The sequence below is a fragment of the Gemmatimonadaceae bacterium genome, from assembly GCA_020852815.1.
In the GTDB taxonomy this organism is placed as follows: Bacteria; Gemmatimonadota; Gemmatimonadetes; order Gemmatimonadales; family Gemmatimonadaceae; genus SCN-70-22.
The window spans coordinates 1-57,671 of sequence record JADZAN010000009.1 but is presented as its reverse complement, the minus strand read 5'-3'; the positions used below and the strand labels follow the sequence as shown (position 1 = coordinate 57,671).

The 57,671-nt window shown below is 68.7% G+C and carries 41 protein-coding genes and 1 tRNA gene; 16 read left to right on the top strand and 26 right to left on the bottom strand.

Translation table 11 applies throughout. From position 1 onward, the window contains the following. Positions 1-72: 72 nt before the first annotated feature. Positions 73-1,056 carry a threonine/serine dehydratase gene (locus tag IT359_04425; GenBank protein MCC6928221.1) on the bottom strand — a complete coding sequence of 328 codons (984 nt, stop codon included), beginning with the start codon at positions 1,054-1,056 and terminating at the stop codon, positions 73-75. 172 nt (positions 1,057-1,228) lie between these two features. Between IT359_04425 and IT359_04420 the strand changes: the two genes are divergently transcribed. Together IT359_04420 and IT359_04415 are read left to right on the top strand one after the other, a co-directional pair. Continuing rightward, a tRNA-Cys gene (locus IT359_04420) sits at positions 1,229-1,300 on the top strand. A gap of 74 nt (positions 1,301-1,374) precedes the next feature. Beyond that, positions 1,375-2,469 (top strand): patatin-like phospholipase family protein, encoded by a 1,095-nt coding sequence (locus tag IT359_04415; GenBank protein ID MCC6928220.1) that lies wholly within the window; start codon positions 1,375-1,377, stop codon positions 2,467-2,469. 59 nt (positions 2,470-2,528) lie between these two features. Here the strand turns inward: IT359_04415 and IT359_04410 are convergent, their stop codons facing one another. Then, positions 2,529-3,842, bottom strand: a complete 1,314-nt coding sequence (locus IT359_04410) for a M20/M25/M40 family metallo-hydrolase (protein ID MCC6928219.1) — start codon at positions 3,840-3,842, stop codon at positions 2,529-2,531. A 181-nt stretch (positions 3,843-4,023) separates the two neighbouring features. Further along, the gene (locus IT359_04405; protein MCC6928218.1) at positions 4,024-5,982 is read right to left on the bottom strand and encodes a hypothetical protein; all 1,959 of its coding nucleotides are present in this window, start codon (positions 5,980-5,982) and stop codon (positions 4,024-4,026) included. A 273-nt stretch (positions 5,983-6,255) separates the two neighbouring features. Between IT359_04405 and IT359_04400 the strand changes: the two genes are divergently transcribed. Next, positions 6,256-9,195: a CHAT domain-containing protein gene (locus IT359_04400; protein ID MCC6928217.1), complete on the top strand. Its 2,940-nt coding sequence runs from the start codon at positions 6,256-6,258 to the stop codon at positions 9,193-9,195. On the opposite strand, the gene IT359_04395 is transcribed toward IT359_04400, so the two are convergent. Then, entirely contained in the window at positions 9,173-9,961 is a 789-nt protein-coding gene (locus tag IT359_04395; protein MCC6928216.1) for a hypothetical protein, read from the bottom strand. The genes IT359_04400 and IT359_04395 overlap by 23 nt on opposite strands. After that, positions 9,958-10,518 carry a sigma-70 family RNA polymerase sigma factor gene (locus tag IT359_04390; protein ID MCC6928215.1) on the bottom strand — a complete coding sequence of 187 codons (561 nt, stop codon included), beginning with the start codon at positions 10,516-10,518 and terminating at the stop codon, positions 9,958-9,960. Before IT359_04390 ends, IT359_04395 begins: the two co-directional genes overlap by 4 nt. Positions 10,519-10,852: 334 nt before the next feature. Between IT359_04390 and IT359_04385 the strand changes: the two genes are divergently transcribed. Beyond that, a complete protein-coding gene (locus IT359_04385) occupies positions 10,853-11,221 on the top strand; it encodes a hypothetical protein (GenBank protein ID MCC6928214.1) in 369 nt (122 codons plus the stop codon). Positions 11,222-11,232: 11 nt separating this feature from the next. Here the strand turns inward: IT359_04385 and IT359_04380 are convergent, their stop codons facing one another. Together IT359_04380 and IT359_04375 are read right to left on the bottom strand one after the other, a co-directional pair. Then, positions 11,233-11,727: a DUF1572 family protein gene (locus tag IT359_04380; GenBank protein MCC6928213.1), complete on the bottom strand. Its 495-nt coding sequence runs from the start codon at positions 11,725-11,727 to the stop codon at positions 11,233-11,235. Beyond that, entirely contained in the window at positions 11,724-12,761 is a 1,038-nt protein-coding gene (locus IT359_04375; GenBank protein MCC6928212.1) for a DUF1080 domain-containing protein, read from the bottom strand. Before IT359_04375 ends, IT359_04380 begins: the two co-directional genes overlap by 4 nt. Positions 12,762-13,154: 393 nt before the next feature. Between IT359_04375 and IT359_04370 the strand changes: the two genes are divergently transcribed. Both IT359_04370 and IT359_04365 read left to right on the top strand, forming a co-directional pair. Next, a complete protein-coding gene (locus IT359_04370) occupies positions 13,155-14,459 on the top strand; it encodes an aminotransferase class V-fold PLP-dependent enzyme (protein ID MCC6928211.1) in 1,305 nt (434 codons plus the stop codon). A gap of 175 nt (positions 14,460-14,634) precedes the next feature. Continuing rightward, positions 14,635-15,552 (top strand): branched-chain amino acid transaminase, encoded by a 918-nt coding sequence (locus IT359_04365; GenBank protein ID MCC6928210.1) that lies wholly within the window; start codon positions 14,635-14,637, stop codon positions 15,550-15,552. A gap of 149 nt (positions 15,553-15,701) precedes the next feature. Here IT359_04365 and IT359_04360 read toward each other — a convergent pair whose 3' ends face one another. From IT359_04360 to IT359_04340, 5 genes are all read right to left on the bottom strand, one after another. Then, on the bottom strand, positions 15,702-16,052 hold the full coding sequence (locus IT359_04360) for a hypothetical protein (GenBank protein MCC6928209.1): 351 nt from the start codon (positions 16,050-16,052) through the stop codon (positions 15,702-15,704). A gap of 73 nt (positions 16,053-16,125) precedes the next feature. Then, positions 16,126-16,653: a vitamin K epoxide reductase family protein gene (locus IT359_04355; protein MCC6928208.1), complete on the bottom strand. Its 528-nt coding sequence runs from the start codon at positions 16,651-16,653 to the stop codon at positions 16,126-16,128. A gap of 194 nt (positions 16,654-16,847) precedes the next feature. Further along, on the bottom strand, positions 16,848-19,094 hold the full coding sequence (locus IT359_04350) for a S9 family peptidase (protein MCC6928207.1): 2,247 nt from the start codon (positions 19,092-19,094) through the stop codon (positions 16,848-16,850). 562 nt (positions 19,095-19,656) lie between these two features. Next, positions 19,657-20,226 carry a hypothetical protein gene (locus tag IT359_04345; GenBank protein MCC6928206.1) on the bottom strand — a complete coding sequence of 190 codons (570 nt, stop codon included), beginning with the start codon at positions 20,224-20,226 and terminating at the stop codon, positions 19,657-19,659. Between the two features lie 281 nt (positions 20,227-20,507). Further along, positions 20,508-21,440, bottom strand: a complete 933-nt coding sequence (locus IT359_04340) for an alpha/beta hydrolase (GenBank protein MCC6928205.1) — start codon at positions 21,438-21,440, stop codon at positions 20,508-20,510. 118 nt (positions 21,441-21,558) lie between these two features. Here IT359_04340 and IT359_04335 point away from each other — a divergent pair, with 118 nt between their 5' ends. Further along, a complete protein-coding gene (locus IT359_04335) occupies positions 21,559-22,104 on the top strand; it encodes a helix-turn-helix domain-containing protein (GenBank protein MCC6928204.1) in 546 nt (181 codons plus the stop codon). Between the two features lie 195 nt (positions 22,105-22,299). Here IT359_04335 and IT359_04330 read toward each other — a convergent pair whose 3' ends face one another. Together IT359_04330 and IT359_04325 are read right to left on the bottom strand one after the other, a co-directional pair. Further along, positions 22,300-23,685, bottom strand: coding sequence for a hypothetical protein (locus IT359_04330; protein ID MCC6928203.1), 1,386 nt, complete (start codon positions 23,683-23,685; stop codon positions 22,300-22,302). A gap of 22 nt (positions 23,686-23,707) precedes the next feature. Beyond that, positions 23,708-26,818, bottom strand: coding sequence for a SusC/RagA family TonB-linked outer membrane protein (locus IT359_04325; GenBank protein ID MCC6928202.1), 3,111 nt, complete (start codon positions 26,816-26,818; stop codon positions 23,708-23,710). A 652-nt stretch (positions 26,819-27,470) separates the two neighbouring features. On the opposite strand from IT359_04325, the gene IT359_04320 reads away from it, so the two are divergent. Together IT359_04320 and IT359_04315 are read left to right on the top strand one after the other, a co-directional pair. Continuing rightward, a complete protein-coding gene (locus tag IT359_04320; GenBank protein MCC6928201.1) occupies positions 27,471-29,084 on the top strand; it encodes an amidohydrolase family protein in 1,614 nt (537 codons plus the stop codon). An 8-nt stretch (positions 29,085-29,092) separates the two neighbouring features. Continuing rightward, a complete protein-coding gene (locus IT359_04315) occupies positions 29,093-32,092 on the top strand; it encodes a hypothetical protein (GenBank protein ID MCC6928200.1) in 3,000 nt (999 codons plus the stop codon). Between the two features lie 46 nt (positions 32,093-32,138). Here the strand turns inward: IT359_04315 and IT359_04310 are convergent, their stop codons facing one another. Further along, positions 32,139-33,251 (bottom strand): galactose mutarotase, encoded by a 1,113-nt coding sequence (locus tag IT359_04310; protein ID MCC6928199.1) that lies wholly within the window; start codon positions 33,249-33,251, stop codon positions 32,139-32,141. 208 nt (positions 33,252-33,459) lie between these two features. Here IT359_04310 and IT359_04305 point away from each other — a divergent pair, with 208 nt between their 5' ends. Continuing rightward, positions 33,460-34,077, top strand: a complete 618-nt coding sequence (locus IT359_04305) for a class I SAM-dependent methyltransferase (GenBank protein ID MCC6928198.1) — start codon at positions 33,460-33,462, stop codon at positions 34,075-34,077. Between the two features lie 44 nt (positions 34,078-34,121). On the opposite strand, the gene IT359_04300 is transcribed toward IT359_04305, so the two are convergent. The 7 genes from IT359_04300 to IT359_04270 all read right to left on the bottom strand — a co-directional run bounded on the left by IT359_04300 (position 34,122) and on the right by IT359_04270 (position 42,845). Beyond that, positions 34,122-34,964, bottom strand: coding sequence for a tetratricopeptide repeat protein (locus IT359_04300; GenBank protein MCC6928197.1), 843 nt, complete (start codon positions 34,962-34,964; stop codon positions 34,122-34,124). 5 nt (positions 34,965-34,969) lie between these two features. Next, positions 34,970-36,040, bottom strand: a complete 1,071-nt coding sequence (locus IT359_04295) for a glycosyltransferase (GenBank protein ID MCC6928196.1) — start codon at positions 36,038-36,040, stop codon at positions 34,970-34,972. Continuing rightward, on the bottom strand, positions 36,040-36,822 hold the full coding sequence (locus IT359_04290; GenBank protein MCC6928195.1) for an HAD hydrolase family protein: 783 nt from the start codon (positions 36,820-36,822) through the stop codon (positions 36,040-36,042). Before IT359_04290 ends, IT359_04295 begins: the two co-directional genes overlap by 1 nt. Beyond that, the gene (locus tag IT359_04285; GenBank protein MCC6928194.1) at positions 36,822-38,339 is read right to left on the bottom strand and encodes a family 1 glycosylhydrolase; all 1,518 of its coding nucleotides are present in this window, start codon (positions 38,337-38,339) and stop codon (positions 36,822-36,824) included. Before IT359_04285 ends, IT359_04290 begins: the two co-directional genes overlap by 1 nt. 66 nt (positions 38,340-38,405) lie before the next feature. Beyond that, positions 38,406-39,620: a cation:proton antiporter gene (locus IT359_04280; protein MCC6928193.1), complete on the bottom strand. Its 1,215-nt coding sequence runs from the start codon at positions 39,618-39,620 to the stop codon at positions 38,406-38,408. Between the two features lie 143 nt (positions 39,621-39,763). Then, positions 39,764-41,134: a TldD/PmbA family protein gene (locus tag IT359_04275; GenBank protein ID MCC6928192.1), complete on the bottom strand. Its 1,371-nt coding sequence runs from the start codon at positions 41,132-41,134 to the stop codon at positions 39,764-39,766. A gap of 85 nt (positions 41,135-41,219) precedes the next feature. Beyond that, positions 41,220-42,845 carry a TldD/PmbA family protein gene (locus IT359_04270; GenBank protein ID MCC6928191.1) on the bottom strand — a complete coding sequence of 542 codons (1,626 nt, stop codon included), beginning with the start codon at positions 42,843-42,845 and terminating at the stop codon, positions 41,220-41,222. A 194-nt stretch (positions 42,846-43,039) separates the two neighbouring features. Here IT359_04270 and IT359_04265 point away from each other — a divergent pair, with 194 nt between their 5' ends. Then, positions 43,040-46,495 (top strand): hypothetical protein, encoded by a 3,456-nt coding sequence (locus IT359_04265; protein MCC6928190.1) that lies wholly within the window; start codon positions 43,040-43,042, stop codon positions 46,493-46,495. Between the two features lie 110 nt (positions 46,496-46,605). Here the strand turns inward: IT359_04265 and IT359_04260 are convergent, their stop codons facing one another. The 4 genes from IT359_04260 to IT359_04245 form a co-directional block, all read right to left on the bottom strand. Next, a complete protein-coding gene (locus tag IT359_04260) occupies positions 46,606-47,685 on the bottom strand; it encodes a restriction endonuclease subunit S (GenBank protein ID MCC6928189.1) in 1,080 nt (359 codons plus the stop codon). A 62-nt stretch (positions 47,686-47,747) separates the two neighbouring features. Next, positions 47,748-48,995 carry a DUF1016 family protein gene (locus IT359_04255; protein MCC6928188.1) on the bottom strand — a complete coding sequence of 416 codons (1,248 nt, stop codon included), beginning with the start codon at positions 48,993-48,995 and terminating at the stop codon, positions 47,748-47,750. Continuing rightward, on the bottom strand, positions 48,995-50,602 hold the full coding sequence (locus IT359_04250; protein ID MCC6928187.1) for an SAM-dependent DNA methyltransferase: 1,608 nt from the start codon (positions 50,600-50,602) through the stop codon (positions 48,995-48,997). The genes IT359_04255 and IT359_04250 overlap by 1 nt, the downstream gene beginning before the upstream one ends. A gap of 15 nt (positions 50,603-50,617) precedes the next feature. Beyond that, on the bottom strand, positions 50,618-52,969 hold the full coding sequence (locus IT359_04245) for a DEAD/DEAH box helicase family protein (protein MCC6928186.1): 2,352 nt from the start codon (positions 52,967-52,969) through the stop codon (positions 50,618-50,620). Between the two features lie 261 nt (positions 52,970-53,230). On the opposite strand from IT359_04245, the gene IT359_04240 reads away from it, so the two are divergent. The 5 genes from IT359_04240 to IT359_04220 all read left to right on the top strand — a co-directional run bounded on the left by IT359_04240 (position 53,231) and on the right by IT359_04220 (position 57,287). After that, complete coding sequence (locus IT359_04240) at positions 53,231-53,722, top strand: (2Fe-2S)-binding protein (protein ID MCC6928185.1); 492 nt, start codon at positions 53,231-53,233, stop codon at positions 53,720-53,722. Continuing rightward, positions 53,719-56,112 carry a xanthine dehydrogenase family protein molybdopterin-binding subunit gene (locus tag IT359_04235; protein MCC6928184.1) on the top strand — a complete coding sequence of 798 codons (2,394 nt, stop codon included), beginning with the start codon at positions 53,719-53,721 and terminating at the stop codon, positions 56,110-56,112. Before IT359_04240 ends, IT359_04235 begins: the two co-directional genes overlap by 4 nt. Further along, positions 56,112-56,612 (top strand): tRNA (N6-threonylcarbamoyladenosine(37)-N6)-methyltransferase TrmO, encoded by a 501-nt coding sequence (gene tsaA / locus IT359_04230; protein ID MCC6928183.1) that lies wholly within the window; start codon positions 56,112-56,114, stop codon positions 56,610-56,612. Before IT359_04235 ends, tsaA begins: the two co-directional genes overlap by 1 nt. Before the next feature lie 7 nt (positions 56,613-56,619). Further along, positions 56,620-56,814, top strand: coding sequence for a hypothetical protein (locus IT359_04225; protein MCC6928182.1), 195 nt, complete (start codon positions 56,620-56,622; stop codon positions 56,812-56,814). Between the two features lie 128 nt (positions 56,815-56,942). Further along, the gene (locus IT359_04220; GenBank protein ID MCC6928181.1) at positions 56,943-57,287 is read left to right on the top strand and encodes a hypothetical protein; all 345 of its coding nucleotides are present in this window, start codon (positions 56,943-56,945) and stop codon (positions 57,285-57,287) included. The last annotated feature ends 384 nt before the right edge of the window (positions 57,288-57,671 follow it).

Here is a 57,671-nt window from a genome sequence, read left to right as displayed (position 1 = left end):
GAGCGTGCGCGGAGCGTGCGCGGAGCGTGCGCGGGGCGTTCGCGGAAACATGCCCTAACGCGCACCTGCCGGTCAGAGCAGCGCCTTGAGCCGAGCGAGGTCGACGTTGCCGCCGCAGATGATGGGGACGACCGTTGCATCTGACGGCAAGGCGAGGCGTCCCGTGAGGAGCGGGACCACCGCCGCCGCCCCCGCCGCCTCGGGGAAGAGCTTGGTGCGCTCCATCAGCACCTTCATGGCGTCGACGATCTCCTCGTCAGGCACCACGAACCACTCGTCCACCCAGGCCTGGCAGTGCGCAAAGTTGCGGACGCCGGCAAAGGGAGCGGCCAACCCGTCGGCAATGGTGTCGAGCTTCGCCATGCGCTGCGGCGCCCCGGCGGCAAGCGACCGTGTCATTACGTCGGCACCCGACGGTTCGACTCCCACCACACGCACCGATGGCCTGGACTGCTTGATGGCGGCCGCCACGCCGGAGATCAACCCGCCGCCGCCGCAGGCGATGATGACGCAACTGACGTCGGGGACCTGCGCGAGAATCTCCAACCCGACTGTCCCCTGCCCCGCGATCACGCGTGCGTCGTCGAAGGGATGCACCAGCGTAAGGCCGCGCTCGCGTTGCAGCTCGAGCGCGGTCGCGAGGAGGTCATCCGAGGTCTGCACCACGTTCCCGCCGTAACCCTTTGTTGCCGCAACCTTGGACGGGACCGCGGTCGCCGGCATCACGATGGTAGCGGTGATGCCAAACTGTCGCGCCCCCCAGGCCAGCGCCTGCGCATGGTTCCCGGCCGAGAGTGAGATCACGCCGCGCGCGCGCTCGTCATCTGTCAGCTGGCGCAGTGTGTTGATGACGCCACGGACCTTGAACGAGCCTGTCTTCTGGAAGAGTTCGAGCTTGAGCACGACGCGGGCGCCGGCTCTCTCGCCGATGTACGCCGACCCCGCGACGGGGGTGCGATGCACGTACGGGGCGATGGCCGTGTGCGCGTCACGAATGACGTCGATGGAGACGAGCGGGGAAGGCGCCGGTGCCGACTCGGCTGCGGAGGTCGTCATGCGGCGAATCTATCCAGCGCGTCGCGCGCCAGAAGGCGCGTCGCGCGCCAGAAGGCGCGTCGCGCACCAGAAGGCGCGTCGCGATGCGAGTGGCGCCGTGGGCGACGCGGGTTCGCCCGTCGCCCGTCACCTTGAGGACTCCGGGACGCCCCCCTACCTTCCCCCATCCCACGGTGCCGTAGCCAAGTGGTAAGGCAGCGGTCTGCAAAACCGCTATTCGCCGGTTCGATTCCGGCCGGCACCTCTCGATCGGTACCCAATCAGCGCGTCTCGTGGCCAAGCGCCGCGAGGCGCGCGTGCCGTTTGGGTTCGCTCCGATTGCCCCGGCCCCTCCAACACGAAGCGCGTTCCGTGCGTGCCCTGACCCTTCGAGCCGGCCCCGAGGCCATGCGCCTCATTCGCGAACGGGGGCTTCGCGCGGCCGACATCGACATCATCCCGGGGGCATCGGGCGGGGCCAAGTGGCTGGCGATCGCCGGGCTCGATCGCTTCCTGTTCGGGAGCTTCCTCGCCGAGCCGCGCGCACGCACGCTGCACCTCATCGGGTCGTCGATCGGCAGCTGGCGGATGGCCTGCCTGGGGCAGCGCGACCCGGTGGCGGCGCTGGCGCGCGGCCATCACGCCTACATCTACGAGCAGCGGTACTCGAAGCAGCCGTCCACGCGCGAAGTCACCGCCGTCCTCACGCGCTGCCTCACGCTCATCCTTGGCGACACCGGGACCGACGAGATCCTGTCGCACCCGTGGGCGCGCCAGCACATCATCACCACGCACGGGCGCGGGCTGGCGGCGAGCGAGCGCCGGTTGCTCCTGACGGCCGGGATCGCGCTGGCCGCCGCCGGCAACCTCGTCAGCCGCAAGTCGCTCGCCCTGCAGCTCACGCGCTTCATCTTCCACTCGGCGGGCGACCGCTCGCCCTTTCGGTCGCTCGCCGACCTCCCCACCGAGCACGTCACCCTCACGCGCGAGAACCTCCTCCCGGCACTCACGGCGTCGGGATCGATCCCGCTGCTCATGGAGGCGGTGAAGATCCCCGGGACGCCGCGTGGTGTGCATTGGGACGGCGGTGTGCTCGACTATCACCTCGACCTGGACTTTGGCCCCGGCGACGGCTTGGTGCTCTATCCGCACTTCTACAGCCACGTGGTCCCCGGGTGGTTCGACAAGTCGCTGCGCTGGCGCCGCTCCGGCGGCGCCAACTTCCGACGCGCCCTGCTCCTTGCGCCGAGTGACGACTTCGTGCGCGCGCTCCCCCGCGGAAAGATCCCCGACCGGCGGGACTTCTACGCAATGGACGATGCGACGCGCCAGGTCACCTGGCAGCGCGTGGTCGACGAAAGCGAGCGCCTGGGCGACGAGCTGGCCGACCTGCTGAGGACGGGAGAGGTCGCCGCCCGACTCCAACCCTGGTGAAACGCGAACGGCGCCGTCAGGCGCCGTTCGCACTCCCGTCCCCCGTCCGCAGTCTCTGCCTAACGCGCGACCCGTGCCCCCGCCAGCAGCCCCAGCGCGCCCAACGTCGTCTGCGCGGCGTTCAGCCCGAGCCGAAAGTCCTTGTCGCTGAACGTCGCGTAGCGATCGGTAGGCTGGTGCCAGTGCGGGTTCCATCCCGCGCCGGTGTGCGCGCCGCGCTCGTTCTCGCGCAGCGAGATGGACGCAATGAGGTCCTGGAATGGTCCGGAGTCGGTGTTCGTCATGTGCGGACCCACCGTGGCGGGGTAATCGGTGGCGTACTTCTCGTTGGCCGCGTGGAAGAACCAGGCGAGCCTGGCCGACTGCTCCGCCATTTTGGAGTTGGACTGGAACTCGACGTTCACGTCGGCTTCGGGGCGTTGCTCGGGGTTGAGCGTCCCGTCCGCGCGCGGCATGCCGTGGTCCCACAGCATCATGTCGTGCTGGATCATGCCGAGCCACCTGGGCTCCGGGTACTTCCCCGACCCGGCCGGCTCTTCCTTCCCCTGCAGCGCCTGCCGCTGCGCGATGTAGGCGCGCGCGCCGTTGAGTCCCGTCTCCTCGTTGTTCCACAGCGCAAAGCGGATCGTGCGCTCCGTCGTGACGCCGGGCATGGAAAAGACGCGCGCCAGTTCCATCACCAGCGCCGTCCCGGAGCCGTCATCGTTGGCGGCCTCGCCCCAGCCAATGCCGTCCATGTGCGCGCCGACGATGTACATCTCGTCGGGATGCACCGTTCCCACCTTGGTGCAATACACGTTTTGTCTCTGCCCGGGCACGCTCGCCTCGGCGTTGAGCTCGCGCAGTCGCGCGTCAGGCTGGGCGAGCGAGTCGTTGTTGACGCCGGTGCGGGCGCGGTTGCCGCGCAAGCGCGAGCCGCCCTGTCCAGCGCGTGGCGGCGTCGCCGGTCGCTGCCCGGGACCGGCACCGGCGGGGCGCTGCACGGGCGGCGGCGGGGTGAAGTCGTAGGTCAGGCGCTCTGGCGTGCAGCCGTAGCTCCTGAGCTGCGCCTCGATCCAATCGAGCGCGGCCCGGTTGCGCGCCGTCCCCTGGCGACGGTCGCCGAACGCGGTGAGCCCCTTGATGGTTGCCTTGTAGCGCTCGAGGTCGAGCTGGCTCACGAGAAAGGCGACCGGGTCGGCAGAGTCGGGAGCGGCGGCCTGCGCGGTGGCTCGCGCGTTTGCTTGAGCGGTGGCCTGCGCGGGCACCGGCGCGGCGAACGCCAACGAGGCGATGAGCAATGCGACGCACGTTGCGACAGATGACGCGGCGTACGATGCGACGACGCGCGTCGGGCGGCGGAGGGTGGCCTGACGAGGGGGGACGTGGCGCATGGCGGGGAGGGGGATGAGGCGACGGAGGCGCGGTGTGCCTCTTGTACGGGGGAGCGGCGTGGCGCGCTGCGCAGCCGGGATGGCGCAACGCCCACTCCCGGTCTGCGGCGCGCCGCGAGCCGCCCCAGTATGTCCCCGCGCCGCGGTGCCGTCACCCCGGAAAGCTCCCGCGCGCCGGCGTCTACTGCACCAGCAGTGTCACCGAGACCGTGCGCGTGATCGATCCGCTCGTCCCCCGCAGCCGGAGAATGTGGACCCCCGCCGTGACGAGGGGGCTGGCGTACACGGCAATCGCCGCGCTGTTGCCGGTGGTTTGCGCCGGCGTGAAGTTCACGGCGTAGTTGCTCACGTCGTCGGGGATCCCGGCGAGCGTCACCGCGCCGGCAAAGCCGTTGCTGCGGATGATGGAGAGCGAGATCGGCGTGAACATACCCCGCGTGATGGTGAGCGTCGTCGGCGATGGGATGAGGGAGAAGTCGGGCGTGCTGGACGACGTCACGGTGACCGAGGCGGTCGCCGTCGGGAGCACCGCGCCAAGGACCACGGTGACGGCGACGGGATAGTTCCCCGGAACTCCACCGATCACGTGCAGCGTGGCGGTGTCGCCGTACGTGAAGCTCGGCGTGACCCACGCGTTGCCGCCTGCGGGGAGGCCGGCGACGCGCAGCTCGAGGAACCGCCCGATGGCCGATCCCGTGCGCGTGAGCCGCACGGGGACGAGCGCCGTCCCCCCCGGGGCGATGGAGACGTTAGGCGTCAGCAGCTGGATCGTGACCAGCGGCGCCGGAGCCGCGGGGACCACGAGCGTCAGCGGCACGGTACGGGTGATGGACCCTGCCACCCCACGCACCACGAGCGGATAGCTCCCGGCTGCAACGCTCGCCCCCACCGCAACGGTGAGGGTGCTGGTGCTCCCGGTAACGCTGGCGGGATTCGCCGTGGCGGTGACGCCGGCGGGGAGCCCGGTCACGTCGAGGGTGACGGCGCCCGGATTTCCCGTGCGCTGGATGGCCACCGCCGCCTGCGCGTTCCCGCCGGCCGGGACGGTCACCGATGCCGGGGTGACGGCGAGCTGGAAGTCAGCCGGCGTCGTGACGCCCAGCGTGACGGTGACCTGCCTGACGAGGCTCCCCGCCGTCCCCGTCACGACGATCGGATAGAGACCGTCCGGGGTGGCGGCCGACGTGGCGATCGTGAGCTGCGCGTTCCCACTCGTTAGGCTCGGCGGGGCGAACGACGCCGTCGTGCCCGGCGGGAGTGCGCCCGCCGACAGGACCACCGGCCCCAGCCCGACCTGCGAGACCGTGATGGACAGCGTCACGAGCCCTGAGCCGCCAGGTGCAACGTCCACCTGCGCCGGCGTGGCGACGATGCTGAAGTCGGGTGGCACTGGAGCGGCTTGCACGTCGAGGAGGAAGCGCGCGGTGTCGGCCGAGCCGCCAGACGTGGCGTAGAGCCGCACGAGGTACTGCCCGGTGGATGCTCCCTGGGGGACAGCGAGCGATAGCGTGGACGTGTTCGAGGTCGTGGACGACGGGGCGAAGGTGACAGTGCTCCCCGCCGGAAGGGTGGCGGGATCGACGGAAAACGTGACGGGCGCCGTGAAGCCGGTGGCGCGCGCCACCGCGACGGCGATGTCGCGTGACGTCCCCACGGTCATGGTCTGCGCGTTCACGCCGGACAGGCGGAACGGTCGGAGCACTTCGCCCGTGATGGGGGTGGTTCCCACAGTGGCCGTGGCGCTCCCGGTGCTCGTCGCCACCACATCGAACTGGAAGAGTCCAGGGGCGGCGTTGGCGGCCGCCGACAGCGTCAACATGGACGTCCCGTTCCCGCTCACCGTCGCTGGGACAAACGAGGCAGTGACGCCACCGGGAAGGGAGCCGCCCAGGGAGAGCGCGGCACCCGAGGGCCCGCCCGCGAGTGAGATGGACAGCGACGAGGTCGTCGTCGAGCCGGCCACGACGTCCAGCCGCGCCGGCGACGCGCTTACCGAGACCACCGGCGCCACGATCTGCTGACTCGACGGCGGTGCCTTGCACGCGGTTGGCGACAGGGCGCAGAAGAGGAAGCAGGACGACAGGTTCGCGACCATGATCGCGAGCACCGCGACGCGCACGAGGCGAACGGTCCACCGCATGAGTTGGCTCCGGGTAGCGGATACGAATCGGGCGATGGTCGCCCCACGTCGTTGCACGCTCGCATGGCGCCGATCGTATCACGGTGGCGTGCACCGTCTCCGATGAAGCCACGGGCGCCTGGGTCGCTCTGGCCTGTTGACGCCGGCAACCGGTACCTTGGCGCCATGCCGTCGGCTGAGCGTTCCACGCCCTCGCGCCGCGTAGCCGCCCTCCAAGGAGCGCCGCCTGCGCTGTTCGCTGTCCAGCGTTGGCGGAAAGCCGCGTTGGCGATCATGCGCCTGGCCGCGTCGTCAGGCGCACTGCTGCTCGCGGCGGCCCAAGGCGCCGCGCATGCGCCGCACGCCGCCGTGGCGCAGCTCCCGCAAGCAGTGCGCGGCGACTCGTCCGCGCGCGGCATCGCCGCGGCGGCACAGGGCGCTGCCGAGCGCGGCCGCCTCGCCGAATGGGGGGCGCCGTGGCGCAAGCGCCTGGCGCGCGACGCCGCCGACCGGCGCGCTCGCTATGCGGTGGCCACCCACGACCGCCTGTCGTATGCCGTCGCGGCGGCCACCGCCGGCTTCGCCCGCTTAGGGCAACCGGCGCGCGCGGCGGGTACGCGCGTGGCGCCGGCACTCCCCCCTGCCGCCGACGACGTCACCCGTCAGGCGCAATACTGGACGGCGGCGCTGGCCGCGCAGCGCGGCCGGCACGACGAGGCGATCGAATCCCTCGTCATGCTGGAGCGCACTGCGCTCGCCGAGAACGACACACTCACCGCACTCGACGCCATGCTCCTGCGCGCGGGGGCCATCCTCCGTCGCCAGGGTCCCCTCGCCGCCACGCCGATCCTCGAACGCGGCGACGCGCTGCGTTGGGGGGACGATCCCACGTTGCAGGTGGCGGCACGCTGCCGGTGGGCGGCCGTCCATTCCCGGCGGGGGGCACGCGAGGAGGCCCGTCGTGCGGCGCGCGAGGGGATGGCGCGCGCGGCCAATGCCGGCTTGTTGCGCCTGGCGGCATCGTGCCGCTTCACGCTGGCCACCGAGTTCGCTCGCAGCGGCTTGAGCGACTCGGTCGCCGCGCACCTCATTCCCGCGATGGCGGCACAACGCGCCACGCTCGACCTGGCCGGCCTCGCCGCGTCGAGCCAGTGGGCGGGCTTCTACAGCGCATCGCTGGGCCACTTCACCATGGCGCAACGCTACCAGCGCGAGGCGTGGGAGCTGGCCATACGCGCCCAGGTGGCCGATGCCGCTGCCTGGACGGCGCTCAATCGGGCGGCGGTGGCCCTCGCCTTCCGCGACGCAACCGCCACGGCGACCTGGCTCCCGCGCGCCGACTCGCTGATGCGCCGCCTCGACGATCCGGCGGGGCGCGTGGAGGTGGCCCGGCTGCAGGCGCGTCACGCCCTCGCGCGCGGCGACACGAGCGCCAGTCGCGCCGCGCTGGCGATGGCCCACTCCCTCGCCGGGCGACTCGGCGACCCGCAGTTGCAGCTGGCGGTGGTTGCCTCGCAGCGCGCCAGCGCCATGCGCGCCGGCGCGCCGGGCGAAGCGGGCAAGCTCCTCCGCGACGAGGCGGCCCTCATCGACAGGTACGCCCTGGATGGGTGGCGCCTGTCGCTGGCCGCCACACGCGGCGAACTGGCGCTCCGACAGGGCGACGTGGTGGCCGCCCGCCCACTCCTGCAGCGCGCGGCCGAGCAGTTGCACCCCAGCCAGCATCACTTTCGCCACGTGATCGAGGGGCAGCTGGCGCTGACGTACGCGCTGGAGGGCGATGGTCGCGCGGCGGCGCGCGTGGCGAGGGCGGCGGCCGAGTCGTTTGACAGTTGGCGGGCCTCGCTTGCCGACAGCGCGTTGCGGCTGCTCACCGTGCAGGCGGTGGAGGGGGACCGCTGGTATCAGGCGATGCTGGAGGCGCGCCTGGTGGCCCTCGGCGAGATGGAAACCGCCTTCCTCCTCTCCGAGCGGCGCCGGGCCCGCGAGCTGCAAGAGCGGCTCCTGCTGGCCGCGGCGTGGCACGGCGACGGGGGCGGCGATGGGCGCCCCGCGACGTCGCGCCCGCACGTGCAGCTGGCGACGTCCGCCCCGCCCACCGTCGAGGCGCTGCAGCGCGCCGTCCCCGACGCGCGCACGGCGGTCGTGACCCTCACCCTCGGCGCGGGGACGGCGCCGGGGCTCGCCTTCGTCCTCACGCGCGACACGCTGGCGGCCTTTGCGTTGCCGCCACGGGAAGTCGTCGCGCCGCAGGTGCGGCGCCTCGTCGCGCAACTGGAGGGCGGGCGCCCCGACGGTGGCGCCTCACGACGGCTTGGCGACCTCCTCCTGACCCCGCTGTTGCCGCTGTTGCAACTGACGGGAACGACGCGGGTGATCTTCGTCCCCGAAGGTGTGCTCCACCGCCTGCCGCTCGACGTGCTCGCCTTGCCCGACGGACGCCCCTTTCTGGCGCAGTTCGAGACGGCGGTGCTCCCCGCGGTGGGAGTGCTCGCGACGCTGCGCGAGCGCGCAGCGCACGCGAGGGGGGCGCGCGCGGAGGGGAGCGCAGCGGCGCCGGCCGTCCTCGTGCTCGCCGATCCGTTGGAGGCACGGGTGCGGACCGGCGAGGACCATCCGTTCGCCGCGTCGGCCGTCGCCGGGGGTCGAGGCGGGCTCCCGCGCCTCCACGGGGCCCGGGAGGAAGCCCGCCGGCTGCAACGCGCCTTTCCCGCGGCGGAGCTTCGGCTCGGCCCGGCGGCGAGCGAAAACTTCGTACGGTCCAACGTGGAGCGCTTTGATGTGCTCCATTTCGCCACGCATGCCGTCGTCGACGAATGGTCGGGCGCCACGGCCGCGTTGCAGCTGTCGCCCACCGCGGGCGGCGAGGATGGATGGCTCGAGGCCGGCGAGATCAGCGCCATGCGCCTGCGCGCCGCGCTGGTCGTCCTCTCGGCGTGTCGCACCGTCGGGGGCGAGGTGCTGGCGGGCGAGGGAGTGCGCGGCCTCACTGGCGCATTCCTGGAGGCGGGGGTCCCGCGCGTGATCGCCACGGCGTGGCTGGTGCGCGACCGCGAACTGGCGCCGTTGCTGGGCGACTTCTACGACGCGCTGGCGCGCGGTGTGTCATATGGCGCCGCCTTGCGGCTGGCGCGCCTCGACGCCAGGGCGCGCGGCGCGACGCCGGCCACGTGGGCCGCATTCGCCCTCGTCGGCGATCCCACCGGCACCCTCACCGAACCGGCGACCCGTTAGGCGCGCCGAGTCGGACGCGCACCAGGGGCGAGCGCCGCTCGTTGCCGTCGCCCCGGTCGGCGCGCACCATCCAGTCGAACGTCTGCGCGCGGCGCAGCGCCTCGCGCTCCGCCGCGGTCGGGACGTACACCGTGTCACGCACCGTCTGCGACAGCACCAGCGCGCCGAGGCTGTCGAACGCCTCGACGACATACCGCGCCTCGATGCCGCCCACTGCGGCGCCGGTCACGCTCCGCCAGGTAAAGACGAGCGTTCCATCGGCCGTCGCGCCGCTTGGCGCCACGATGACAGTTCCGCCGTCGCCCCCACGCACCACCGCCCCACCCTCCTCGCCATTCCCGAGGTGCTGTTGCCACCACGTTCCGCCAAGTGCAACGGCGACGAGGACGGTGGCAGCGATCGCCCAGCCGGTGCCGCCCCACGCTCGCGAGGAAGGCCGAGCTGAACGGTGCGCGGGCAGCCGTGGCGCGTCACGCGCCGCCAACGCCTGCGTCACCCCGACGTCCGTCACTTCCGCGAGCCGCGCATCGTGCCCGGCGCGAGCCAGCGTGCGCATGAGCTCGAACTCGGCAAGGCAAAACTGGCATTGCAGCACGTGATCGAGCGTGCCAAGCTGGGTCGCGACGTCGCCCTCTGCCAGTTGCGCCAGCACCTCGGGCAACGGGCAGCTGGCACGCGCCGCGGGGCGTTGCGCCGCGGAATGTGCATCGCCCCCTGCTGACTTCAGGTGCGCCTGATAGGCGCGGCGCAGCGCGTCGTCGCTCATTCGCCCTCCGGCCAGCGATATCCCATCTGCGTGAGTCGTTCACGCAGGTCGTCCATCCCGCGGTACAGCAGGTTGCGCACGCGAGCGTCATCCCATCCCAGCAAGCGACCGATCTCGTCGCGCGGGTATCCCGTCAGGTGCAACCGCACCACCGCGCGTCGCGACTCGACCATCCCCGACAGGGCGCGGGCGATCGCCGCGCCAAGGTCGTCGACCATGGTGCGTGCGTCAGCGGCAGTCGCCGCGGGGGCCGCGGTGGCCGCTGCGTCCTCGAGCGGGAGGGCGCGCGTGGCCCGGCGCCGCTGCCGCAGCAGGTCAACCGCCGCCGCCATGGCAGTCCGGTATACGTATGACGTCGGGAGGCGCGCGATCTCCTCACGTTCGGGGTGCGCACGCCAGATGCGGATGCGCACCTCCTGCAGCAGGGCGTCGATCTCGTCAGACTCCAGCGCGTGGCGTCCCCCAATCGCGCGCACCATCTGCCCCAGGCGCTCCAGCAGCGCATCGAGCAGCGGCGTGGCGTCGCGAGGGCCGTCAGGCGTGACGGGTGATGGCATCGCCCAACCGTACCGAGCGCAGCCCCCCTCCGCCAGCCGCGCCCCGGGCATGGCGCACGCCCCGGCTCATGGGCGTGACCATTGGGCAATGACGCGATCGGCATCGTCGTCGACATCGGGCGAAGAGGGCCCGGCGTCGGCCAGGTAGCGGCGCAACGTCGCCAGCATCGCCTCGGTCCACCCCGCGAACGCGGGGGCGACGCACCTCGCGGGGGGCGGACTCGACCATGGCGAGCGCATCCTTGAATGAGCGTTCATTCAAGAAAAGCCGTGGCCACGGGCATTTCGCGGGCAAATCCCCCGCACGGAGGGCGGGGACCGACTAACTTCCGGTATGCCCAAGACCAAAGCCGCGGCCTCGGCCGCCACCGCCGTCGTGCAGCCGACCGCCTTCACGTTCATCGAGAACGAGCGCACGTACACCTGTGTGCGAGAGGGGCTCCGTGGTGCCCACGACGATCCGTGGTGGTGGTTCTCGGTCTCGAGCGATGATCGTCACCGGTACGCACCGTTCCGGGCAGAGCCTGGCGATACCGAGGCTTCGGTGCGCCCTCGCGTCGTTGCCTATTACGAGGACCTCCTCGTGCGCCGTTCGGCGCCGGCCGAACCGCGCTGGCGCGGGCGCGGCCAGGGAAACACGGCCAAGCCGGCGGCAGCGGCCCCCCCGGCGGCCGCGCCGGCCGAGCTCGACGAAGTGAGCTGAAACGCGCCCCGCTACCCGACGATGGGCGGGAGCGCCATCGCCCCCACGCCCTGCCCATCGCCGGTGACGATGCGTCGGTGGTAGTCGAGCTGCCCCAGGTGATAGGCCAGGTGCGTTGCCAGATGCAACAGGGCACGATGGATCGGGATCGACGCCGGGCCAAGCTGCATCGACTCGCCAAGCCTCGCCGCGGGGCACGATTGGAGGGCGAGCGTCACCTCGGCGATGGTGATGTGGATCAGCGCCGCCAGCTCCGCGCGTGACGTTCCCCGCGTGGAGAACTCCGCCTCGCGGTCGCGCACGTATCCCGAGTTGCCGAGTCCCGCGCCGACGAAGTGCCGCATGTTGCCGCACAGGTGCAACACGAGCGTTCCGCCGGCGTTAGGCACGCCCGATGGCGCGGCCCACACCGACGCATCGTCCGGATAGGCGAGCACCTCGGCGCGCAGCGCGTTGAGGTCGCGCGCGAAGACGAGGGAGAGGTCGTGCAACAGGGTGGCGCTCATGGCTGCTTTCCCCCGGTACGATCGAGCCCGGCGAGGATCACGTGGGCGGTGATGGGTTGACCAGCGGGCGATGCGAACTCCACCGTCCCCGCCGTCTCCAGCAGCTCGAAGCGCGTTGCGCTCTGCGGGACGAGCTCGAAGGCGACCTTGTGCCCGAATGGGTTGACGAAGAGACGATTCCCCCGGCGCGTGACCTTGGCCACCGGAGCGCTGCCGCTCGCGTACGTTCCCACGTAGGAGTCGAGGACCCGCACCGGGATCGAGACGTTGCTCCTCGCGACCCTGGGGCCACGTTCATCCGATGGCAGGTTGGGGAGCGGGCGCACCCAGATGTTGCGATAGCGCACCGGATGGTCGTGGTCCTGCAGCGTGATCGGCAGTTCGTCGGCGTGCTTCGCGTATGGCTCGAAGTGCAGCCAGCCCGTCCCCCCCCACAGTTCGGCGGCGTCCTGCACCAGCACACCGTTGTGCAGCACCGTCATCCGTGCGGGAGAGACGAGTGCGCCCGACGCGGAGAAGCGTGGGCGCCGGAAGACGATGTCGTAGACCTGCCACTCACCGGCGGGGCGTGAGGCGTTCACGAGTGGCGGGTGCTGGCCATAGATCGCCCCGGCCTGGCCGTCGGCGTACGTCGTGTTGCCGTGCGAGTCGAGCACCTGCACTTCGTACTTCCCCATGATGATCACCCCGCTGTTGCCGCGATCCTGCCCCGAGCCAACGGGGGGCGTCGGGGTGGCCCACTCGATGTGCAGCTGCATGTCGCCAAAGGCGCGCGCACTGGTGACCGAGCCGGCGTGTGGGACGGTCTGCATGACGCCGTCCTTGACGAGCCACTTGGCGGCCGAGCCGTCGTCGGCCCTCCACTCACCCAGCGACCGTCCGTCGAACAGGACGATGGCGTCGCTGGGTGGTGCGCCAGCGCTCGACCCCGGCGTCACGACGCGCGGGCGCGGGCGGTCGAGGTCGTGGATCTTCCATCCGCGCGACGCATCCTGAGCGCGCGCCAGCTGGGGAAGGGCAGTAGCCGTGGCCATCAGGCACGCTGCAGCTGCAACAGAAACTCGGGTTCGACGACGCATGGACGCTCGGTCACTTCGGGAAGGTGCACACGGCGCGGGTGCCGCGTCGCATCACATCCTAAGCAACGAACGCGCACCCACACGCGCAAGCGTGCCGTCGCGCTCACTGCGCCGCCTGCTTCATCACCAGTCCATCGATGGCGATGCGGTACTCCCTGGGGGCGCTGTTCCAGGCGATGGAGTACGAGGCGGGGTAGTCGCATGGGACCATCACCTGAAGAGTGGGGGAGGAATCGCGTGCCATTCGATTGCGGACGGATGATGACCGTTCCGCGAGCGGCGCGAATGGGTGGATCGACCCCCTCTCGCCATCGCCCGCTGTTTCCTGTTGTTTTGGGGGATGCACCCTTGCCACGACACTCCATGAACAAGCGCGACTTCCTTCGCACGCTCGGCGGCACCCTCGGCGGCTCCATGGTGGGCGCCTCAGTCGGGCGGTCCGTGCTTGGCGCCTGGTTCAGCGACGAGCAGCTGGCTCGTTATGCAGCGCTCCCGGCAACTGCACTCGCCGAGGACGAGGCATTCTGGGCCAGGATCCGTGCCGGCTTCCGGCTCACCGATGCGTACATCAACCTCGAGAACGGCTTCTTCTGCCTGCAGCCGCAAGAGGTGCTCGAAGCGTTCATCGCGCACGTGCGCGACATCAACCTCGAGGCGTCGCACTACATGCGCACGCGCCAGGGCGACGACAAGCTCGCCGTGCGCACGCGACTGGCCTCGCTGGCCGGATGCTCTCCGCAGGAGCTCATCATCACCCGCAACACGACCGAGTCGCTCGACACCGTCGTGGCAGGCTACAACTGGAAAGCAGGTGACGAGGCGGTGATGGCTGAGCAGGACTACGGTGCAATGCTCGACCAGTTCAAGCTCCAGGCGAGGCGCTACGGGATCGTGAACCGGGTCGTCTCGATCCCGATGGATCCGGCGTCGGACGACGAGGTGGTGCAGGTGTATGCCAACGCCATCACCCCGCGCACGCGATTGCTGATGGTGTGCCACATGGTGAACATCACCGGGCACGTCCTTCCGGTGCGCAAGATCGCCGAGATGGCGCATGCGAAGGGCGTCGACGTGATGGTCGATGGGGCGCACGCCTTTGCTCATCTCGACTTCCGCATCCCCGACCTGGGGGTCGAGTACTATGGGGCGTCGCTGCACAAGTGGCTGGCGACGCCGTTAGGCGCGGGCGTCCTCTACGTACGGCGCGACAAGATCGCGGGGCTGTGGCCCATCTATGGCGATGCCGGGCCCGCCGACGACGACATCCGCAAGCTCAACCACACCGGAACGCACCCGGTGCACACCGACCTGGCGATCAACAACGCCATCGACTACCACCTCGCCATCGGCGCCGCGCGCAAGGAGGCGCGGCTGCGCTACCTGCAGAACTACTGGGTGTCGAAGGTCCGCGGAATGCGCGGCATCATCCTCAACACCCCTACCGATCCCCGTCGTTCGTGCGCCATTGCCAACGTGGGGGTGAAGGGGATCGCGCCGGGCGACCTGATGGACATCCTGATGAAGAAGTACCGCATCTGGACCGTGGCCATCGACGGTGCCGGGGTGCACGGCGTGCGCGTGACGCCGCACCTGTTCACGAACACCGCCGAGCTGGATGCCTTCGTGAAGGCGCTGGGCGAGCTGGCCGCGTAGCGAGACGGGTGATGCGGAGGGCGATGCGGTGGCGGGCGATTCGGTGGCGGGGGATTCGGTGGCGGGGGATTCGGTGGCGGGCGCTGCTAACTTGCGTCGTGTCGCCGCGGCGCTTGCGCCTGGCTCTCGGACGTACTCACCAGGATCACCAGTACTCACCTGCACTCGCCCGCCCATGACCCGTTTCGCCTATTTCGGCAAGCAGATCGTCCCGATTGCCGACGCCAAGGTCAGCGTGATGACGCACGCCTTCAACTACGGCACCGGCGTGTTTGGCGGCCTGCGCGGCTACTGGAACGCGGACGAGGAGCAGTTGTACGTCTTTCGCCCGCGCGATCACTTCAAGCGCTTCCTCCACTCGGCGTCGTTGCTGCGCATGCAGCTCGACTACACGCCGCAGTCGCTCACGGAGATCGTCACCGAGTTGCTGCGCACCGAGGGGTGGCGGGAGAACTGCTACATTCGCCCGCTGGCGTACAAGGCGAGCGAGACCATCGCCGTGCGCCTCAACGCACTCGACGACGCCGTCACCATCTTCTCCCTCCCGTTTGGGGCCTACACGTCGAATGAAACCGGGACGCACGTGGCCTTCTCGGCGTGGCGGCGCGTGGAGGACAACGCCATTCCCGCGCGCGGCAAGATTGCCGGCGCCTACGTGAACTCCGCGCTCAGCAGCACCGACGTGCGGCTGGCGGGCTACGACGAGGCGCTCGTGCTCAACGAGGACGGCCACGTGTCGGAGATGAGCGTTGCGAACTTCTTCATCGTCCGCGATGGCGTGGCTATCACGCCGAGCGTGCAGAGCAACGTGCTGGAGGGAATTGTCCGCCGGTCGGTCATCCAGCTCCTGCGCGACGAACTCGGTGTTCCCGTCGTCGAGCGCAACATCGATCGCAGCGAGGTCTACATCGCCGATGAAGCCTTCATGTGCGGGACCGGCGTCCAGATCTGCGCCATCACCAGGATCGAGCACCGTAACGTGGGCGATGGGGTGATGGGGGCAGTGACGAGCAAGCTCCGCTCGCTCTTCTTCGATGTTGTGACAGGAAAGGTCGCGATGTACAAAAGCTGGCTGGCGCCGGTGTATCGCTGAAAGCGGGCGCGAAAACGTAAGTCGTGGCAGATTGCCCACTTGCGCCATTTGGGGTCAGAGTCACCGAACCAAATTCTCGGTGACTCTGACCCCAAAGCTGACCGCAAGGCTGACCGCTAGTCTGCTATGTCAATTCTGCGATCACGACCCTAGTCCCGGTCCTCGACGTCGGCGTGCAGCTTGTGGAAGAACCGGTGCACCACGGGCGACAGCGTGATGCCGGCAACGAGGATCACGGCGAGGCCGCAGTAAAGCGCGAACACCCCGGCGAAGAGCTTCCCCCCCGACGTGTGCAGTTCCGTCACCGGCCCCATTCCGCCCAGTAGCATCGAGGCGTTGAGGAAGGCGTCGAGCCACGGCATTCCCTCGAAACCGTGATAGCCCGCCATCCCCACGCCGAGTGATATGGCGACTATGGCGCTCCCCACTGCGGTGGAGTAGGCCAGGCGCTGGTAGAACTCGCGACGCGGAATGAGCGGCTCTGATCGATGCTCGAACACGGCTACGCCTCCGGTGATGTCGTTCCGCGCCGGCGCCGGCTTTCGTGCCCGCCCCCGCGCCGCCGCCCCTCCCTCACGATGCGGCGGCCTCTCGCACGCGCTTCCAGTCCAGCCAGACCAGCACGGTGAACGCCGTCATGGTCACGGCCGATATGGCGCACCACGGGCAGAACGTCTTCATGATGATGAACTCCGCGTACTTGAGGCGGAGCGTGAAGACAAACGCCGGATAGACGAGCGCCATGAGGACGAGCGACGGCCACCGGTCGCTGGCGAATCGCTCCTGCGTGCCGAGGATGGCCACGACCAGGATGAGGGTGTAGCCCACGGCGCCAATCAAGGCGACGTCCACGCCAAGGAACCACCCCCACGACGAGAGCTGCACCATCTCGCATCCGTGGCCGGCCCCGCACGCCAGCGCCCCCATGAAGCCCAGCTTCCACAGGTGGAGGTAGAGCGCGACCCCCGCATTGAGCAGGGCGGCGACCGCCATCACCTGGCGAATGGTGAGGGCGCCGGCGGTCGGGCCGGTGGTCTCGCCGGCGGTCGCTGCGTTCACGCCAGTGTCGTCAACGCCCTTGGCGCGGTCGGAATGGGTCATGGCGGTGGAACGGGACTCGGAAGACTTCGGAGGGTGAGAAAGCTACCACGTCCGCTGCCGCACCCGCTCCCCCGGCATGTCCCTCACCCTCCCACGGGACGCCGCTCGCCAACGGCTTCGGCTGCACGCAGACCCCCTCGCCCCCAACTCTCGCTGGGGGCTTCACTCCCCCCAGCGAGAGCCGGGACAGACTCCTAGTTGCTCGACGTGGTCGCCGCCTTGGGCGCCGGCGCCGAGTCCTCGAGCGTCTTCAGCACGTCCTGCCACTTGAAGCTCCCCTTCCCAAGGATCCAGTGGTCCATCCACGCCTTCTCGGCCACCGACTTGAGGAGCTGGTTGCGGGGGTCGGGGATGCCGTGCGTGGAGCCTGGGTAGACGAAGAGTTCCGTGGGGACGCCGAGTTGGCGGAGCGCCATGTGCAGCTCCTCGCTCTGCGGGCGCGGGACGCGCGGGTCGCCGTCGACGACGTGGATCATGGTCGGTGTCCTGGCGGACTTGATGTAGCGAATGGGCGACTGCTTCCAGTACGGCTCGAAGTCCTCGTACGGCAGCTTGTTGCCGAGGTAGTGCATGCGCACGTCCTGCATGTCGCTCTGCGCGTACATCGAGATCCAGTTGGCGGTGCCGGCGCCTGACGAGGCGGCCTTGAAGCGCGTGGTGTGGGTGATGGTCCAGTTGGTCCAGTGGCCGCCGGCGCTCCAGCCGAGCACGCCCATCTTGTCGCCGTCCACCAAGCCATCGGCGATCAACTTGTCGACGCCGGTGATGATGTCTTCATAGCCCTTCTTGAAGTAGTCGTTGACGATCCCCCACTTGTGCGCCTCGCCGTAGTTGGTGGAGCCGCGGTAGTTGGGCTTGAGGACCATGTAGCCGTCGCCGGCGTAGGCTTGCGCGCCGTAGCCGCCGTTGAAGCCCAGGACGTCGGCCGACTGCGGCCCGCCGTGGATGGCGACGATGAGCGGGTAGCGCTTGCCCGGGGTGTAGCCGACGGGCTTCACGAGGATTCCGCACGTCTCCTTCTTGTCGACCGACTTCCAGCAGATTTCCTCTTCCTCGCCTAACGCGAAGTTCGCAACCTGCGGGTTGGCGTTGGTGACCTGCTTCCATGAGGCCTTGGTGGCGAGGTCGTCGACCTTGTCGACGATGAAGTGGATGGCCGGCGTCCTGGGGTCGGTGTACTGGACCACGATCTTGCCGCTCGCGTCATCCTTCTGGGCGCCGACGACGGCGCGATAGGTCGTGAGCTGCCGGACGGTGTTGCCGGCGACGTCGAGGGCGAGGACCTGATTGGTCGCCTTCACGCCGTCGTTGAAGTAGATGGTCCGCGAGTCGTCGGACCACCAGCCGATCGTCACGTCGCCGTCGTAGCTGGCGCCCAGCTTCTTCCACGGGCCGTTGGTCGCGGCGATATCGCGCACGTAGACCTTGTTGGCGCGGAAGTAGACGAAGTCGTCGGATGCCGAGAAGGCGATCGTCTTGCCGTCAGGCGCAAAGGAGAGGCTCGACTCCGAGATCCCCTTGTTGTTCGTGAGCCGTTCCAGCCCCCCGGTGTCGAGGTTCAGCAAGTAGAGATCGCTGTGGTTGCCGCCTTCCATGGTGGTGCGTGCGTACCGGTCGTTAGGCGTTGCCCGCACGCCGGCCCACTTGCCGTCGTCGGAGAGCGAGTAGCCCTCGACGGAGAAGGTGTCGCCACTCGTCAGGCGCTTCTCGCTCCCCGAGGCGACGTCGACCACCCAGAGGTGGTTGAGCGGGATGTCCTGGTTGCGGATGCGGACGTCGAACTTCTTCTCCATCCGCTCCTTGTTGGCCTTGTCGACGGAGTCGGGCGACGTGAAGTAGATGCGCCTGCCGTCCTCGGAGAAGCGCCACGACAGGATGGGGGTCGCGTGCCTGGTGAGCGGGCGGGCCTTGGCGGTGTCGATCCCGGCGGTGGGGAGGAGCCAGAGCTGCTGCTCGTCGCTCTTGCCGGCGCTGAAGGCGAGCCACTTGCCGTCCTTGGAAAAGGCGTAGGCGCCGACGCCGTCCTTGGCGTCGGTGATGCGCTGCGCCTCGCCGCCGTCGGGATGCATGTAGTAGAGCTGCTGCGTCGGCGCCCCGTTGGCGGCGTCGCGGTTGCTGCTGAAGACGAAGAACGAGCCGTCGGTCGACCAGCGCGGCGTGTTTTCGTTCTTGTCCTTGGTGAAGGTCAGCTGGCGCGTGCTGGGAAGGCCGTCGCGCACGTTGACGACGAAGATGTCGGTGTAGCGCTTGGCCTCCTTCCAGTTGGGGACGGAGAGGGTGTAGAGGAGACGGCTCCCGTCGTTCGAGAGGGTGGGCGCACCCACCTGCCGCATGAGCTGCTGGTCCATGAAGGTCATGGGGCGCAGCGGCTGGGACGCGAGCGGCGCCAGCGGCGCGCCTAACGCCGCGAGGACGAGAACGGACGAACGGACGGTCGGCATCGGAGGTGCTCCGGACGAAGGTGGGGCGATGGACGTTCTATTCTACGGCGCGGAAGGGGAGGGTGCTGGAGGGGGACGGGGGACGGGAGACGGGAGACGGGAGTGCGCGCGCCCGGAGGGCGCGCGCGGGGGGGCTCTGGGGGGGGTGCTGGGAGGCGCCGGTGCTCCGGTGCCGTGTGGCGCGACGGAGTATGGGTCGCCCCTCGCGGCAGACCCCCGTCCATCCTCCACAGGCGACGCTGGCGGCTGCTCTCCTCGCGCGGACGCCTCGCCGCTGCGCCGTCCTTCCCTCCGTGCGCTACGCGCGCGCGTTCACGTTCGCACCCCCACGCTCACGCCGCCACACCCGTGCCCCCCCCCAACGCACGAGGCGCCGGAGACCCCTTCGTCCCCAACGCCTCGCACCGTCGCACCGTCGCACCTTCGCGTGAGCCGAACCTCGCCGGCAGCACCGCCCAACGCCCGGCGCAGCGCCCGCTCCACGCTCGCCGCGCGCCCGCGGCGCGCCTAACGCCGGCGCCCCCAGCGCCCGCTTCACGCTCGCCGCGCGCCCGCGGCGCGCCTAACGCCGGTGCCCCCCGCGCCCGCGACCACCGATGATGATCGGATAGCTCACCGCCGGCGTGTAGTAGTACGGCCGCCACCCCCACCCCGCGTAGCCGTAGTACGAGAAGCCCCACGGGTCATAGAAGGGATACGGCATACCATACGCGTAACCCCGCTGCGTCTTGTTGGTGGCAACGTCCAGCGCCTTGACCGTCACCGACGCGTTCCCCTGCACGTCCTTGCACGATCGCTTCTCCTTCACGGCCCTGGCGATCAGCTTGCCGTCCATCCACAGTTCCATTGCCGACTTGGCCTTGGACTGCAGCTCGACGGATTCGCGCGCGCCGAGTGCGAGCTTGGTGTGCTCGGTTCCCTTCTCCAGCCCGTACTCCAGGTCGATCGGCCTGGTGCCGTCGTTGCGGATCACGAAGCGGTCGTCGCAGAGATAGCCGAAGGTGATTTGCGCCGCGTCGGCAATCGGCGTGCGCGCGAGCTCGGTGATCTGCGCGCGGAGTGGTGCATGTGGCGACAGGCTGCCCACGAGCATGGCCAGCGTCGCCATGGCCAGTCTGGTACGGCGTTCCACGAGTCCTCCCGGTCTGGTGGCCGTCGCGATGCCAGCGAACGCTGGCGAGCGCGTCGGCCTCTGCATCGCTTCGACACGGGAAGGCGCATGGCCCCCTGACGCCGCCGGCCGCAACGCCAGTCGTCAGGTGCGCGCGCGTCCACGCATGACCTAACGACGAAGGGGATACCCGGCGGGCATCCCCCATGTGCACACAGCGCCAGCGCTCCCCGTCACGACGGGGCGCGCGCTTGCAGAATGGAACCCCGCCAGCTGCCGGCTGTTCCGCACGTCGCACACACCTACGCGCGCGTCACGTGCGCGAGCAGGTCGCCAATCGCCGCAGCCACCGCGTCCGCACGCTCGGCGGCCATGAAGCTGTGCGAGGCGTCGGGGAGTACGCGCTCCGCCCCCCGCGGGACCGACGCGGCAATGAAGGCGTTGAGGCGCGCCTTGCCATCGATCACCTCCTGCTGCAGCGCATCGCTCATGAAGAAGCGCGCACCGGCGTCGAGGGCGAGCGCGGTCAACACCACGAGCGGCACGTCGGGAAGAGGCGGCGCCTCTGCAAACTGCGCATACAGCGCGTGCGCGTTGGACGACTCCAGCAGCCCCGTGCGCCACCGCTTGGTGTGATAGTCGATGGCGGCGTCGCGAATCGCCGGCGGATACGCGGCGAACTTCTCCGCGAAGAGCGCCGCGAACCCCTGCAGCAACTCGGCAGGCGGGACCCATTCCGCCACAGCGTCGCCGGTCGCCGATGCCGACTCGGCCGCCGCGGCCGCCGCCGCGGCCGCGATCGCGGGCGGTTCGTAGCTGGGATAGTCCTGGTGCGCCGGATCGAGGAGGAGAAGGGCGCAGACTCTTCCGGGAAAACGCCGCGCGAAGTGCTGCGCGTAGCCACCCCCCAACGAGTGGCCGACCAGCAGCACCGGAGACGCTCCCCCTGACTCACCGTCGAGCGCGTTGAGCAGCGCGTAAAGCTCGTCGGTGACCTGGTCGGCGGTGCGCGGGAGTGGGGCGTCGTCACTCCACCCGGTGCCGGCCCGGTCATAGAGGATGCAAGTCGACAGCGCGCTGGCCCCCTCAAACGCCGACCAGTAGTCGATCCCCACGGTCCCCGCGCCGGGAAGGAAGACGATCGTCGGCCCCTCAGTACCCCGCCGATGCACCAGCAAACGCCGGTCGCCAACGGTCACGTACTCCCCGACCGGAGGCTGGCAAAGCGCAGTCATACCTCGACTTGGCGATTCTGGCACTGAGCGGCAAGCGAGCGGCGCGACATACGAAAGAGTCCTACTTCTTGATTGGTATCAATTTTGAGAATGTTAGCATCGGTGAGATCTTCTGTCGATGGACGCCGTCGACCTCCTGATCCACCCGGCCCGCATTCGGATCGTCTACGCCCTCGCCGGTGCGCGTGCGCTCACCAGCGCACAGATCCACGCGCGCGCTCCGCAGGTCCCCAAGGCCACGCTGTATCGCCACATCGCCGTGCTCGCGGAGCATGGGGTGCTCGAGGTGGTGGGCGAGCGACGGGTGCGCGGCACCGTCGAGCGTACCTATCGACTGCGACACGACCGTGCGTTGGTGACGGTCGAAGAGTCGGCTCGCATGTCGCCGGACGATCATCGGCGCTCGTTCAGTGCCGCGATGGCGGCCATCCTCGCCGAGTTCAACGCGTATCTCGATGTACCCGGTGCGGCTCCGGTGCACGATGCGGTGGGGTATCGCCACTTCACGCTCTGGATGGATGATGACGAGAAGGCGCGCGCCGTTTCGGAGTTGCAGACCCTTCTGGTCGAACTCGCCAAGCGCCCGCCTGCCCCCGGGCGACGCGCACACCTGCTGAGCACGATCATCTTCCCGCTCGCCAGCAACAACGGCGCAACCCCCTGATCGCGCCATCGCGCGCCGAACATTCGCGCCGAGCATGCGCGCCGAACACGCGCGTCAAACACGCCCTCCCATCACCCGCGCGCGGCCCACGAAACACCGCGGGGACCCGCATCGCCAGCGCGATACAGATCCCCGCGGAGTCCTTCCTTTCGCTGTCACTGTCGCCGACCGATGTTACCGGCCGACCGACGCTCGTTAGGCCTTCCGGTCGATGCAGCCGGTGTACTTCTGGTTGTTCCGCTCGGCCTGCGGCACCGGGAGGTTCACGTCGGGACCGTACGCCGCGTTCTTGCGCGGGTTGAGACCGCCCTCGCCAGGAAAGACCTGCGCGGCGGTGAAGCCGTGCTGGCGAATCATGCGGCGGAGATCCCCCAGGCGCTGTCCGCGCCCAAACGTCCAGAACGCCCGCTCCCGGAACAGCAGCTGCAACCGCGCCGCCTGCGTCCCCGGATCGGTGAGCGGCGCCATTCCCGAGATGGACAACGCGCCAAGAGCTGTCGGACCCGTGCGCAGGTCGTTGAGCGTCGTCAGCCACGCCGAGCCGCCGGCCACGAGCTGCGACTCCGCCAGCGCCAACTGCGCGTCGACGTAGTTGGCCACAGGCACGGGCGAGTTGAACGCCGGGAAGACATCCTGCCGGTCGTACGGCGTCACGCCGTCGAAGCCGAAGCGGAACGCCGCCGGCTTGGTGGTCGGGACGCGCGGGTCCTTCGCCGAAACGAACGGCATCGCGTTCACGATTCTCCCGCCCTGCGAGTCGGCCGAGTCCTGCACGGTGTAGCGCCGCGCCGACGTGGCCAGCCCCCAGATCAGGTTATCCTCGGTTCCCTGCTGGCTGGACCAGGTGAGGTTGAACGAGAACGCCTTCGGAATGCCGGCTACCGCTTGCCCGGCTTCGGCGAACTTGCCGGTCGCCAGGAGTGCGCGCGCGCGTCCCACCTGCGCCGAGTACTTCACGCGCAGCGAGAGTGTGTCGGTGGCGCTGCCGACCGAGGCGAGCGCCGAGTCGAACGAGGCGAGTGCGACAGCGAACGCCGCCGGCCCGTCGATTGCCGCGTTGATGTCCGGACTTCCGCTCGAGAGGTCGGCGTACGGCTGCCCGTTGCAGAAGTCGAGCGCCGACTGCAGCTCGGCGTACCCCTTGAGGAAGAACATCTCGCCGATCTTCCCCTTCGAGTTCGGCTGGAACGTCTGCAGCGCCTTCGCGGCGTTGAACGCCTGGATGCGCGTGCGATGGATCTGCCGATAGGCGACGGTGACGAGCGAGTTCTCCTCGGTCACATTGCGCTGGTCGGTCTCGTCGCGCTGGGTGAAGGTGTCGGCCGACTTCCATTCATCGACGAGGAGCCCGCCGTAGAACCACGAGCTTTCGTCGAGCGCCGTCATGTACTTGAAGACCTTGACGGTCCCCACGCGGAGCCCTTCGGCGCCGTCGGCGGAGTTGAGGTCTCCCGGGGAGATGATGTCGGGATCGGTGACGCCGAGCAGGCGGTCGCGCGAGCACGCGCCGGTCGCCACGACCGATGCGGCAAGGGCCAGGGCCCCGGCGACTGCCCGATAGCGAGTGGTGTATCGGATCATGTGAGTAGTCACCTGACGCGCGTCAGAACGCGACGTTGAGTCGGAGGATGAAGTAGGACGGAACCGGCATGGCCTGGAAGTCGCTTGGGAGCGTCGCGGTGGAGCCGACGTCGGAGTTGCTCTCCGGGTCGAGCCCGCTGTAGTCGGTCCAGAGCTTCAGGTTGCGCGCGGCGAAGTTGAGCGACACGTCCTTCGCCCCCCATGCGCGCTGCGTCCACGCCTTGGGGATGAGCCAGTTGGCGGAGAGCTCGCGGAAGCGGACGAAGTCGGCCTTCTCCATGTAGCCGGCCTGGGTGCGCGACGCGTGCTCGCGCACGGCGACGGCGCGCGCCTGCTGCCACAGCGGGGCCGTCTTGTCGTACGCGCCGAAGCAGTTGTTGCGGCTGCCGCAACGAATGCGCTCGGTCCCGTTGAGGAGGGTGTGGCCGCCCTTGTAGTCGAACAAGGCGGTGACGCGCAGCTGCTTCTTGAAGAACTCGAGGCTGTTGGAGAGAACCGCCTCGTAGCGCGGGACCGAGTAGCCGACGAAGGTCGACGAGTCGTCGACGGAGATTTCGCTGAGCGTCAGGATGCCGTCCTTGTTGGCGTCGGCATAGCTGCGGATCTTGCGCTGCCAGTAGCCGAACAGCGGGTAGCCCGGCTGGTTGCGCGTGGTGGTGCCGACCTGCGGGGCGAGCGGGCGCCCTTGCGCGTCCTTGCCTAACGTGACGAGCTCGTTGTCGTTGGTGGAGCCGTTGATCGACGCGTTCCACGTCACGTGCCGGTTGTCGACGACGAGGGCGTTGAGCAGGACCTCGAGGCCGCTGTTGCGCACGGAGCCGAGGTTGGCGCGCTGCGACGAGTTGCCGGTGCCCAGCGACGGCGGGACCACGGCGCCGATGAGGGCGTCCTTGGTGAGCTTGCGATAGTACGTCAGCTCGAGCGAGACGCGGTCCGAGAGCCAACGCGAGTCGAAACCACCCTCGAACTCGGTGGCGCGCTCGGGCTTGAGGACGTCGTTGCCGAGCGAGGTGAAGGTGACGCCCGGTTGGTCGAGCGCGGCAACGCTGGACGTGGTGGGGGAGTAGTAGCGCAACGCATCGTTGGCCCCCGGCTGCACGCCGGACGCGCCGTACGCCGAGCGCAGGCGGAACTGCGTGAGCAGCGACGACTTGGGGAACCACGCCTCATCCGAGAGCACGTACGAGGCGCTGAACTTCGGGTAGTAGACGCGCTGGAAGTTGGTGCCGAAGGCGCTGTTCTGGTCGGAGCGCACGGCGGCGGTGAGAAAGAGGCGATCGCGCAGCGAGAGCTGCTCCTCGATGAAGACGCCGAACGTCTTGTTGCGCTCGTAGGACGCATCGGCCGACTTGGTCGCGCCGCCGTTGAGCGTGGTGGCGCCCGGCGTGAGGTTGGACGCGCCGGCGCCGTTGCGGTCGAAGGTGTTGTTGACCCACTGCGTTCCCACCGAGGTGCGCGACTGGACGGAGGGGAACGGGGTGAAGCTCGCCGTGGCGATGCCGTTGGCGGTAATGGTGCGGAAGTTGGTGCGGTCGTCCTGCACGAAGCCCTGGCGCACCGTGCCCACGTCGGCGCAGGTGCCGCGGCGGCAGAGTTCCTGATCGATGCGGCCAATGAAGTCCACGCCGGCGTCGGCGCGCACCGCGAGCCAGCTCATGGGGCGATAGTTGATGTTCGACGCCCCCATGTAGCGGTTGATGTACTGGTTCACCTCCATCTGGAACGACTCGGCCGGCGTGCTGGCGCGATAGCCGTGCAGGTCGTAGCCAATGGTGCTGATGCGACCGCGCTCGTAGCCGGGACCGCCGAAGGCGTTGGAGAGGAGGCCGTAGGCGTTGTTGTCGTTCTGCGGGAGGCGGTTGGCGAGCGTGATGTAGCCGGACGAGAACTGCGCGTCGAGCTTGGGGCTCAGTGCGGCGTCGAGGTTGGCGCGGAACGTCCCGCGCTTGAGCGCGTTAGGCGTGGCCCATTCGTCGCGGATCCTGATGTTGAGCGTATCGAGGCGCTGCCGGTCGAAGTCCGGGATCTTGAGGATCCCTTCCTCGTTCTCATACTGTCCGGCGACGAAGAAGCGTAGCTGCTGGAGACCGCCGGAGACCTGCAGCCCGCCCACCTGGCGGTTGCCCGTGCCCAGCGGTGTCGTCCTGGCGTTGTCGAAGAGGTTGAACTTGGATAGCGAGTCGGCCACGCAGAGCCCCGAGGAGACCTGCGTGAGCGAGGTGTTGGTGCAGTTGCGCGTTTGGCCGGCGGGGGCGTGCCCCCACAGCGTGTAGGCGGTGGGCCAGGTGTTGCGGTCCTGGATGAGCCCCTGCTCGGCGAAGACGTTGTAGCGTGTCTGGCCGGCGCGCCCGCGCTTGGTGGTAATGACGATGACGCCGTTGGAGGCGTCCGTGCCGTACAGCGTTGCAGCCGACGGACCCTTCACGATCTCGATGCTCTCGATCTCGCTCGGGTTGATGTCGTTGGCGCGGCTCTGGGCGGCGCCGCCGGTGAAGATGTTGCCGGAGATGGAGCCGTTGTCGGAGCGCATGCGCACCCCGTCGATCACGTAGATCGGGTCGTTCACCAGCGAGATGGAGTTCACGCCGCGGATGCGGACGCGCGCCCCGACGCCGGTGGCGTTGCTGGGCATGACCTGCACCCCCGGCGACTGCGCCACCAGCAGCGAGGCCACGTCGGTGACCGGGGCGGTGGCGGTCCGCTCGGTCACATTCACCGACGTCACCGAGTTGCCCAGCTCCACGCGCCGCTGCTCGCCCGTGGCCGTGGTGACCACCTCGGCAAGGCGGATGATGGCGGCGGCCATGTCGAAGTCGACCGTGAGCGACTGCCCGGCGGTGACGGTGATCGGCTTCTTCTGTTCGGTATAGCCCACGCGGAGCACGCGCAGGTCGTACGTGCCGGCGGGAACGTTGCGCAGCGTGTAGCGCCCGTCAGCGCCCGTCGACGTGAAGAGCTGCGTCCCGACGACGATCACGCGGGACTCTGGCAAGACCTCGCCGGAACCTTGCGCCGCCACCCTGCCGGTGATGGTCGCGCCCTGTGCCAGGGCGCGTCCGCTCACGAGGGTGACGAGCGCCGATGCGGCGAGGAGAGCGCGCACCGACGCTCGCACCTGACCGAGGACACCCATGGTGGATCTCCAGTGCGAGAAGAGAGAAGGGAGACGGCCGACAGGCCCCTCTCATCACCGCGTGGACGCTCGCACCGAACCGCCCGATCGGGTGGGGAGAGTCGCGCGAAGTTAGGACGCTGTATGTCGCACCGAAAGGATGAGAAACGGTGCAAAGAGCTGCGCCACCGCTGCACATCCGCGGCGCCACCGCTGCACATCCGCGGCGCCGCCGCTGGACATCCGCGGCGCTGCCGCTGGACATCCGCGGCGCTGCCGCGCGGCGGTGGCCCTGCCGCTGGAACGCCAGACGCTCCACGCGGGTACGGAAGGTTGCGACGGGCGCTTCGCGCGCTGCCGGCCGAGCTCTTCTCTTCCCCTTTCTGACTCGACCGTCAGGTCGTGAACGCCCGCGCCACGGGGCCGGATCATTGTCCGGCCCCGTGTTACGTATGCCCCACCGGGAGGGCGAGAATCGCTGCGCCGCCGGGTGGTGATGCGACCGCCGCGCCGGTACGTTGCGGTCGGTTCCGCCCATCGACGGTCGCGCACCTTTGAGCGGCGCCACGCGCCCCACCAAGCGCCCAGCACGCGCTTTTCCGACCCGCCTAACACGCGCCCAACCACGCGCCTTCTCACGCGCCTTCTCACGCGCCTTCTCACGCGCCAGACCATGTCGCGCTTCATGTCTCGCCTCGCCTCGATCGCCGCGGTTGCAGCTGCCGGCGCGTCCATCATGCTGTCGTCGCCGGCGGCGGCCCAGCGCGCCCGACAGGCTCCCCGCGCCACGCGCGCCGACCTCCTCATCCGCGGCGGGACGGTCATCGACGGGACAGGGAGTGCGGCACGCGTCGCCGACGTCGCCATCCAGGGGGATTCCATCGTCTTCGTGGGCGATGCCCAACGCGCCGGCATCCGCGCAGCGAGCGAGATCGACGCGAAAGGACTCATCGTCGCCCCCGGCTTCATCGATCCGCACACGCACACCTTTGGCGACCTGCAGAGCGCCAGCGCCGAGCGCCGCGGCAATGCCGCGTATCTCATGCAGGGGGTGACGACGGTCGTTACCGGAAACGACGGCGGCGGTCCGGTGAACGTCGCCGACACGTTCACCAAATGGGAACAGCAGGGCATCGGGACCAACGCGGCGCTGTACGTGGGCTTCGGCACGGTGCGCGGCAATGTGATGGGGGCCGGGTCGGGGGCGCCTAACGCCGAACAGCTCTCGCGCATGCGGGCGATGGTGGGCAAGGGGGTCGACGAAGGGGCGCTGGGGCTCAGCACCGGGCTGTACTACGCCCCGCAGAGCTACGCCAGGACCGACGAGGTCATCGAGCTGGCGCGCGAAGCGGCACGCCGCGGCGGCATCTACGATTCGCACCTGCGCGACGAGAGCTCGTACACGGTGGGGTTGATGGGGGCGGTGCAGGAGATCCTGCAGATCGGGAAGGAGGCGGGACTTCCCGTGCACATCGCCCATATCAAGGCCCTCGGCGTCGACGTCTGGGGGCAGAGCGACAGCGTGATCGCGCTGGTAAAGCGCGCGCAGGGCGCCGGGCAGGTGGTGACCGCCGACCAGTATCCGTATACCGCGAGCGGGACGGCGGTCGGAGCATCGCTCCTCCCGCGCTGGGCGGAGGCTGGCGGGCGCGACTCGCTGCGCGCGCGCGTCCGCAACCCGGAGCAGCGCGATCGCCTGGTGGCGGCCATGACCGACAACATGCGCCGGCGCGGCGGGGCGGCGTCGCTCCTCATCACCGGGGGGCGCGACCGCTCGCTCGTGGGGAAGACGCTCGACCAGATCGCCCGGGAGCGCAACGCCGATCCCATCCTCACGGCCATCGAGATCATCATGAATGGCGATGCCGGGGTCGCGTCGTTCAACATGAACGAGGATGACATCGCGCGCTTCATGCGCGAGCCGTGGGTCTTCACCGGTTCCGACGGCTCGGACGGACACCCGCGCAAGTACGGGACGTACCCGCGCAAGCTGCACGACTACGTGCTGCAGAAGCACGTGATCACGCTCGAGCAGATGGTCCAGCGGTCGTCGTACGACGTGGCCAACGCGTTAGGCATGGGGAAGCGCGGGGCGCTGCAGCCCGGCTGGAAGGGCGACGTGATCGTGATGGACACGGCGCGCGTGGCCGAGCGGGCCACGTACGAGCATCCCGAGCGGCTGGCGGAGGGGATGCAGTATGTGGTGGTGAACGGGACGCTCGCCGTGCGCGAGGGGAAGTTGACGGGAGCGCTCGCCGGGAAGGGGGTGCGGCGCGTCGCGAAGTGACGGGCCGCGTGCGCCGCAGGTCGTTAGGTGCGCTGGCGCCGGGGCTGGCGCCGGGGCTGGCGTCGAGGCTGGCGTCGGGGCTGGCGTCGGGGCTGGCGTTGCGGCTGGCACCGCGCCTGGCGTCGGGAGCGGTGTTGCGGCTGGCGGCGGCGCTGGTGCTGGCGTTGGTGCTGGCACAGGCACCGGCGCCCGCCGGCGCCCAGGTTCCGCTCTACAGCATGCTTCCCCCGCTGCAGAACCCGCGCGGGCTGCACTGGGAGCGCCTCGACACGCCGCACTTCACGATCGTCTTTCCTGACTCGCTGGCGCATGAGGCGCAGCGTGCGGCCAACCTCCTGGAGCGCTCGTACGATCCGCTGACCAGGACGCTCGCCAGCCGGCCGGAGCGCATCCCGGTGGTGCTCAACAACACGTCGATGACGTCGAATGCCTTTGTGGCGTGGGGGCCGCGGCGCACCAAGTGGTACGCCTTCCCGTCGACGACGATCGACGACATGGGGCCCATCGAGTGGTACTCGCTGCTGGCGGTGCACGAGGGGCGACACATCGTGCAGGAGCGCTCGGTGCGCACGGGAATCGTCGGGATCCTGGCTCGGCTGTTCGGCGACAACACGACGGCGTTCCTGGGGGGCCAGCTCTACTTCCCCTCCTGGTTCTGGGAGGGCGACGCGGTGGGGAGCGAGACGGCGCTGACGAACGACGGACGCGGGCGGCAGCCGAGGTTTGGGGCGCGCGTCCGCGCCCTGGCGCAGGCGGGGGCACGCTACGAGTACTACCCGGCGTGGATGGGGACGTACCGCACCTACTATCCCGACTGGTACGAGCACGGCTACCTGCTCACGACGCACGTGCGACGCGTGTACGGCGACTCTGCGTGGCGGCGCATCATCCGGCGTGCGGCGCGCAACCCCGTGGCGCCGATGGCGCTGGGGATGGCGCTCAGGAAGGAGACGGGGCGTTCGCTGGTGCAGCTGCATCGCGATGCGATCGCGGCATTCGACTCCACGTGGCGCGCGGCGCGCGACTCGCTCGCCATTACTCCGGCTACCGTGCACCCCCTTTCACGCGCCGACTACCACGAGTTCACCCTCCCACAGTACGCCGGCGATGGGAGCCTCATTGCGCTCGCCGGTGACCTCGACGCGCCGCGGCGCCTGGTGCGCGTTCGCGACGGCACGCTCGAGGTGCTGCACCGAACCGTTGGGCTCTTCGGCGACCTGCAGTTCCACGTGCGGGGGAAGACGGTGGTGTGGAGCGAGTATGAAGTGTCGCCGCGCTGGGGGGAGGAGAGTTTCCTCGTCATCAAGGCGCTCGACCTGGACACGAAGCAGGTTCGCCGGCTCACTCATCGCTCGCGCTACTACGCCCCGGCGCTGTCGAGCGACGAGTCGCGCCTGGTGGCCGTCGACTTCTCGCGCTCGCGTCGCGCGACGCTGGTGATCCTCGACGCCGCGAGTGGGCGCGAGCTGCAACGACTCCCCAACGACGCAGGGCACTTCCTGGTCACCCCGACGTGGAGCGAGGACGGAAAGTCCTTGCTGGTCGTGGCGGTCGATCCCTCGCGCGGCAACGCCCTGGTGCGCGTCCCGCTGGATGACGGAGCGTCGGCGGGCGCCCGTGCGGTGGCCGACACGCTGATCGCCTTCACGCACGTGGCGATCTCGCGTCCCGTGGCACAGGGAGGGCGCGTCTACTTCGGGTCGCCACGATCCGGCCTGGACAACATCTTCGTGCTCGACCTGGCAACGCGCAGCATCTCACAGGTCACGTCGCGCCCACTCGGTGCTTCCTGGCCCGCGGTTGCGCCTGACGGCCACCGTCTGGCCTTCAGCGACTATTCGCTCGGCGGATACGATGTGGCGGAGATGCCGCTGGATCCGGCGCGCTTTGCCCCGGTGGCGTGGGGGGAACCGCACGCGTCTCCCGTGGTCGACGTCCTCGTCCGCCAGGAGCAAGGGGGAAGCATCCTCGACTCGCTTCCAGCCGTCACCTGGCCCACGCGCCCCTTCACGGGATGGGCGCGCGTCTTCGACTTTCATTCACGCTCGCTCGTCTCCATGAGCGACGGAATCAATACCGCGCTGTTCGCCGAGTCGCGCAACTTGCTCAATACCGTCGCGGTGACGGTGGGGCCGAGCTTCAACGTGAACGAGCGCACGCTGTCGTTGGAGGCGGGGGCGAGCTACGGCGCCCTTCCCGTGCTGGTGGACGTGGCGGGGCGCGTGGGGTCGCGCGCGTCGACCTTCACCGACAGCGCCGGCGCAGTGCGGCCGTATACCTGGCGCGAGCGGTCGTTCGCGGCGTCGCTGCGCTTGCCGCTCACACGGCTCGATGGACAGGTGCGCCAGTCGATGGTGGCGAGCGCGACGCTGGGGCGCACCTCCATCGGCGACCAGCCGATCGTCTTCCGCAACACCAACAACAACGGCGACTTCACCAGCGCGACGTACGCGTTGTCGGCCTCGCAGGTGCGGAGCGCGGCGTATCGCGACCTGTTCCCCGTAGGGGGGGCGGCGTTCCTCGCCTATCGGCATGCGCCGTCGCCGTCGGAGTACAGGTCGCACCAGGCAACGGCGAGCGCCTCGTTGTACCTGCCGGGAGCGTGGCGGCACCACGCGCTGGTGCTCGATGTGGCCCGTGAGGATCAACGTCCCGCGAATTATCGCTTCTCGTCACTGGTGCGCTTCCCGCGCGGCTACGCGTCGCGCTTCCACGAGACGCTGACGCGCGCCGGTGCCACGTACCACCTGCCGCTCCTCTACCCCGACCTGGCGCTTGGCAACTGGCTGTACTTCCGCCGGGTGCAAGGGAATGTGTTCGGTGACGTGGGGCGCGGGAGCGACCGCGATGGGGGGCACGCGGTGGACTATCGTTCGGTTGGGGGCGAGATGACGGTGGAGGTGTCGCCGCTGGGGCTGCGCACGAGCGCGTGGGTGGGCGTGCGCGTGAGCCAGCGCCTCACGGGCGACCGGCGGTCGCTGACGGAGGCGGTGGTGGTGTTGCGGTGAACGTGGTGCGGCGCGCGCGGTGCGGTGGCCTCGATGACCGCGGCCCTCACCGCACGCTGAACGCGAACACCGTCCGCGAGCGAAAGGCGCGCCCCGGGCGCACGATCGTGCTCGGGAAGTGCGGCTGGTTGGGGGCGTCGGGAAAGTGCTGCGTCTCCAGGCACACGCCGGCGTGCGCCGCGTAGCGTCGCCCTCCCTTTCCGACCGCCGTGCCGTCCAGCCAGTTCCCCGTGTAGAGCTGCACCCCCGGTTCCGTGGTGTAGACGTCGAGCGTGCGCCCGCTCAGCGGGTCGTGCAGCGTGGCGGCGTGTACCGCGCGGCCGCGGCGAGACGGCGCCTCGACGACGAAGTTGTGGTCGTAGCCGTGTCCGAATTGCAGCTGCTGGTGCGCCTCGCCGATGCGCGCGCCGAGTCGCATCGGGGTCCGGAAGTCGAATGGCGTCCCCTCCACCGCGGCCAGCTCACCCGTGGGAATCAACGTGGCGTCGACCGGCGTGTAGCGTGTGGCGTTCAGCTGCAACCTGTGGTCGAGGATGTCGTCGCGCTGCGCCCCGGCCAGGTTCCAGTAGGTGTGCTGCGACGGGTTGATCGGCGTGGCGCGCGTCGTCGTCGCCTCGTAGTCGATGGTGAGCCGGTCGTCGTCGCCCAGCAGGTAGCGCACGGCGAAGTGTACCTCGCCGGGATACCCCTCGTCGCCGTCGGGACTGGTCAGCGTCAGGCGCACGCCGGCGCCCTCCGCCCCCCGCACCGCGCGCGCCGTGTACACGTGCTTGTCGAAACCCACCACGCCACCATGCAGGTGATTGGGCGGGTTGTTGGTCGCCAGTTGAAAGGCGACGCCGTCGAGGGTGAAGCGCCCGCGGGCAATGCGATTGCCGAACCGCCCGGTGACCGCGCCGAAGTACGGCGAACGCGTGAGGTAGCCCTCCACGTCCGTCATCCCCAGCACGACGTCGTCCAGCGTCCCGCCGCGCCCCGCCAAGCGAATCGACGTGATGATCGCGCCTAACGTGAGCACGGTGACCGCCGTCCCGCGCGCGTTCGTCAGCTCGTATGCGTGTACCAGCGCCCCCGACGGCATGCGGCCCCAGGCGCGGCGCTTGACGCGCGCGCTGCCGTGGCCGCTCGAGGCGTTGGGTCGTTGAACCGGAGCCGTCATGTGTACGGTGAATAGGCGTTGCAGTACCTCGCACGGAGTCTGGGCAAGGCGCCCCCGCGCGACAAGTGCGACGTGTGGCATGTCGCCCCCGGTGCGTCCGCGCGCCGTGCGCCCCATCTTCCCCCGATCGTCTCGCCCACAGCGTTCGTTGGGCGAGCCTCCTCGTCCCCGCCTTCCCCGGCGCACGCCTTTCTCCCGCTCACGAGCCATGTCCATCGTCCGCCCCGCTTCGCACTACGACGAGGCGTATTTCAACAAGTGGTACCGCCATCCGAAACACCGGGTGAAGTCCCCCACCGACATCGAGCGCCAGCTGCGCTTCATCGTGGGAGCCACGGAGTACCTCTTCGAACGCCCGGTGCGGAAGGTCCTCGATGTCGGCGCGGGCGAAGGGAACTGGTCGGTCCCGCTGCGAAAGATCCGCCCCGGGGCGCGCTACTACGGCGTCGATGCGAGCCAGTATGCGGTGGCGCGCTACGGCAAGAAACGCAACATCCGGTTAGGCACCTTCGGCACGGTGGGCAACGTCGGGCTCCCCGACGACTTCGATCTCGTGCTGTGCTGCGGCGTGATGAACTACATCTCACCGAAGGAGCTGGCCACCGGGCTCAGGGCGCTCGCCGACCTTTGTCCAGGCGCGGCGTACTTCGAGGTCTTCTCCAGCGCCGACGATGCCACCGGCGACTTCACGCGAGCCGAGGCACGCGCCCCCGCCTTCTGGCGCCGGCTCTTCAGGCAGAATGGATGGACGGCGCTGGGAATGCACCTCTATCTCCCCACGACGATCAAGGGGGTGGCGGCAGCGCTGGAGCGGGCGCGCGACTGAGCCACGAGAGGACGAGAGGACGAGAGGACGAGAGGACGAGGTGCCTAACGGGTCTTGTCGCGGAGCTGGGGGAGGAGGAGCTCGAGCACCCAGGCGTTGCCGGGCTGCAGGGTGAGTGCCTTGGCGAATGCTTCCTCTGCCTCCTCCAGTCGCCCTTGCTTCTGGTAGACCTGGCCCAGCCATCCGTAGGCTTCGGCATGCCCCCACCACGGGGCCGGGGGCGTGGGGGAGTCGGCGGCGAAGAGTGCGATCGCCTTCTTGAGGCTCGCCTCCGCCTTCTCTGGGCTCCCCCCGAAGAGCCGGGGGCGATGGAGGTCGGAGACGCCCTTGAGCATCCAGACGCGCGGATTCCGGGGACCAGCTGCAAGCGCCGCGTCGAGCAGGCGCGACGACTTCGCCCCCAGGCGCATCGCGGCCATCGCCCCGCCCAGCCCGATCTGCTGTCCTACCACCGCCGACTGCAACGCCAGCGTTTCGGGCCAGGGGAGCGATTCGGCCGATCGTGCCAGCGCGCGCTCGGCTTCCTCCAGGCGCGACTTGGCGCGCGCCGCGTCGCGCTTGCTCGCGGCGAGCATGCTCCCCTCGCGGTAGAGCAGGAAGCCACGATAGTGCAGGAGCACCGCGTCGTCGGGGCGCACGGCGAGCGCGCTGTCGAGCAGGGTCAGCGCGCGTGCGTAGGCGGCCGGCTTGCTGTCGATGAGCGCGCGGTCTATCGACGCGCGCAGTGAATCGAAGGGCAGCGTGACATGGGGCAGGGGCGCGGCCGAGCCCGTCGTCGTGGGTGCGGTTGCCCGAGGCGCGGCTTGCGCGAGTGCCTGACGAGCGCCCGCCACGAGCAAGACAAGCGACGCGATGCACCAGGTGATGCGCTGCCGAACGCTAGGCATCGAAGCTACCCGGCCGCGAGTCGCTGGCGAACCCACCGCGCGGCGCGCGTGCGCCGCGTGTCCCAGACATCATCCCGATACTCCGCGATGTGCGACGACGCGTGGTCCAGTACGCGTGCCACGTCGTCGGTGGAGAACTGGTGGAACGGCATGAACGGAAACGGATGCTCGCGCACGCGATCGCGAAACGTCGCGATTGCGGGAAACTCGGCGCTCAGTCGCGGTGCGAGGCGGAGTGCGGAGCGCATCAGGTCGCGCTTGGGCGCCGACTCGCCAAAGGCATACGCCAGGTAGCGCGACTCCACGAGGTTCCAGAAAGCCTGCGTGTCCTCGCGCTCGTCGACGGCGTCGTACTCCAGTGCCGTGCACAGCAGTCCCCACATCACGTGATCCTCGCGCCCGCGCATGTTGCGCGTGGGCGACTCCGGGGCCTTTTCCCAGTGGCGCAGGTAGGCGCCGTTCATCGCATAGCCGGTGGGAAAGCCGCTCCGCCACATGCGCAGGTTGAATTCGGTCCACTCTCCCCAGAACTCGCGCCGCGGGTTGAAGCCGCCGATGTCGAGGAAGAGGCGGCGGTAGCCCGCGACGAGCATCCCTTGCACCGGCATGAAGCGGAAACCGTGCAGGTCGATGCGTGGCGTGGCGCGCCGCGGCTTGAAGCGGCGGTCCGTATCCTCCACCAGCGATTGCACGCCAACGATCCCCACCGGGAGACGGCGCAACTGCTCCTCCAGCACGCCCAGCAAGTCGCCGTGTATCGTGAGGTCGTCGTCGATGAAGGCCAGGAGCGGCGTCTTGCAGTGGTTGAGCTGCTGGATGCGTCCGCTCCCGATGGATGGGCGTTGCGTGTTGAAGTGCACGTTGACGTCCAACCCGCGCCGCACCTTGCGCAGGCGTCGCACCACGTCGTGCGGCCGCTCGCGCGTGTCCCAGTTGTAGACGACATCGATCACCGTCCCGCGCGGAAGGCCAGCCTCACCTAACGATGCAAGCAATCGCGTGAGGTACGCCTCGCGGCTGGGGATGGTGAGTATGCTGAGCGTCCAGCGTGGGGGCGTCCGGACGAGTGGGAGCATCAGGCCTCCTGCAGGGCGGTCAATCGGTGCAGCACGTCGCGCCAGCCGGCCACGCCGGCGGTGAGAACGCGCTCGGAACTCGGGAGGTCGCGCAGCGCGGCGTGCCAGCTGCCGTCGTCGCGCCGCATGGTGAATCGGCGTTCAGCCGCCAGCAGCAGCGACACATCGTTCTCGGCGTCTCCCACGGCAGCCACTCCTGCGTAACGTACGCCCAGGCGGTCCAGTTGGGTCCGCACCACGCGCGCTCCATCTCCCTTCTCCACGCCACCGGTTACGGCGAGCCACGAACCGCCCGACGACACCACGAACCCTTCGCCACGCAGCCGCACGGCCAGGGCATCGAGCGAATCCCACGACGCGCCGGCAACGGGGCGCATGAGGATGGAGCGCCGCCGCCCGAGCGTGGCTTCCACGTCGCGCTGGTCCACGTAGCGAACGCCGAGCGTCTCGGCGGCCTGCTGCACGGCGCTTCGCACGAGATCGGCGGCAACGCCGAGCGCGATGACGCACCACGCCCGATCGTCGATGACCTCGCGCGGTCCAACGCCCTGCAATCGATCATCCCACGGGAATGCCACCACGGCACCGTTCTCCGCCACCACGGGCCCCGTGATCCCGAGGTCGCGCTGGTTGCGCGAGAGTTCGAGCACCGTGCGGCTCGATGCCAGCACGACGAGGATGCGGTTGGCGAAGTCCTCGAGCGCGCGGTAGGACACCGCGTAGCACCCCCGTCCATCGAGAAGCGTCCCATCGACATCGGAAAAGAGGAGGATGGGGGCCATCACGCACCATACCCGCGCAACGGTTCCAGGTTGCCCGGTGCGTGGGCCGTCGGGTGCATGCCGGCCTCGTGCTTCGCGCGCGCGGCGTGGCAGATGTCGCGAAACCACTCGCCGGAGCGCTTGAGCGTGCGGCGCTGCGTCGCGAAATCCACATGCACGAGGCCAAAACGCGGGCGATAGCCGGAGGCCCACTCGAAGTTGTCGTACAGGCTCCACGCGTGATAGCTGCGCACGTCGGCGCCGTGGGCAATGGCGTCGGCCACGGCGTGCACGTGCTGCTGGTGATAGTGCACGCGCCCCTCGTCGTGCACGATGCCGTCGCTGGCGGGCTGCTCGTCAAAGGCGCACCCGCTCTCGCAGACCTCCAGCGGAATGGGGCCGTAGGTATTCGTCACGTTCACGAGCACGTCGTGCAAGGCGCGCGGCCAGATCTCCCACCCCATGGCGGTACGACGCCCCTCGCTGTGCCCAAAGGCACTCTCGATGCGAATGACGCGTGTTGCTGGCGCGGAGAAGTCGGCATGTGCCCCCGTGGTGCGCTCGTCAGAAAGGACATCGAACAGGAAGTACGGCAGGTCGGGGCGATTGTCGCCGCCACTACTGACCACCAGCCGGTAGTAGGTGTTGACCCCAACGAAGTCCAGCGGGACGCGCATGCGCGACTCGTCGTCGGGCTGCATGTCCAGCGCCGCGCGCGGGATGCTGTCGAGGAACGGCTGCGGATAGCGCCCCGTCATCAACGGCCCCAGGAACAGGTGATTGAAGACGGCCTCGGCGTATCGCGTCGCCTCGCGATCGTTAGGCGAGTCGGTCGCCGCCTCGCACGGCGCAAAGGCAAAGACCGAGCCCACACGCAGGTCGCGCCGCTCGCCCTTCACGGCGCGAAAGCCGTCGGCGTGCGCCATGGTGATCACGTGCACCGCGCGCAGGAAGTCGCGCAGGCTCTGCCGCCCGGGGGCATAGCGCCCCAGCAGGTAGCCGCGCGAGGCGAAGATGAAGGGTTCGTTGAAGAGCGACCAGTCGCGTACGCGATCACCCAGCGCGCGGGTGACCAGGGCGGCGTAGTCGCAGAAGCGATCGGCGGTGGCGCGCGAGGCCCAGCCGCCAGCGTCCTCGAGCGCCTGCGGCAGGTCCCAGTGATAGAGGGTGGGAAAGGGGCGGATGTTGCGCGCCAGCAGCCCGTCCACGAGGCGATCGTAGAAGTCGAGCCCGGCACGGTTCACTGCACCGCGCCCGCTGGGCTGGATGCGCGGCCAGGCAATGGAGAAGCGGTAGCTCCCCACGCCGAGCCGTTGCAGCAGCTCGAGATCCTCGTCGAGGCGGTGGTAGTGATCGCAGGCCACGCTCGCCGTCTCGCCGCGCTCGATGGCGCCCGGGCGCTCGGCAAACGTGTCCCAGATCGATCGCCCCCGTCCGCCGGCCTCGAGCGCCCCTTCGATCTGGTAGGCCGAGGTCGCCACCCCCCACAGGAAGCCTCGGGGAAAGCGGTCGGCCGTCGCGTCCACGTCGATGCGCATCACCTCCTCAACTTATGCCACGGGCCGCCAGCGCGTAACCCCTTGCATATCCAACAGATCGTCGTCCTACGAGGCGGACTCCGCGTGCCCGCCGGGCACAAAGGCGGGGTGCGGCGGCGCGGTGGGAATCGTGGGCGACTCGAACTCCGGGGGCGGGGCGTGCAACATGAACCCGGGGATCATCGTGTTGATGATGGTGAAGACCACCAGCGCACCGTACAGCGCGTTCGACAGCGCAAAGCGCTCGCGCAGGATGCTGCCGATCACCAGGGTAAAGACGAGCGTCGGGACCAGCGCCAACCCCACGCGCGCCCCGCGGCCCCACTCGTCGCCGAGCGAGAGGCGGCGATGCAGCGACACCACGCCCACCTTGAGCGGGACGAGCATGAGCGTGAAGGCAATCCCCAGCCCAATGGCCTGCCAGGTGAACGAATCGCGTTGCAACGATGCGCCAGCCTTGAAGAAGTAGAACGGGATGAAGAACGAGGCAAAGAGCTGCACGCCGGCCAGGAGCTTCTCCGAACTGAGTGCCGGGAGCTCCTGGCGCATGCGCACGGCGCTCACCCCCACCACGAATGCGCCCACCAGGTAGTACACGCCAAGCGTGCGCGTGATGAAGGCGCAGACGAGCGCGACCAGGATGAGGAAGGTGAACTCCGTCCCCGGGGCGTATGGGGCAATCACGCGCGCGAAGACGCGGAAGACTCCCGGCAGCACCACGATCATCGCCCCGAGCGCGAGGATCGAGACGCCGAGTCGTTGCACGCTCGACGATTGCACCACGACGAGCAGGACGCCGAGCGCCACGATCTCGGTGGCAATCGCCTTGGACTTGACCCAGAACTGCCCCGAGCGGTCGAGTCCAAAGCTCGGCAGCGAATCGAGGATGAAGCCGGTGGATGGGGTGAGCAGCGCCAGGGCGTACAGCATCGCCGCCCTCGGCTCGAGGTCCAGCGTGGCCGCGCATGCAAAACCGCCGAGGATGAGCAGCACCGCCTGGATCACGACGTGCTGCGCCAGCACCCGGATCTCGCTGCGCAGCTCGTGCACCTCGACTTCGAGCCCCGCAAAGAGGAAGAGCGCCACGATCCCCAGCGTGGAGAACAGCTGCACCGTGGCGTCGTGCTGGAAGAGGCCGAACTGCATCCCGGCCAGTGCGCCCAGCCCCAGCGCGACGATTGCAGCTGGCAATCGATAGCGCTGGAGCACGCGCGGGACGATGAAGAGCCCAATGACCAACAGTCCGTAGACCGCTTCGGGCGAGTCGAGGAACGCCGTCATGGCAGCAGCGGCAAGAGCTGTGAGATTGGTCGCATGACGGAATCTCTGGTATCACGCACACCAATCCGCAACCCTTGCGCTCGCACTCCCGTCCCCCCCCCAGCCTTCGCTGGGGCGAGCTTTCCCCCGTCCCCCGTCCGCCCCTACACCGCGTCCGACAGCGACGTGAAGTTGAAGTCGCGCGCCTTGACCGCCGGCACCACGACCGCCCCTCCCGCCTCGGTCCCCGCCAGCCGCTCGGGGCGCCCCAGTGCTTCCACGTTGTTGAGCATGAAGAGCGGCGAGTCGTTGAAGCGGAAGTTCTTCACCGCCCGCGCAATCTTCCCGTTCTCGATGAGGAAGGTCCCGTCGCGCGTGAGCCCGGTGTAGAGGATGGTGCGCGGGTCCACCTCGCGCAGGTACCAGAGGCGCGTGACCAGGATCCCGCGCGTGGTCGAGGCGATGAGGTCGTCGATGGACGCGTTGGTGCCGCTCATGATGAACGACGTCGGCGCGCCCGTGGGTTGCACCCCCTTCTTCCTTGCCCAGAAGCGCGAGTAGTACAGCGTCTTGAGGACGCCGTCCTTGATGAACTCCTGCCTGCCGAGTGGGAGCCCGTCGCCGTCGTACGGCTGCGCGCGCACCATCGGGTCGAAGGGGTCGGCGTAGATGTTGATGCGCGCGTCGAGGATCTTCTCGCCCAGCTTGGTCCCGCCCCCCTGCTTCACGAAGGGTGAGCGCCCTTCGTCGGTGGAGCGCGCGTCGGCGTAGAAGGCGATGAGCTGGCACAGGTCGCCCACCGCCTGCGGCTCCATGATCACCGTGTAGCGCCCCGGCTCGATGGCGACGGGATTGCGCGAGGCGCGCGCCTTCTCGATGGCGCGCCTGCTCACCCCTTCGTAGTCCACCTGTCGCGCATCGTTATGCTCGGCGCCGGCCCAACCCGATCCTGTCCCGTCCTTGGTGCGCACCGTGAGCGTGTAGTTGCTGCTGGTGGCGCGATGGTAGGCAAAGAGGCCGGCGCTGGTGCCGAAGGCGGAGAAGTAGGCGCGATTCTCCAGGTAGCCGGCGGCGGTGAGGTCGTTGGCCGCGCGGCACGGGGCGAGTGCGGTGAGGGCGATCTTCGCCCGTTCGTCCGCCGACATGCTGGCCACCGAGGGGAAGTAGGCTTCCACCGGCTGGTACTGCTGCGGCGGGAGCTGCGGCATGGATTCGGGGTCGTCAGGCGCAAGGCGGGCCAGCTTCTCGCTCTTCTCCACCGCCGCCTTGAGCGCGTCGTCGGACACCTCGTTGGTGGTGACCACGGCGTGCTTGGCGCCGAAGTAGCTCTGCACCCCCACCTGGAAGTCGCTCACGCTGCCGGCGGTCGACATCTGGTTGTCGGCAAAGCGCACGTTGGTCGTGTTGCCGCCAAAGATCTGCACCTCCACCGCCTCGGCCCGGGAGAACTTCCGGATGCGTTCGATGAGGGCCTGTGCGTCGTCGCGCGACATGAGCGCGTCGTCGCGCGACATGAGCGCGTCGTTGGGGGCCATGGTTCCGTCGCGGTCGAGGAGGCGCGCCGGCGCGGTGACCACTTCGCTGAAGTAGTTGCGTCGCATGTTGTCGTCAGGTAGGGGGTCAGGCCTTGCGACCGGTGTTGATCACGTTGACGTTGCGGAAGCGCGCGGGGACGGAGCCGTGGCTCACGGCGTTCACCTGTCCCGGTTGCCCCTTCCCGTCGAAGAACGATCCCCAGACCTCGTACGACTTCCTGCCGCCGATCATGTCCATCGCGTTCCAGAAGTCCGGCGTGCGGATCTGGTAGGCGACGTCCTTGAGGAGCCCGACGATCTTGCCGCCCTTGATCTCGTAGGCGAGCTGCCCGCCAAACTGCGCGTTGTAGCGCTGCTGGTCGATCGAGAACGACCCGTCGCCCACGATCGCGATCCCCTTGTCGGTGGCGGCGATGAGGTCCTCGAACGATTGCTCCTTCTCTCCCGGGAGCAGGGAGACGTTGGGCATGCGCTGGAACTGCACGCTGCTCCAGTTGTCGGCGTAGGAGCAGCCGTGCGAGCGCGCCTCCCTCCCCTGGGCCTTGTACCACCAATCGAGCCACGCCGCCTGCTCGCGCGTGGTCTGGTAGTCGTTGACCTTCCCGTTCTTGATGATGAGGAACTCGTCAGGTGCAACGCCTTCGTCGTCGTACCCCACGGTGGCGAGGGCGCCGGGGTGCGAGCGATCGCCCTGGATGTTCATGAACTCGGGGCCGTACTTGAACTTGCCCAGCATGTCGTTGGGCGGCGACACGAACGACGTCCCGGCGTAGTTGGCCTCGTAGCCCATGGCGCGATCCAGCTCCGTGGGGTGCGCGATCGACTCGTGGATCGTCAGCCACAAGTGCGACGGGTGCAACACCAGGTCGTAGCGCCCCACCTCCACCGGCTTCGCCTTGAGCTTCTGGCTCGCCTCCTCCCCCCATTTGCTCCCGTTCTGCACCAGGTTCTGCTGCAGCACCCATTCCCAGCCACGCCCCACCGGGGGCATGGTGTTGCCGCGGTTCTGGAAGTCGCTGAAGTCCGGGCTCACGGCGGTGAACTGCTGCTGGATCGCGCTCTGCACGATGGTTTGCGCGATCACCGAGCCGTCGGTGTTGGCGTAGTTGCGTTCCTGCTTGCGGAAGAAGAAGGCGCTGAAGACGTACTTCACGTTAGGCGCCTTCATCCCGGCGGCGTTGGCCTTGATGAGGAGGTCGGCCTTCTCCTCCACGGGAATCGTCCAGGGATCGATCTCGTAGGCGTTCTTCCAGCTCGCGTTGGGGACCGTCGGCGCGGGGGCCAGCGTGATCATCCGGTCGCGCGCCACGCGGTTGGCCTTGGCGATGGCCACCGCTTCCTTCGCCGCCGCTGCGACCCCCGCCTTGGTGAGGTCGCGCGAGGCGGCAAAGCCCCACGTGCCGTCCACCAGCGCGCGCACCCCGATCCCGATCGAATCGGTGTCGACGACGTTGATGATCTGCTGCTCGCGTGTCACCACGAAGTTCTGCAGGTAACGCCCGATGCGAGCGTCGGCGTAGCCAGCGCCGGCGAGCTTGGCGGCGTTGAGCGCCTCCATGAGAAGTTCCTTCACCACCGCGTCCATCTCCGGCGCCGTGGCCACGTGGCGCACGCGCGGAATGGCGGCGTCGGCGCTCCGCAGCGCCCCCGACAGGGCGAGCGCGCCGGCTGCGACGCCGCCGGTCTTCAGGAAGTCACGTCGTGAGGTCATGAGCGAGAAATCGGGTATCGAGTCGGACGTTCAGTGCCATCAACCTACGGCGTCACACTGTCGGAAGTGCCAGTATCCGGGGACAAGGCGTGCCCCGCGGGGGACCAACGCCCAAGCAATGAGAACGTGCCCGGTGGCCCGTCCCGTTTCGCCCTCAACCTCGATAGCTTTCCCGGCTCCCTTCGCGCCTCCTCGTGCCGATCCCCAGAAAAGTCGCCGTCACCTTCTCCCCGCCGCTGCGCGCCAAGGGCGACGCCCTCGTGCGCGGCAACAAGGTCCGGATCGACCACGTCGATGCGGCGCTGGTGCGCGCCACGGTCCCCGGCGTCGAGCCGTTGCACCTGTCGATTCGCGCCATCCCCGGCGACCGGCTCGAGCTGCATTGCAGCTGCTCGTACGCGGAGGAGTACGGCAACTGCGAGCACATGTGGGCGGCGCTCGTCACCTGCGACCGCGCCGGCCAGCTCCCGCATACCCCCGATGAGTCGTATCACGCCGCGGCACGCGCCGCGCGCGAAGCGGAGGAACGCGAGCTCGAACGTCGCCGCGAGGCCGAACGCCAGGCCGCGCGCGAGGCAGAGGAGGCGCGCCAGCGCGACCTCGCCGCGCGACAGCAGGAAACGGAGCACGCGGCCGTTCGCACGCCACGCCCGGCCGATCCGCGTCCGTGGGTGCAACAGTTGCGCGCCCTGGCCCCGCTCATGGCGCCGGCCGCCGATGCGCAACGGCGCGAGAGCGGCGCCTTCCCCGAGGGGAAGCGCATTGCCTACATCGTCGACATCCCCCTCACCTTCGAGCGGCAGGAAGGGCTCCTCGTCGAGCTGGCGATGCAGTCGCTGCAGAAGAACGGCGAGTGGGGAGCGCCGCGCCAGTTCCGCCTCACGCGCGCCCAATGGCTCTCGGCGCCCGAGCTGGTCGACCGCGAGGTCGCGCAGCTCCTGCTGGGGGCGCAGCCCGAGTTCGGCCACTACGCCCCCGGCAGCAGCACGCGACGATTCATCCTGGCCGCCGCCGCGTTCGAGACGACGCTCCGGCGCATGTGCGACTCGGGGCGCGCTTTCGTGCGCTCCACGCCCAGGGCCGAGGAACTCGAAGTGCTGGGTTGGGACGACGGCGACCCGTGGGAGTTGCGACTGGCGGTGGTCCCGGTCGAGCGCCAGCCGGGCGAGCGCGGCCAACGGGGCAAGTCAGGCGAGTCAGGCGAGCCCAATGCGTTAGGCGACGGCAGCGACGAGCACGTGAACGGCGGCTGGACGCGCGGCTACCGCCTCGAGGGGCATCTGGCCCGCGGCGAGGAGGTCATGCGCCTCGGCGAGCCGATCCTCTTCATGCGCGAGTCGCTCCTCATTGCGCGCGGAAAGGCGGCGCGCTGGATCGATCACGGCGCCTTTGACCTGGTCCCCGCGCTGCGCAGCGAGACGCGCGTCGAAGTGGCCGCGCGCGAGGCGGAGGAGCTGGTGGCCGAGCTGCACGCGCTCCCGCACCTGCCGCCGCTGGAACTCCCCACCGAGTTGCAGCTGTCGACGCACGAAGGGGCGCCGCTGCCGCGCCTGGCGTTGCGCCCCGTGCCGCGCACCCCGTGGAGCCCCGCCAAGTTCGAGGGGCAGCTCTCCTTCGACTACGATGGCGACGTGGTGGCCGAAGACGCCGCCTCCGCCGCGCTCTTCCAGGGCGACGAACGCCGCATCGTCAGGCGCAACCGCGGCGCCGAGGAAACGCTGGCCCGCCGCCTGGAGCAGGCCGGCTTCCGCTGGGAGTACGACTACGCCCAGGCGCGCTACGTGCGCCGCCTCAACGAGTCGCGCGGCGAGGACGTCGCCTTCGAACTCTCGCTCGAAGGGTGGTTGGTCGAGTTCGACGGGCGGCTGTTGCGCCCGGCGGGCGACCTCTCGGTCTCCGTCACCTCGGGGATCGACTGGTTCGACCTCGGCGCCTCGCTCGACTTTGGCGGCGGCGTGAGCGCCACGCTCCCCGAGCTGCTCGCCGCGCTGCGCCGCGGCGACCGCACGGTGAAGCTGAGCGACGACTCGCTCGGCATGCTCGACGGTGAGTGGCTGGAGCGGTCGGGCTTCCTTGCGGCTGCCGGGACGATGGTCGGCGGCAACCTGCGCTTCTCGGCCAGGCAGCTCGGCGTCCTCGACGTCCTGTTGAGCGCCCTGCCACCGGCCGATACCGACGCTGCCTTCGAGCACGCGCGCCAGCAGCTCATGCGCTTCGAGGGGGTGCACCCCGCCGAGGCGCCGCCGGGCTTCGTGGGGACGCTGCGCCCGTACCAGAAGGATGGGTTGGGGTGGCTCTACTTCCTGCGCGACTTCGGCTTTGGCGGCTGCCTGGCCGACGACATGGGGCTGGGGAAGACGGTGCAGGTGCTGGCGCTGCTCGACAAACGACGCGAAGAGAAGTCGGGGCCGTCGCTGGTGGTGGTGCCGCGCTCGCTCGTCTTCAACTGGGAGCAGGAGGCGGCGCGCTTTACTCCCAGGTTGCGCCTCCTGGTGCATGGGGGGCCCGATCGCAAGCGTTCCGCCGTGCACCTGGCGGACTATGACGTCGTCATTACCACGTACGGGACGCTGCGCCGCGACGTGGCGATGCTGCGCGAGATCGAGTTCGACTACGCCATCCTCGACGAGGCGCAGGCCATCAAGAACGCCGGGACCGAGGGGGCCAAGGCGGCGCGCCTCATCCGTGCGCGACACCGGCTGGCGATGACCGGTACCCCGATCGAGAACCGCCTGGCCGAGCTGTGGTCGCTGCTGGAGTTCCTCAACCCCGGCATGCTGGGAAAGGCGTCGGTCTTCGGGTCGCTCGTCAGGCGGCTCGACTCCCCGGGCAACGCCGAGGAGCGGGAAGAGGCGCGCACGCTCCTGGCGCGCGCGGTGCGTCCGTACATCCTGCGCCGCACCAAGGCGCAGGTGGCCCCCGAACTTCCAGAGCGCCTGGAGCAGACGCTCGTCGTCGATCTCTCGCCCAAGGAGCGCGCGTTGTACAACGAGTTGCGCGACCACTACCGCAACTCGCTGTTGGGGCGTATCGAACAGCAGGGGCTGGGGCGCAGCAAGATGCACGTGCTGGAGGCGCTGCTGCGCCTGCGCCAGGCGGCGTGCCATCCCGGCCTCGTCGATCCGGCGCGCCGCGCCGACTCCAGCAGCAAGATCGACATGCTCCTCACGCGCGTGACCGAGGCGACGGCCGAGGATCACAAGGTCCTCGTCTTCTCGCAGTTCACGTCGCTGCTCTCCATCGTGCGGTCGCAGATGGACCTGCAAGGGGTGCGCTATGCGTACCTCGATGGCGAGACAAAGGACCGGCAGCATGCGGTCGCCGAGTTCCAGGAGGATCCCGACTGCAAGGTCTTCCTGGTGTCGCTCAAGGCCGGCGGTGTGGGGCTCAACCTCACCGCGGCCGAGTACGTGTATCTCCTCGACCCGTGGTGGAACCCGGCGGTGGAGGCGCAGGCGATCGACCGTGCGCACCGCATCGGGCAGACGCGCCGCGTCTTTGCGCAGCGCCTCATTGCGCGCGACACGGTGGAGGAGAAGGTGCTGGCGCTGCAGGAGACCAAGCGCGACCTGGCGGAGGCGATCATCCGGGCCGACAACTCGGTGGTGGCGAGTCTGGGGCGGGAGGAGCTGGAGTTGTTGTTGAGCTGAGGCGAGGGGAGGGCGGTAATGCCAGTTGCTCAGAAGAACACCACGCGACCCTCCTCATGCGCTTGGAGGAGGGCGTCGGGGATGTCGGGGCCGTTGGCGACGAACTGCATCTACGCACGCTCGGCGAAGAGGCGTTCGAGGGTGGCGGGGAGGAGGGCGGCGTTGGCTTGGCGGATCGTCGCGAGGTTGGCCTTGGCCTCTGTCTGCCGGCGCACGATCTGGACAATCCGCAACTGATCCTCCAGCTCTGGGAGCGGTAGTTCGATCTGAAGGAACTGCTCGGGCCGTGTTCGCTCTCGACGCGCGCCGACGCCACGGGTGGCATCCTGCAGGAGACTCCAGAACCACTCCGTTCGAACGAGTTCACCTAGGTACTCGTCGTTCGCGAGTTCGGGGATGCATCGGAACGTCCGGTATTCTGGAGAAACGAACCATCCATCGAGTTCAGCCGGGCAGCGTGCGATGGCCCCTTCCCAACCCTTCACTTGGCTGAGTACAAGCGCCCCAGTAAAGAGCCGGTTGAATGTCCTATAGGACGTTTCACCGCCGCGAATCGCTGCCTTGGGAAAAAGTCCTCCGCCAAAGCCACGCACCCCTACTTGAGGGTAGCTGTCGAAGGGGGTGACGGGCTGGCTCAGTTCTGAAAGTTCAAGGACATCTCCCAGTCGAGCCATTCGGCCTCGGGAGAGTCTGTGGTGAAGGGAAAGAAGGACTGCCGAGGAGATGCGCTCCACCGCCGCCAGATGCTCCTCCACCTCCCGCGTCTTCGCGGCCAGTGCGTCGAGGCGGGCGACGTGCGCCTGTTGCTCGGCGAGAGGAGGAAGTGGGATGACTATTTCGAGGAATTGCGCCGGCTTGATTCTGTTCTTCCCGCTTGTACCTCGAGCCATCTGATCACACGCGAGCCAGAAGCCGCGCCACTTTGTCACAGCCCTCATCCACCGTGGATCAAGACGGGTGAGGTCCAATGCAAATGTCGGAAACTCTGTGCTTACGAATGTTCTCGCGTGCTTCTCCTCGGCTACCGCAACTGCTCCGCTGCGTGCCCAAATCTTGTTCACCACCAGATCATTGGGCTCGATGCGATTAAAGCTCGGATACTTGGTGGCACCGCCATCTATTTCCTCGCGCTCGTACGCACCTAGGCCCCAGAGACGTACCCCGAGCTGACGGTAGGCTTGTCCAGGCATCGGGGTCGTGAGACGTTGCGCGATGGTGGACAGGTCGCGGAGTGGCACTTTCGGCCATGCCCTCATCGTTCAGCCCCCGCTCCCACGAGCCTCACCCGTCGCCCCTCCAACTCCCGCCGCGTCCTCTCAATCTCCTCCACCAGCAGCTCCTCCCCCGGCAACACCACCCGGTACTCCGCCGCCAGCACCTTGTTAGGCAACCCTTCCAGCGCGTAGTGCGCCTCCGCCGCCCCCTTCTCCGCGCAGAGGATCAACCCCACCGGCGGGTTCTCCCCGGGCTTCACCCAGTGTTCGCGCGCGTAGTTCAGGTACATGTGCATCTGCCCCGCGTCGGCATGACTGAACCTCCCCACCTTGAGGTCGATCACCAGCAGGCACTTGAGCCGCCGGTGGAAGAAGATCAGGTCGACGCGAAACCAGCGGTCGTCGAGCCGCAGGCGTCGCTGCCGGCCGACGAAGGCGAAGTCGTCGCCGAGCTCGAGGAGGAAGTCGGCCAGATGCTGGATGAGCGCGTCTTCCAGCTCGCTCTCCGAGTACTCATCCCGGAGCCCGAGGAACTCCAGGACGAACGGATCGCGGACGGCCTCCTCGGGGGTGAGCGCATCGCCGGCGTCGGCGAGCGCACCCGTGGCCAGCATCGCCGCCTTGTTGCGTGACCGCGCGGTGCGCTCGTAGAACTGGCTTTCGATCTGCCGAGCGAGCTGCCGCACCGACCATCCGCTGCGCAGTGCTTCGGTCTCGTAGAAGGCGCGGGCCTGTGGATTCCTCACCGACAAGAGGCGCACGTATGCCGACCAGGGGAGCAGGAATGCCCCGGCGAGCACAGAGAGATCGGGCAATTCGCCAGACACTGTCTGGAGAATCGTCCCGCCTCGAGATTCTCCAGACGGTGTCTGGAGAATTGGCGACGTCCCCAGTTTCGCAGACACCGTCTGCGAAATGCGGTCGATGGACCAGGCCAGATGGAAGGCGCGCATCTGCCACAGGTTCTGCGGGCTGAATCCCGATCCGAAGCGCGCCCGCAGATCCCCCGACAACTGCTCGACCAGCGCCTCACCATAGCTGGCCCGCTTACGCCCCCCCTGCTCGAACTCGACGATGCGCCGGCCGATCTCCCAATACGTCGCCGTCATCACCGCATTGACGCTGCGCGCCGCAGCATGGCGCGCCCGTTCCAGCAGAGCGACGATGTCGGCGCGAACGTCGTCGTAGCCGACCATCGATGTGGTGCGCGCGGCACTCGTCGTGCGCTTGATCGTTGCCACCTTTCGAGCGGGCCGCCCCTTCGTCGCCGCGCGCTTCTTCCTCATCACGCAGGCATCCCCGTCACCAACGCCTCGATCTCGCCCAGCAACCGCATCACCTCGCCCTCATGACTGCGCATGGAGGCAATGAGCTCCTTCGGGTCGGCGTGTTCCAACCCCGCCTTCGCGTTGGGATTCTTGAGATCCAGGTTGTAGCCGCGCGCCGCGACCTCGGCGGCGCTCACCTTCCAGGCCTGCGCCCCCTCCTGCCGGTTATGCCACCACGCAAGCGCCGGCGCAAACTCCTCGAACTGCAGCGGCGCGGTCTTGCTGTACCTCTTGCGCCCCTCGGGGAGCGGGAGTTCATAGTACCAGATGGTGTCGGTCGGACCGCCGCGTTCAAAGAAGAGCGGATTGGCCGGGATGTCGGTGTACGGAGCGAACACCCCCTGCGGCAGCCGCACGATGGTGTGCAGCCGGAACTCCCTGAGCAGCTCTTCCTTGATCACGGCACACACGCCATCGCCGAACAGCGTACCGTTAGGCACGACGACGGCCGCGCGCCCTCCGCGCTCGGCGCTCTTGCCGCCAAGCACTGGAGCGCCCGCGACGCGCAGCTTGCGCATGATGTACTGCAGGAAGAGGAGCGCCGTCTCCGACGTCTGCATGTTAGGCGGGAAGTTCGCCTTGATCCCCGCCTCTTCTTCACCGCCGAACGGCGGATTAGTGAGGATCACGTCGACTCGCTCGCCGTGACCGATCTCGTTGATGCGCCGGTCCAGCGTATTGCCGTAGGCGATCTGGGGCGCCTCCAGCCCGTGCAGCAGGAGGTTCATCTGCGCCAGCATGTACGGTAGCGGCTTGGCCTCCTGTCCGAACAGCGTCTGCCGTTGCAACTGGCGACGCTGCTCCGGCGTGGCGACCTGCGGCGCGAGATGATCGTACGACTCCACCAGGAATCCGCCGGTCCCGCACGCCGGGTCGAGGACGGTCTCGCCGAGACGCGGATCGGAGACGCGCACCATGAAGCGCACCACGGGACGCGGCGTGTAGAACTCCCCCGAGTCGCCCGCTGCATCGCGCATTTCGCGCAGCATCGACTCGTACAGGTGGGAAAGCGTGTGGATCTCGTCGCTGGACGAGAAGTGGATGCCGTTGATCTTGTTGAGGATGTCGCGCAGGAGGTAGCCGCTCACCATGCGGTTCTGCACCCCCTTGAAGACGTTGGCGATGACCTCGCGCTGGCTCCCCTTCTCCCCCACGCCGCCGAGCGAACGCAGGTAGGCGAACAACCCCTTGCCACTCGTGCCATCGGGGCGCACTGCCGTGTCCTGACCAATGAAGGACAGCAGCTCGTCGCCGGTGATACCGTCCTCGCGCGCCGCCCAGTCGCGCCAGCGATACGGCGACTCGATGATGGGGTGATAGCGCCGCCCATCGAGCTCGGCTTCCTGCTCGTGCACGCGCTCGAGGTCATCGAGGAACTTGAGGAACATGACCCACGTGAGCAGGGGGAGGCGATCCACATCGCCGTTGAGCCCCTTGTCCTTGCGCAGGATCTTGCGGGCGGTCCCGATGAGCGCTGAGAGATTCTCGCGCGTCGTCAGCGGTGCCTTGGGCGCACGCGGGGCGCGCGACGCGGTGTTGCCCTTCTTGCCGGCAGCCTTCGCCATGTCGTCCGATGAGCGTTACTGGTAGAGTGCGTGCTGCAGCTGCAACACCGCCGACTTCATCTCATGCACGCCGCCGAAGTGGCGCGTGGCGATCTCGGATGGTGTGCCGTAGCGGTCGAACGGGCGCACCTTCATGAGGTCGGAGAGCGCCGCGAACTGGAAGATGCCATGGTCTACGTAGCGGTCGAGCAGGAGCCCAAGGATCTCCCGGGCGGTCGCCCCGTACTGCGCAAAGGGATCGGGTGACAGGCGTTGCGCCTGCTCGGCGCGCTGGCGTCGCGTGAGGAGTGGGGCATTCCACGCCAGGTGGCAGAGCAGGTCAAACGGGTCGGCGTCCGGCTGCTCGCTGGCAGACGCGAGCTCCTCGAAGCTGATGCCGCGCTCCGACAGTTCGCGGAGCACCTCGCTTCGTGTGTCGGCGCTGGCCCACGCCGAGCGCAGTGCGTCACGCGTGGGGTACAGGGTGCGCACGGCGCGGCCGGCATAGTCGGTGTACTTGACCACCTGCAGCTTCGTGCCGTCGCCATCGAGGTCGTACACCAAGTGGCCGATGATCTCGACCTCTCCACCGTCGACGTAGTACTTGCGAGGTTCACCGGATGCCTCGCCAAGGAGCGTTCCGCGCCCGTCCGCGCCGTCCGGCGCATCAACAACGTACTCGCCCTCCGGTCCGGACACGTGCGCGAGCTCGTCCACCGTCGTCTCGACCACGTCACCCGACTCGTCGATCATCACCGTCTCGAGTCGGGCCGGATCGCCGTCGAAGTCCCGGTCCGCGAAGTGGCGCGTCGCCGTCCCCGTGAAGTCGATGATGTTGAAGTACTCCTTGCCGTAATCGACCTTGAGCCGCGTTCCGCGCCCGATGATCTGCTTGAACTCGGCGCGCGAGCCGACCACGCGTGCCAGCACCACGTTCTTCACCATCTCGGCGTCGACACCGGTCGTGAGTAGCTGCGACGTGGTGAGGATGACCGGCGTGGGTTTGTCCACGTCCTGAAAATGCGCGAGGTGCGTCAGCCCGTCGGGCCCTTCGTCGGCCGTGACGCGACAGACATAGTCCGGATACCGCGCGACGAGATCGCTATTGAGGTTCACGAGCTCCTGTCGCATCTCGGCGGCGTGCTCCTGGTCGACGCAGAAGACGATCGTCTTGGCGAATCGATCGGTCCCCTTGAGAAAGTGCGTCAGATGCTGCGCCATGGCGCCGGTCCGGGCGCGGAGCGCAACGACACGCTCGAAGTCTTTCGTCTGGTACTCTTCGTCGGGGATAGGGCGCCCGAAGCGATCCACCTCCTCCCTGCTGGGGCGCCACCCTGCCGCGTCGACGGTGGTGATCACACGATGCACGCGATACGGCGCCAGGAAGCCGTCGTCGATGCCCTGCTTCAGGCTGTAGGAATAGACCGGATCGCCGAAGTACTCGTAGCTATCGCGCGATTCCTCACGCAACGGTGTTGCGGTCATCCCGAACTGCACCGCCGGGTGGAAGTAGTCGAGCACCGCGCGCCACGCGCTCTCGTCGCGGCTCGAGCCACGGTGACATTCGTCGATGATGATGAGATCGAAGAAGTCGGGGCGATACGAACGGAAGACGTCGTCGGTGGCGGTCGTCAGCGCCTGGTAGATGCCGAAGTACATGTCGCGCCCCTGGCTCGCGTCGGCGCTTGAGATCTTGTGCCGGGCGTCGCCGAAGGGGGCGAACATCCGGGCCATCGGGTCATCGACGAGAATGTTGCGGTCCGCGAGGAAGAGAATCTTCGGTCGTCGATACTCGCCGGTCCGGTTCCATCGACTGTTCCAGAGCTTCCAGCAGAGCTGAAACGCGACGTCGGTTTTTCCCGTCCCCGTCGCCAAGGTGGCCAGGATGCGAGTCCTTCCCCCGAGGACCGCCTCTATGACCCGATCGATTGCGATCTGCTGGTAGTATCGAGGGACCTTGCCGGACACGAGGTTGAACGGCTCGATCAGGTGAGCGGTGGCGTCGCTCGAGAGGTGACTCGCTGCGATTCGCCGCGCGAACAGCTCATCGGGGGTGGCATATCGATCGACCTCGCGCTCTGTACCGGCGGCGAGGTCGATCTCGATGATGCGATGCCCGTTGGTCGCATAGGCGAACGTCAATCCGAGGAGATCGGCGTAAACCCTCGCTTGCTGAACGCCGTTCTCTGCGGGGAGGCCCGCCTCCTTGGCCTCGACCACCGCCAAGGGGAAGTCGCGGCGATAGAACAGGAGATAGTCGGCGCGCCTCTGCGGGCCGCGGCGCACCTTGCCGCCAAGCACCATGATGCGCCCGTTGGTGAAGCTCCGCTGTTCGCCGATGTGGTGCGGCGGATCTCCCCAGCCGGCCTGAATCAGGCGCGGGGTCACGTACTCTCGGCACGTGTCCGCCTCGGTGATTACCCCAGGTCGCATCGCCTACCCGTCATCCTCGTCCCATTTGGTCGCTGCTGGCGCACGTCGTCGGTACGACGAACAACCTCGAGCGTTGGTCAGGTCTTCGGGACGGAAGATGGCGATGCGCACGTCTGAGCCGCCAGCGCGCTATCGGGTCGCGGCGCTGGCGTCTCGTCCGTCCCGCCCCCAAACTCAGGGGCCCAGCGACCGCTGGTCCGACCTACGGGAGACTCCATGAGCGCCGTCCCTGACACGCCGGCCACCGCCACCGCCATCACCCTCCTCGTCAACGGCGTCACGCGCACGTTCGACGGCGACCCCAGCATGCCGCTCCTCTGGTTCCTGCGCGACGAGTTGCAGCTGACCGGCACAAAATACGGGTGCGGGATCGCCCAATGCGGCGCCTGCACGGTGCACGTGGACGGCACGCCGGCGCGCGCCTGCACGCGGCGCATGCAGACGTTGCAGGGCGCCAGCGTGGTCACCATCGAGGGGTTGCACGTGACGGGATCGCACCCGGTGCAGGTGGCGTGGCGCGAGCTCGACGTGCCGCAATGCGGCTTTTGCCAGAGCGGGCAGATCATGCAGGCGGTGCACCTGCTCCGGAACACGCCGCGCCCCACCGACGCCGACATCGATGCGGCGATGAACGGGCACATCTGCCGGTGCGGGACCTATCCGCGCATCCGCTCGGCGATCAAGGCAGCGGCGGAGAAGCGGTCATGAGCGCGCGCCGTTCCCTGCCGTGGGTGTCGTTCGCGGCGAGCGATGCCAAGGCAACCGTCCCGCGTGATGCGGCCAGCGATGAAGCGTGCGATGGCCCCATCGACACCGGGCGCCGCGACCTGGTCAAGCTGCTCGGCGCCGGCGGGCTGCTCTTCGTGACCGGCCCGTTCGGCATTCGCCGGTTGGAGGCGGCAGAGCGTCTGGTATCGGGCGCAGCGGCCGCCGAGCCGTGGGAGGCGCACGCCTACATCACCCTGGGCGAGGACGGGATCGTCACGCTCGTGTGCCATCGCTCGGAGATGGGGCAGGGGATCCGCACCACGATGCCGATGATCCTGGCCGACGAGATGGAGGCCGACTGGACAAACTGCCGAGTGGTGCAAGCGGTGGGTGATGAGCCCAGGTACGGGAGCCAGAACACCGATGGCTCGACGTCCATCCGCGACTTCCTGTCGAAGTACCGCGAGGCCGGGTCCACCGTGCGCGCCCTGCTGGAGGACGCGGCGGCGAAGGAGTGGGGGGTGAGCGCGAGCGAGGTGAAGGCAAAGAACGGCGAGGTGGTGCACCTGGCGAGTGGGCGCAGCAAGTCGTTTGGGGCACTGGTGGCGACGGCGCGCGCGCTCCCGATGCCGGCCAGGGAGCGCGTGCGCATCAAGACCAAGGCGGAGCGGCGCTGGGAGGGGAAGGGGATCACCTCCATCGACCTCAAGCCGATGACGACCGGGACGGCGATGTATGCCGCCGATGTCGTCCTCCCCGGGATGAAGGTCGCGGCCATCGCGCGCCCGGCGGTGTGGGGCGGGAAGGTCGTGAGCGTCGACGACAGCGCGGCGCTCAAGGTGCCGGGGGTGGAGAAGGTCATCCGCCTCCCCGACGGGCCGATGCCGGGGGCGTTTCTCCCGTTAGGCGGCGTGGCCGTGGTGGCGACGAACACCTGGGCCGCCATCAAGGGGCGCGACGCGCTCGTGGTCACGTGGGACGATGGCCCCAACAAGGGCTACGACTCGGTGTCGTACAAGGCGGCGCTGCTGGAATCGGTGCGCACGCCGGGGAGGGCCGGGCGCACCAATGGCGATGCCGCGGCCGCGCTCGCATCCGCCAGCCGCAAGGTGAGCGCCGAGTACTATGTGCCGCACCTCTCGCACGCGCAGATGGAGCCGGTGGCGGCCATTGCCCGGGTGGACGGCGGGAAGGTGGATGCGTGGGGGTGCACGCAGTCGCCCATGGACACGCGCAAGACGCTGGCCGAGTTCCTCAAGGTCGACGTGGCCAACGTGACCGTGCATGTGACGCTGCTGGGCGGCGGCTTCGGGCGGAAGTCCAAGCCGGACTACGTGTGCGAGGCCGCGTGGCTGGCGCGCGAGGTCGGCGCACCGGTGCGCGTGCAGTGGACGCGCGAGGATGACCTGCGCCATTCGTACTACCACAGCGTGGCGGCGCATCGCCTCGAGGCGGCGCTCGACGCGTCAGGGAAGGTCACGGCGTGGCTGCATCGCTCGGCGTACCCCGCCATCAGCGCCACGTTTGCGCCTAACGTGCCGGGCCCCGAACCCGACGAGCTGACCAACGGGGCGAGCGACATCCCGTTCGACATCCCCAACATCAGCGTCGAGGCGTGTCCCGCCGTGGCCATGGCGCGCATCGGCTGGTTTCGCAGCGTCAACGCCATCCACCACGGGTTCGCCATCGGATCGTTTGTCGACGAGCTGGCGCGTGCCGCGCGGCAGGACACGGGCGACTTCCTGTTGCAGCTGATGGGGAGCGACCGGCAGGTCGACCTCTCCAAGGCGGGGCTCGTGGCGCCGGCCAGCAACTACGGGGCTACGTGGGGCGACCATCCCCTCGACACGGCACGGGCCAAGCGTGTCGTGCAGATCGTGATGGACAAGAGTGGGTGGAAGGGGGCGAAGCTCCCACGCGGGAGGGGGCGAGGAATCGCCATCCATCGCTCGTTCCTGTCGTACGTGGCGATGGTCGTCGAGGTCGAGGTGCTCCCCGATGGGACGGTGCTCGTTCCCAGGGCGACCGTGGCCGTCGATGCCGGCTTCGTGGCCAACCCGGACCGGGCGCGGGCGCAGATGGAGGGGGCGCTCATCATGGCGATGAGCAACACGCTGTACAGCGAGGTCTCGTTCGCGCAGGGGAAGGTGGTGCAGTCCAACTTCCGCGACTATCAGGTCACGCGCATGCGCGCGGCGCCGCGTGTGGTGGACGTGACCATCGTGGAGAGCGAGGGGTTGCCCGGCGGCATTGGTGAGCCGGGGGTGCCGCCGGCGGGTGGGGCGATTGCCAATGCCATCTTCGCCGCGACCGGGGTGCGCGTGCGCGACCTGCCGGTGGCGAAGCAGCTGGCGGGGTGGCCGTCGCGTGCGGCCACCGAGGAGGAGTGATGCCGGTCGTTTTCGAACCCATTGGCGTTGTCCGCTCGCCCTACGCGACCATGGAGGCGGTCCCGAAGGGGCTTGGCGCGAAGCATGTGACCGAGGGTGAACTCGTGCTCCGCGCCGAGCTGGAGGAGGGGCTGACCGACATCGAGGGGTTCTCGCACCTGTATGTCATCTGGGTCTTCGACCGTATCGGAGACTATGCGCTGATGACGCGGGCGCGGGCGGATGGGAAGCCGCACGGTGTCTTCGCCACGCGCATGCCGGCGCGCCCCAATCCCATCGGGCTGACCGTCGTCGAGCTGCTGGGGCGCGAGGGGGCGACGCTCAAGGTGCGCGGCATCGACATGCTCGACGGGTCGCCGATCCTCGACATCAAGCCGTATCAGTCGAGCATTCCTATCGAGCAGGTGCGGCGGGGGTGGTTGGCGGATGCGGAGCGGATGGGGACTTCTGCCGGTTTTTCGCGCGCCGTAGATTCGACGAATGGGGATACCACGCCGTGAGATGACCATGCGAGTCGTCTCGATTCACAGTCGCGAGGCGAGCGACGCGATCGTTGGAGGTACCGCGGCTGATCGCCTCGCACTCGTGGAGACGCTGAGTGCGATGCAGTGGCGGCTCTCTGGGCGTCCGTTGCCCATCTACACGCGCGCGACGATGCCGGGGGCGCTCGTTCCGCTGCGCTCGACGCGAGTCGGCGAGTAGCGCGGTGTGATCGACGACTTTCGCGACTTCCTCGAGGAGTTGGTTCGGGCAGAAGCCCGGTTTCTCGTCGTTGGCGCACACGCGCTCTCTGTGCACGGGGTGCCGCGAGGAACGGTGGACCTGGATGTGTGGATCGAGGCGTCGGCGGCGAACGCGGCGCGCGTCTGGGGCGCGCTGCGGGCGTTTGGGGCGCGCTGCGGGCGTTTGGGCCGCCGCTGGACTCATTGCAGATTCGCGAGGCTGATTTCTCACGCCCGGACATGGTTGCCCAACTCGGGCTGCCGCCCTTTCGGATCGACGTCCGGACCGGCATCAGCGGCGTCACCTTCGAGGAAGCGTGGGAGGGACGGGTCGAGAGTGATTTCTCCGGTGTGACGGTGCCCGTCATCGGTCGCGCTGCCTTCGTCCGCAACAAGCGCGCGACCGGCCGGCTCAAGGATCTTGCCGACTTGGAGTCTCTCGGGGAGGACTGATCGGGGTCAGAGTCACCGAACCAAATTCTCGGTGACTCTGACCCCGATTTGCGGGTCTGACTTGTGACCCCGAATTGCGCCCCGATCTGTATTGGAGGACCGCGAGGCGCCGAACGGAAGTCATTGGTCTCTTTGCACTTCGGGGACGAGGCGCCTAGAGGAGGGCGAGCTTCCCGGCACGTCGGACCAGTCATGTAAGCGAAACAGTGTTTCGCTATGCGGGTCCCGACTCCGGAGCTAAGGACCGCGGGTCCAACTTGGGGTCAGAGTCACCGAACCAAATTCTCGGTGACTCTGATATGAAGCGACCTGTCAAGTGGCGACGTGGTCCGGGGGGTGGGAGTGGGGCGTACACGGGCGAGGGGCGGGGCGAGTGGACGGCGG

Coding starts and splice junctions, on each gene's coding strand:
- IT359_04425 (MCC6928221.1), bottom strand. CDS start 1,056: ATGACGACCTCCGCAGCCGAGTCGGCACCGGCGCCTTCCCCGCTCGTC.
- IT359_04410 (MCC6928219.1), bottom strand. CDS start 3,842: ATGCGCCACGTCCCCCCTCGTCAGGCCACCCTCCGCCGCCCGACGCGC.
- IT359_04405 (MCC6928218.1), bottom strand. CDS start 5,982: ATGCGGTGGACCGTTCGCCTCGTGCGCGTCGCGGTGCTCGCGATCATG.
- IT359_04400 (MCC6928217.1), top strand. CDS start 6,256: ATGCGCCTGGCCGCGTCGTCAGGCGCACTGCTGCTCGCGGCGGCCCAA.
- IT359_04395 (MCC6928216.1), bottom strand. CDS start 9,961: ATGAGCGACGACGCGCTGCGCCGCGCCTATCAGGCGCACCTGAAGTCA.
- IT359_04390 (MCC6928215.1), bottom strand. CDS start 10,518: ATGCCATCACCCGTCACGCCTGACGGCCCTCGCGACGCCACGCCGCTG.
- IT359_04385 (MCC6928214.1), top strand. CDS start 10,853: ATGCCCAAGACCAAAGCCGCGGCCTCGGCCGCCACCGCCGTCGTGCAG.
- IT359_04380 (MCC6928213.1), bottom strand. CDS start 11,727: ATGAGCGCCACCCTGTTGCACGACCTCTCCCTCGTCTTCGCGCGCGAC.
- IT359_04375 (MCC6928212.1), bottom strand. CDS start 12,761: ATGGCCACGGCTACTGCCCTTCCCCAGCTGGCGCGCGCTCAGGATGCG.
- IT359_04365 (MCC6928210.1), top strand. CDS start 14,635: ATGACCCGTTTCGCCTATTTCGGCAAGCAGATCGTCCCGATTGCCGAC.
- IT359_04355 (MCC6928208.1), bottom strand. CDS start 16,653: ATGACCCATTCCGACCGCGCCAAGGGCGTTGACGACACTGGCGTGAAC.
- IT359_04350 (MCC6928207.1), bottom strand. CDS start 19,094: ATGCCGACCGTCCGTTCGTCCGTTCTCGTCCTCGCGGCGTTAGGCGCG.
- IT359_04340 (MCC6928205.1), bottom strand. CDS start 21,440: ATGACTGCGCTTTGCCAGCCTCCGGTCGGGGAGTACGTGACCGTTGGC.
- IT359_04335 (MCC6928204.1), top strand. CDS start 21,559: ATGGACGCCGTCGACCTCCTGATCCACCCGGCCCGCATTCGGATCGTC.
- IT359_04330 (MCC6928203.1), bottom strand. CDS start 23,685: ATGATCCGATACACCACTCGCTATCGGGCAGTCGCCGGGGCCCTGGCC.
- IT359_04325 (MCC6928202.1), bottom strand. CDS start 26,818: ATGGGTGTCCTCGGTCAGGTGCGAGCGTCGGTGCGCGCTCTCCTCGCC.
- IT359_04320 (MCC6928201.1), top strand. CDS start 27,471: ATGTCGCGCTTCATGTCTCGCCTCGCCTCGATCGCCGCGGTTGCAGCT.
- IT359_04310 (MCC6928199.1), bottom strand. CDS start 33,251: ATGACGGCTCCGGTTCAACGACCCAACGCCTCGAGCGGCCACGGCAGC.
- IT359_04305 (MCC6928198.1), top strand. CDS start 33,460: ATGTCCATCGTCCGCCCCGCTTCGCACTACGACGAGGCGTATTTCAAC.
- IT359_04300 (MCC6928197.1), bottom strand. CDS start 34,964: ATGCCTAGCGTTCGGCAGCGCATCACCTGGTGCATCGCGTCGCTTGTC.
- IT359_04295 (MCC6928196.1), bottom strand. CDS start 36,040: ATGCTCCCACTCGTCCGGACGCCCCCACGCTGGACGCTCAGCATACTC.
- IT359_04290 (MCC6928195.1), bottom strand. CDS start 36,822: ATGGCCCCCATCCTCCTCTTTTCCGATGTCGATGGGACGCTTCTCGAT.
- IT359_04285 (MCC6928194.1), bottom strand. CDS start 38,339: ATGCGCATCGACGTGGACGCGACGGCCGACCGCTTTCCCCGAGGCTTC.
- IT359_04280 (MCC6928193.1), bottom strand. CDS start 39,620: ATGACGGCGTTCCTCGACTCGCCCGAAGCGGTCTACGGACTGTTGGTC.
- IT359_04275 (MCC6928192.1), bottom strand. CDS start 41,134: ATGGCCCCCAACGACGCGCTCATGTCGCGCGACGACGCGCTCATGTCG.
- IT359_04270 (MCC6928191.1), bottom strand. CDS start 42,845: ATGACCTCACGACGTGACTTCCTGAAGACCGGCGGCGTCGCAGCCGGC.
- IT359_04260 (MCC6928189.1), bottom strand. CDS start 47,685: ATGCCTGGACAAGCCTACCGTCAGCTCGGGGTACGTCTCTGGGGCCTA.
- IT359_04255 (MCC6928188.1), bottom strand. CDS start 48,995: ATGAGGAAGAAGCGCGCGGCGACGAAGGGGCGGCCCGCTCGAAAGGTG.
- IT359_04250 (MCC6928187.1), bottom strand. CDS start 50,602: ATGGCGAAGGCTGCCGGCAAGAAGGGCAACACCGCGTCGCGCGCCCCG.
- IT359_04240 (MCC6928185.1), top strand. CDS start 53,231: ATGAGCGCCGTCCCTGACACGCCGGCCACCGCCACCGCCATCACCCTC.
- IT359_04235 (MCC6928184.1), top strand. CDS start 53,719: ATGAGCGCGCGCCGTTCCCTGCCGTGGGTGTCGTTCGCGGCGAGCGAT.
- tsaA (MCC6928183.1), top strand. CDS start 56,112: ATGCCGGTCGTTTTCGAACCCATTGGCGTTGTCCGCTCGCCCTACGCG.
- IT359_04225 (MCC6928182.1), top strand. CDS start 56,620: ATGCGAGTCGTCTCGATTCACAGTCGCGAGGCGAGCGACGCGATCGTT.